A 55,302-nucleotide genomic window follows, 5' to 3' on the forward strand; every position below is an offset into this window, starting at 1 on the left:
TCTACTGGAGCATGCCCATGCGCGCATTGGGCCGCAGCAAGACGATCGACCTCGAGGCCTGGCGCCGCACCGCGACGGCGCTGTGGCCCGAGGCTGCGCCGATCGTCGATCACGCCGCGGCGGCCGGCGACGTCGCGCGCGCGACCTATCGCCATGTCGCCCTGACGCACTGGAACGCCGGCCCCGTGCTGTTCATCGGCGACGCCGCCCACGGCACCAGCCCGCAGCTCGGCCAGGGCGCCAATCTCGGCCTGATGGATGCCTGGGTGCTGGCGAAGGCGTTGGCCGACGCGCCCGATCTTTTGGCTGCCTTCCTGCGCTTCGAGCGCCGCCGTGTGCCACCCGTGCGCTACTACAGGAGTGCCAGCCATCTCCTGACGCCGTTCTTCCAGTCACGGCTGGCGCCGCTCGGCTGGCTGCGCGACGCCGTCATGGGTCCGGCCTGCCTTGTCCCGGGCCTGCGGACGATGATGGGGTCGACGCTCGCCGGCACGCGCCATGGCTGGCTGTCGGCGACGCCGCTGGGCGACGATGGATGCTTCCCGCTCGATGCCTAGTTCGCGAGCTGCGCGAACGCCCCCAGCACGGCGCCGTAGACGGTCTGCGCCGCCAGCGTGGTGAGCGGCGTGCCGTAGCCGTAGTTGACGGCCATGAAGCCCGGCGGCTCGAGCTGCCGCTCAGCCGTGACGCCGTGATACTCCGAAGCCATGCGCGGATGGATGAACGGCAGCAGGGGCAGGACAGAGACCAGCAGGAAGACGCCGTGCACCAGCCCGGCCAGGGCGCCGAACCACCAGGTGTGGATGCCGACGCTGTCGAACAGCAGGAAGTAGACGAAGGCGAACAGCCAGCCACCGATGGCATAAAGCAGGTAGCCCCACACCACGGCGCGATCGCGCTGGCCGGTGACGAAGGTTCCGACCAGCAACGGGATGCTGAGCCGTGACCAGCCGAAACCCTGGCTGGCGCGCAGCACCATCGTCATGGCCACGGTGGCCAGGAGGCCCCACAGCACGGCGTAGGCGAGGTTCATGCGCGCGCCCGCTCGATGGCGACGGCGGCGTTGATCAGGCCGACATGGGTGAAGGCCTGCGGAAAGTTGCCCAATGCGGCGCCCGAGGCGATGTCGATCTCCTCGGCGTAGAGGCCGAGATCGTTGGCGAAGGAGAGCATGTGCCGGAAACGGCGCTCGGCCGCATCGAGGTCGCCGCGCTTGGCGAGATTGTCGATCGCCCAGAAGCCGCAGATGCCGAACGCGCCCTCGACGCCGGCGATGCCGTCGAAACGTTCGTAGCGATTGAGCAGGCCGTCGCGGCCGAGCCGCTGGTGGATGAGGTCGTAGGTCGAGCGCATGCGCGGATCGCCGGCGTCCTTGTAGCCGATGCAGGCCATCAGCAGCAGCGAGGCGTCGACCTTGTCGCCGTCCAGCACGCTGGTGTAGCTGCCCAGCGCCGCATTGAAGCCGCGCTGCTCGATCGCCTGCTCGATTGCCGCGCGCTCGCGGCCGAACAACTCGACCTTCGCCGTCGGCAGGACGAGCGCGCCGTCATCGTGCAGCTTCAGCAGCCCATCGAGGGCAGCCCAGCACATGACCTTGGAGAAGGTGTAGTGGCGCAATGGCCCGCGTACTTCCCAGATGCTGCAATCGGATTCGTACCACTGCCGGCACACCACGTCGCCCAGGCCCGTCAGCATGTGCGCCGATTCGCGGTCGAGACGGCCATTGCCGGCCAGGGCGGCGCAGGCGGCGGTCACGACCTCGCCGTAGATATCGAGCTGGCGCTGGCGATAGGCGTCGTTGCCGATGCGCACCGGCCGCGACGCGGCATAGCCCGCAAGATGCGTCAGCTCCTTCTCGTCGAGCCGCGTGCGGCCGAACACGTCGTACATGACCTGCAGCTCGGGCCAGCTCAGCCGCGTGGCATGCAGCATCCAGCCCAGGAACGACAGCGCCTCCTCGCGATAGCCGGTCGCCAACAGCGCCTCGGTCGTGAGCCCCGCATCGCGCAGCCAGCAATATCGGTAGTCCCAGTTGCGCCCCTTGCCGATCGCCTCGGGCAGCGACGTCGTCGGCGCCGCCACGATCGCGCCCGACAGCGTGTAGGTCAGCAGCTTCAGCGTGACGGCGCTGCGCACCACTTCGTCTCGATAGGGTCCAGTGTATTGGCAGCGGCCCGTCCAGTCGCGCCACCAGGCGATGGTGTCGGCGATGCGTTCCTCGGCGTGCCTGCCGAGCGGCGGCAGGACCGCCGGATCCCCTTTGGTGTAGGCGAGACTGAGATAGCGCCGTTCACCTGCACCAAGAGTGACCGTGCCCACCAGGGCATCGCCCTCCCGCTGCAACGCGATGTCGGTGTGCACGACCAGCACCTCGTCGCCCCAGAGACAGGTCCAGCCGAGACGGCCGCGCCGGCGCGGTCGCAGGTTGCGGCGGGCATAGTCGGGCCGCACGTCGAGCCGCAGCTCGATCTCGACCGTACCAGCCATGCCTTCGATCGCGCGCAACACCTCGCGCATCGGACGCAGCGACCGCCCGCCATCGTCGATCGGCATGAGGTCGATCAGCCGGGCGCTGCCGCTGTCGGTGATGAAGTCGGTCTCCAGCACCGCCGTGCGCTCGACGTAGCGTCGCTCGACGGTGAAGAAAGGATCGCGTGGCCGAAGCGAGCAGCTGCCGCCGCGCGCCGCATCGAGCAGGCCGGCAAAGATCGACGGGCTGGAGAAGTCGGGCAGGCACAGCCAGTCGATCGAGCCCTCGCGCGAGACGAGGGCCGCCGTCCGGCAATCGCCGATCAGGGCGTAGTCCGCGATCGTGCTCAGGCGGTGCGACGGGGTTCGCGATATGCGAACAAGGTAATGGGGGTCATGGCCGTCTCCCGTTCATCCGAACCGAAACGAACCAGCCCGCGAAAGGTTCCCTCAGCTTTGTCGCGCGAGGGTCGCCCAGCGGCCCGGCGTCAGGCCAAACCGGGCCGAGAAATGCCGGGTGAGGTGGCTCTGGTCGGCGAAACCGGTCGCCGCCGCGGCATCGGACAGGGGAACGCCCTCGGCGATCATCTTCTGCGCCTGGGCCAGCCGCCGGCCGACCTGGTAGCGGTGCGGCGAGGTGCCGGTGGCGGCCCGGAAATGGCGGGACAGCGCGAAGCGGTCCAGCCCGGTCACCTTCTCCAGCTCTTCCGACGCCACGGTACGGTGTGCTTCTGCCGCCAGGAAGTCGCGCGCGCAGGCCACGGCGCGATGGGCCACGGCGGCGCTGCGGGGGCGCGGTTGGTCGTCGCTGCGCGCGGCCAGCCGGCCGGCCAAGCGCTCGACCACCGCGTCGACGGCCAGCGGCTCCAACGATCGTGGGAAATCGGCAAAGGCCTCGCGCAGGAGGTCGGCCAGTACCGGATCGTCGGCCACAACCTCAGGGACGAAGGGCGGGTTGCCGCCGATCGCCGCCGAGACCGTGGCCGGATCGACATAGAGCATGCGATAGGCGAAGCCGGCATCGACTGTGGCATGGCCGTCGTGTGCCTCGTCGGGATGCAGCACCATGACCTGGCCGCCGCGGCTGGTCCTGAGTGCGCCGCGATAGTGGAAGGACTGGGCGCCCCACAGGGTCAGGCCGACGCCATAGGTCTCGTGGCGATGGGTGTCGTAGGCATGGCCGCCGAAGCGCGCCGCCAAGCGCTGCACGCCCGAGCGCGGTTCGTCGAAGCGGATGCGGTCGTTCACCATGCACAAACGTTCAAGACGTCCCCCGTCAGCATGCCTGATATGGGGTGCATGATCTACGACACCAAGACCGCGCTGGTCCTGCGCGCCGACCTCGCCGCTTGGCAAATCGCCAATGTCGCGGCCTTCCTGACCGGCGGCTTGATGGCCGGCAATCCCGAGATGGCGGGCGAGCCCTACCTCGACGGCGCCGGCCGGTTCTACAGCGCCCTGGTGCGCGAGCCGGTGTTCGTCTACGGCGCCTCGCTCGACGAGCTGCGTCGCACCCATCAGCGTGCCCTGTCGCGGGGGCTGCGGCCGGCGATCTACATCGACGCGATGTTCAAGACCACCAACGACGCCGACAACCGTGCCGCCGTCGCGGCGGCCGACGCCGAGGCGCTCGACTTCGTCGGTATCGGCGTGCACGGCCAACGCAAAGTGATCGACAAGGTCATCAACAAGCTCAAGTTCTTCGGCGCATGAGTACGACGACGGAGGCGGCAAGATTCAGGCTGAGGCACACCACCAGCGGCACGCCATAACCGCCGAAGGCATCGCGCAGGACGCCAAGCAGGCCGGGCCCGAAGGCGTAGACGATCTGGACCACCGCCGTCGACAGGGCGACGATGGCGGGAAAGTCGGCGGCGGCGAACTCGCGCTGGATGATCAGCGGCGACAGCGTGATGTTGTTGCCGACCGAGAAGCCGTAGACCGCACAGGCGCCGTAGATCACCGCTGCCTGGTCGGCGCGCGCCAGCACGGCGATCGCTCCGACCTGGACCAGGAAGGAGAGCGCCGAGGCGCGTCGCGGCTCGAGCCGGTCGATGACGAAACCCAGCACGACGCGGCCGATCAGCGCCATCACGGCGTTGATGCCGACGGCGAGTCCGGGATCGACGTTGCTGCGGCTCGCGATCAGCGGCACGAGGTGCGTCAGGAAGCCGACCTGGCTGGTCAGCACGAAGGCAAACGGCGCGGAGATGCTCCAGAAGTGCCAGTGCTTGAGGGGCGCCAGCGTGCTCCGGGGCATTGCCGCGGGCTTGGGCGACAACGGCCCGCGGCGTACGGACAGCGCCACCGCCACGCCGGCGACGACGATGCCGATCACGACGAGCAGTCGCTCGGCGTTGGCGAAGCCCATGGTGGGAATGATGGTGAGCAGGGCGGGGGCCACGACCAGGCCGGCGACCGTGGCGCCGCTCAGCGCGAGGTTGAGCGCAAGCCCGCGCTTCTTGTCGAACCATTGGCCGATCGTGGCCGCGATTGGCGCCACGCTCGTGGCGTTCCAGCCCGGCGCCATCAGGGCATAGAGGAGCGCGAGCTGCCATGGCGCGGTGACCGACGGCAAAGCGAGGAGGGCGGCGGCGGTGATGCCGAGGCCCGAGAGGAAGACTACGCGCGGGCCGAAGCGGCCGATCGCCCAGGCGATGCGCGGCAGCAGCAGGGCGCCCAGCACGTAGTGGCCGGTGACGATCGAGGAGATCAGCCCGGTCGACCAGCCGCGCGCCTTCTGCAGCTCGACCAGATAGATGCCGTGCGCATAGAAGCCGAAGCCCCAGGCGAACACCGCGGACAAAAAGCAGGCGAAGACGACCCGCCAGCCGGCGGCGTTGCTGGTCACTGGTCTGGTTTACGAGCGGCTGACGTGTGCGGAAACGCAGCGCCAGCCCTCCGGCCGGAGCTGCCAGTCGTCGGTGTACCAGCCCGCGCCCTCAGTGCCGTCGGGCTTCTGGTACGAGGTACGGGCATGGATGACGGCGTAGTCGCCCAGCAGGCGGATCTTCACGTCGTGCTCGCGGATCTCCTTCACTACCGAGCCGCGGCCGATCTGCGCCAGGAAGCCGGCGCGGTCGAGCCGCGAGCCGTCGGGATTGATGTTCATGAAGTCCTGCGCGAGGTGCTGGTCGAACCATTTGACGTCGGCCTGGTCGACCGAGCGCACGTAGTTGTGGTTGAGGTCGCTCAGCGTGGCGAGATGCGATGACTGGGTCATGGTTTTCCCTTTCCGAAATAGGCCGTGAGCTTGTCGAGCGAGGTCGACCAGCCGTTCGCGTGCGACTGGCAGGCCGCCGCGGTGGCGAAGTCCTCCTGGTGGAAGCTCACCTCGGTCCCGCGGCGGGTGCCGCGCAGCCGTTCGGTGAAGCGCACGGTGACCAGCGTCGTCGGCGTCAGCGTGCCGTCGCCGCGCACCCAGGCGTGGGTGAAGGACAGCCGCTCGGGCTCGCGGATCTCGCGATAGACGCCGACCTCGGTCTGGATCGCGCCGGTCTCGTCCGACTTGATGCGCATGCGCCAGGCGCCACCCTCGCGCAGGTCGAGGGCGCAGGAGAGCATGGTGAAGCCGCGCGGCGCCCACCAGTGCTGCATGTGCTCGGGCTCGACGAAGGCGCGGAAAACCATCGGCCGCGGCGCGTTGAAATGGCGCCGGAGCGTGAAGTCGCGGACCGCCTGCAGCGCGTCATCTGCGTTTGCGTGCACGCTTCTTTCCTTTCTCCAGGTAATCCTGGAGCCTATCAAGCCGCTGATCCCAAAACTGGCGGTAGTCCGACACCCATTCCAGCACCTCGCGCAGCGGTTCGGCGGCGAGCCGGCAGGGCCGGCGCTGCGCCTCGCGGCCGCGCTCGATCAGGCCGGCGCGCTCCAGCACCTTCAGGTGCTTGGAGATCGCGGGCAGGGTCATGTCGAACGGCTCGGCCAGCTCGCCGACCGCGCTCTCGCCCAGCGTAAGCCGCGCCAGGATGGCGCGCCGCGTCGGATCGCTCAGCGCATGGAGCGTGGTGCTCAGCCGATCGAAGTCTTTATTAACCATTTGGTGAAATAAGAGCGGCCCACCGTGGACCTGTCAAGCGACGAAGAGACGTGCTCCCGTCGGCGTGGCCTTGGCCTTGTCGAGCGCTTCCATGGTCGTGCGATAGCCGACCTCGACGGCGGCATCGAAGCTCGTCCAGTCGAGCAGGTCGATGTGGGTCATCGGCGGCACGATCAGGAGGTCGGCCGCCTGGCGGTCCTCGGCGGCGCGTGCGGCGCTGGCGACCAGCGCGGAGCGCAGCAGGATGGCGACGATCGAGGGGATCGGCAGGGTCTCGTTGCGCTTCCAGATCAGGCGGCGGAAGAACTGCCAGGGCGACCATGGCTCCATGACGCCGGCGCCGGCGGCCAGCGCGCCGCCGGTATCGATGTCGACGCCGATGGTGACGCCGCGGCCGGTACGCCGCATGGCGCGCACCGGAAAGTTGTCGATGACGCCACCATCGACATGGACCTCGCCCGCCTCGTTGAACGGCGGAATGACGCCCGGGATCGACACCGAGGCGCGCAGCCAGCGCCACAGCTTGCCGACCGTGTGGATGTCGGCGTTGGAGGTCGTGAGGTTCGCCGTGACGCAGAAGAACGGCAGGATGAGGTCCTCGATCTCCTTCTCGCCGAACGACAGGCGCAGCAGCCGCGTCACGCGCCGTCCGGCATAGAGCGAGATCAGGGGAAGCGTGTAGTCGCTCAGCGGATTGGAATCGACGAAGGCGGCGCGGAAGTGGCTGGCGATCTCATCGTCGGGCCAGCGCGAGGCGACGCTTGCCGCCACGATCGCGCCCATGCTGGTGCCGCCGACCTGGTCGATCGGCACACCCGAGGTACGCAGCGCTTTGATGACGCCGATATGGGTGAAGGCGCGCGCCCCACCGCCCGCCATGACGACGCCGACGGCGTGGCCGGTCAGCAGGCGCGCCAGCCGATCGACGTCGGCATGGATGTCGAGCCGCACATGGTGATGCTGGCCGTAGAGGCCGCCGGCCAGCATCGGCGCCGTCGTGCCGGGCTTGGGATCGTGGCCCTCGTGCAGCAGCACGAGCTCGCGGCGGCGGTGGAAGACGGCGCCCGACTGCGCCGTCTCGATCTCGAAGGGCAGGCGCGTCGGCAGGTCGTCGTCGGCCGCGCGCACCACCACCAGGCAATCGGCCTGGCGCAGGCAGAGCTCGGTCCATTCGGTGGCCGTGGGGTCGCCGCGATAGAGCACGAAGGAGGATTCGGTCTCGCAGCGCGCGAACCACTCGGGATCGCGGTCCATCGATTCGGGGCCGAGCATCTGCACCTGGCTGCCGATGCGGCCCAGCGCCGCCGCCAGCATGACGGCAAAGCGCGCAGCCGGCGTCGAGACTCCAGTCGGCAGGATGGCGAAGGTGCGCGGCTGGCGCCGCCGCTTGGTCGGCCCCATGGCGTTGCGCACCGCGACGCTGCGCATCAGGGTCGGCAGCACTTCGGGATGGCGCGAGGTCAGCTTGTCGAAACTGCCGCGCGCCAGGCGCCACACCTCGCTGTCGCGCAGCGCGGCGACGCTGCGGGTGCGCTGGCTGTGCGACAGGAGCGACATCTCGCCGACGATGTTGCCGGGCGGGATCTCGGCCATCAGCAGCGGCTCGTCGGGGTTGCCTTCCTCCTCGTGGCGGAACACCCCGAGGCAGCCGCTCGCCACGACATAGACGGCGTCGGCCGGCTCGCCCTGGCGGAACAGCGGCGCGCCGCCCGGCAGCACCAGCAAGGTCAGCTCGCGCTCGACCGCGACCATGCTGTGCGCCTCGAGGTCGGCGAACAATGGTGCGCGCTGAAGGGCCTTGCGCAGCCGCTGCCTTGCCGGGTTGTCGCCGGGCGTGACGACGCTCATCCCCCATCCTCACATCTGTTTCTTCATGCGCCTCGCATTCCCTTGAGCGCCCAGCCGATCGTCTGGTCGGCGCGCGCCCACACCATCTCCCGCCATTTGTCGCCGGACGGGAAGAAGCGCTCCTTGATGTCCGCCTTCAATTCGCGGCCCTGCGTCGAGCCGAGATCGCCGCGCTGATGCAGCCAGTTGTCGGCGCGCACGGCGTTCAGCACCTCGGGCACCGAGTAGGTGCCGTACTCGATGGCGATCGGCGTCACCTGGGCGTCAGGCAGTTCCTGGGGGAAGGCGTCGGTCATGATGCCGACCACGATCGCCGAGGTCGACGTGCCGCTCTCCGGCGAGGTCATCTCATCACCGTACCACGCCTTGGCGCGCGGAAACGATTTCGACGTCGGCGGCACGGCACAGATGAGTTCGCCATGCCCGAACGGGCCGAGGCCGGTGTGAAAGTCGATGATCGCGATTTGCTTCGCTTGCGCGAGCTCGTTGCGGGCGATGGCGCGAACGGTGCGGTTGCTCCAGGTCGGTTTGTTGCCGCCGAAGAAGATGCCGTCGGCGTGGGTGTATTGCCCGCCGGTGATCGCGCCTTGCAGGCCGAAGGCGCCGTGCGTTTGCGCGTAGCTGGCGAACGTCCGTTCGGTGTCGGCCCGGGACGCCTCGGTCCATTCCTTGGGCAGGATGGCGTCGGCCAGCGCGGCGTAGCCCTCGTTCAGCGGATAGGCCTTGTCGTGGTCGACGAAGTTGCGGTTGAGGTCGACGTTGTCCTCGGTGACGCGCCTAGTCCAGGCGAAGCCATGCGGGTTGAGGGCATGGATCAGCAACGCGCCGGTATCCTTGGGCAGCTTGTCGGGCCCGCCGTTGCGCAGCCAGGCGATCTCCGCGCCCGAGCCGCAATGGCCTTCCACGCCATGGGTGCCGGCGATCAGCACCAGCATGTTTTTAGCGTCGCGCGGGCCGAAGCGGGCCGTGTCGAGGTAGAGCGCCTCGCCGGTCGGCCCGCGCCCGTTGGGGTTGAGCCACGAGCGAATCTCGCCGCTGGCGGCGGCCGCCGCGCCGCAGAATTTGGGCCGCGCCTCGGCGTAGCTCTCGGAAAAGCACTCAGGAACCGAAACCATCTAAATCCTCCCTTCGCCATGGTAGCATGGCGGCGATATGGGATTCTTCACGTTAGAGACGGCGCAGGCGCAACTCTCCCCGGGCGGCAATTTCGGCCCCTGGATCTGGGACCTGAAGCTGAAGGCCGAACACGTCTCGGCCGAGAGCCTGCGGCTGCGCCTGCCTTACGACGACCGCATCGCCCGGCCCGGCGGGGTCGTGATCGGCCAGGCGATGATGGCCGTGGCCGATACCATCATGGTGCTGGCGATCAGCGAGAGGCTCGGTCGTCCCGCCACTTTGGCGACGATTTCACTGACCACGAACTTCCTCCGTGCTGCAGTGCGGCAAGATGTGATCGCGGTAGCGCGCGTGAAGAAGCTCGGCCGCACGACCGCCTTCGGCGAGGTCGACTTCTTCGTCGACGGCTCGGACGAGCCGATCGCCCAGTCGCTGTCGACTTTCGCCGTACTGCCGGACGGCGTCGGTGCGTTCAACCGCGCCTAGCTGTCGTATTCCAGCAGCGTCTCGACCGGCACCTTCAGCTTCTTGCGACCCTCGAGGAAGGTGAGCTCGATGATGCAGGCGGCGGCCGGCACGACGCCGCCGACGCTCTCCAGCAAGGTCACCGCCGCGGCCATGGTGCCGCCGGTCGCCAGCAGATCGTCGACCAGCGCCACGCGCGTGCCCTTGCCGATGGCGTCCTGCTGGATCTCGATCGTGTCGGTGCCGTACTCCAGCGCGTAGGTGTGGCGCACCGTGGTGCCCGGCAGCTTGCCCTGTTTGCGCAGCATCACGAAGCCCGTGCCCAGCGCCAGCGCCAGCGGCGCCGCCAGCAGGAAGCCGCGCGATTCGATGCCCGCCAGCACGTCGGGCTTGTGGGGCCTCAGCCGGTCGGCCAGACGCTCGATGGTGGCGTGCCAGGCCTTGGGATGCGCCAGCAGGGTCGAGATGTCGTAGAACAGGATGCCCGGCTTGGGAAAATCCGGGATCGAGCGGATGTGCTTCTTGAGGTCGATGTCGCTGGACATTCTGTCTCCTGGTCCTCAGCTGTAGGCCGGTGGCGGCTCGAAGCCGCGATATTCCTTCTCCAGCAGCTTGGCGAAGGCGATGGTCGAGTAGTCGCCGTACTGCGGCCCGATGATCTGCACGCCGATCGGCAAGCCTTCCTTGGTCTCGCCGATGGGCGCCGCCGTCGCCGGCAGCAAGGTGATGCTGGCGTAGCCCGCCCAAAAGATCTGGTCGACGACCGGCAGCTTCTTGTTGTTCACCACGATGGTGCGCTCGTGGCGGATGGTCTTCTGGTCGTGCGGGAAGGCCGCCGTCTGCGCCACCGGCGCGATCATCAGGTCGTAGTCCTGGAAGAAGGCGTCCCAGGCCAGCCGCATGCGGTGGCGCTTCTCGTTGAGCTGCGTCCAGGTGCGATGCGACAGCGTGTTGCCGCGCTGCATCTGGGCGAAGTAGCTCAGGTCGTCGTCGGGCAGGGCGGCGACGTCGCGCTGTGCTTCCTGGAACTCGGCGTCGCTCAGCCGCCCAGACGTCGTGGCCCGCAGCATGCGGACATAGACGTCGCCCAGCTCGGCGGTGTCGATGTTGGGCCTGGCCTTGTCGCTCACCTTGACTTTGTTCTTGCCCAGGAAGTCGGCCAGCTTCTGGATCGCCGACTGCACCGAATGGTCGACCTCGGCGTTGCGGTCGCTCAGAATCACGCCGACCGTGAAGTCGCGCAGCTTCTTTTTCTTCGAGCGCGGCAGGGTGAGCGTCCAGCCGCGGCCGTCGATGGCGTCCGGCCCGGCCATGACGTCCATGGCGATCTCGAGATCCTCGGCGCCGCGCGCCAATGGCCCGCACACGCTGATGTCGGCCTGCGCGACCCGGCCGTTCAGCGCGTGGCCGCGCGGCGAGACCACGCCCCAGGTCGGCTTGTGGCCCCACACGCCGTTGTACGAGGCGGGATTGCGGATCGAGCCGCCGATGTCGCTACCGGCTTCGATGCCGGTCAGGCCGGCGGCCAGCGCTGCACCCGAGCCGCCCGACGAGCCGCCCGGCGTGCGCGACAGGTCCCACGGATTGTTGGTCGAGCCGTAGACCTCGTTGTAGCTCTGCCAGTCGGCGAGGTTCAGCGGCACGTTGGTCTTGCCGAACAAGGTGACGCCGGCATCGATCATGCGCTGCACGACCACGGCGTTCTGCTTGACGACGGTGTCCTTGAAGGCGGGATGGCCCCAGGTCGTCGGCAAGCCCGCGACGTCGTAGGATTCCTTGATGGTCATCGGCACGCCGTGCAGCGGCCCGAGCTTTTTGCCCGCCTTCACCGCCTTGTCGGCCGCCTTGGCCCGCTTGCGCGCGCCCTCGATATCGGTGGCGATGATGGCGTTCAGCTCGGGGTTATAGGCCTCGACGCGCTTGAGATAGAGGTCGAGCAGCTCGAGGCAGCCGATCTTCTTCTTCCGGACCGCGGCGGCGAGCTGCTTGGCGGTCTGGAACGGCAGGGCAAGGGACATCGGTTGGGACTTTCGGCGCAATGGACGGCGACAAGGCCCGTACCATATTGTCCCCGGCGCCGTGAAGAAACTCCCGCATCGCTACTTCCAGTTTGCCCTGCCCTTGGGCACCAGCTTCTTCATGACCTTCCTGGTGACCGGCGTCGCCACATGGCGCGTGCTGGGCTGGGACAAAGCCATGTTCAAGATGTGGTTCACGTCGTGGATGATCGCCTGGGCGATCGCCGCGCCGACGATGTTCTTCATGATGCCCGTGGTGCGCCGGGCACTGTCGAACGTCTTCGAAACGGATCCATGAGGATCGCGTGCTGGATGGGGGCGCTGGCTCTCCTGGCGCTCTCCGCGACCACCGTGGTTGCGCAGGATCTGCCGACCAAGGCCATTCAGCCGCCGCGAAGCGAAAGCATCGATAACCCGCCCAACTCGGGTTACGACCCCATCCGCAAACGCTTGCTGCTCGGCATCGAAAAACAGGGGCTGTTCGTCTCGCCGGACGGCGGCGAGAGCTGGACACGGATCGACGACGGCTCCTATCACGCAGCGACGTCGATCTATCCCGCGAAGGACCGTCTGGTCGTCAACCCTGACAGTGGTGATCTGTACTCGCTGCCGCGCAGCCAGGGCTTTGCGCCGCTTCTTTATCGCAGCGACGACGCCGGCGGCCGCTGGACGGGGCTTCTGCCGGACAGCCGATCCGGCGCCAAGGGCGGCAATCAACCGGTCGCAGGCGAATCGGTCTCGCCGGAGGTGCATCGCCTGCTTTTCGTCCCCGGCAAGCCCGGGTTGGCCTACCTCCAGACGTCGTTCCCTTACATGCACGAAGAAGGCGCGACCTTGCTGGGAGACCGGCTGTGGTACTCGCCCGACGGCCTGCAGAGCTTCAGGCGTCTTCGACCCGTCGGCCGCTATACGCATCCCGAGTATTTCGTCACCGCCAAGTGGCTGTGCATGACCGGGTTCACCGACGACAAGCCTTCGCACACGTTGGCCTGCCGCGATCACGCTGGCGGTGGATGGCGCGACGTCGCCTTTGCGTCGGTGAAGGATCGAGGGACCATCGTTTCAGTATGGTCCGACAGGGACGGCACGTACCTCGTGCTGGCCGGCGACGCGCTCCACGTGTCCACCGACGCCCTGAAGTTGTTCCGGCGCATTGCCATGCCGGCCGGTGACAAGCGTCTGTTCCTCGATCCACTCGCCATCTATCCCGCCTATCTTTCGGTGAAGGAAGGCGAGGATAGTTACGTCGTCTATCGCCTGGGCAAGGACCATACGGTGACGAAGCTTGGCGCGCTGCCGGCGCCGCTCCTGCAGGTGGATTTTTCGCGAAGTCTGGGAATCGCCGCAAAACCCGGGGACAAGCGGCCCGTTTTCAGAGCCGAACTGCGATAGAGCGGTATTGCCGAGGGGTGGCGCCGGCCGCACACTATCCGCACCTCGCCATCGCCAAGGGAGAAACCAATGCCATCCGCTGCCGCCAAGAAGTCCGCCAAGGCGCCTGCGCAGAAGGTCGCGCACGCCCGTATCGCCGAGCCCGTGCTGGTCAAGGGCCGGCGCGAGTTCTTCACCTACCGCGACCTCGGTGTCGCCGAAGCCAGCGGCGGCAACATGCGCGCCCAGCTGATGACGGCGACCCAGGGCCTCAGCCGCCCGACCGGCTGGCACTATCACGAGTGCGACGGCCAGTTCATCTACATCCTCAAGGGCTGGGTCGAACTGCAGTTCGAAGACGGCAAGACGATCAAGGTCGAGCAGGGCGATTCGCTCTTCATCCCGGGCTACCTGCGCCACAACGAGACCCGCACCTCCGACGAGATGGAGATCCTGGAAGTCTCGGTGCCGGGCGAGCTGGGCACGAAGCCCTGCGAAGCACCCGCCGGCTTCAAGGACTGAGGCTTCCGCCTGCGCCGCGGCAATCTTTTCGCGGTGCTGCCCGCGCGTCAGGCTGAAGAGCAGATCGACCTTCTCGTTGAGAGGGCCGGTGTGCGCATCGAACGAATCGTCTCGACCGGCCAGGCGAGCCCACCTGGCTTCTGGTACGACCAGGCCGACGACGAGTTCGTCGTGTTGCTGATGGGAGCGGCTCGCCTGCGCTTCGAAGAGGGCGACGTCACGCTCGACATGAAGCCCGGCGACTGGATCGAGATCCCCGCGCAGGTACGCCATCGTGTCGAGTCGACACAGGCCGAGTCGCCGACGGTGTGGCTCGCCGTGCACCGCAAGAGCTAGCGCGGCCTCGGTCGAACGCGCGCCGTGGGTTCGGCGATCAGCGGATCGTCGGGCCAGTAGTGGCGCGGATAGCGGCCTTTCAGCTCGGCCTTCACCGCCTTGTAGCCGTTGGCCCAGAAGCTCGCGAGATCGCGCGTCACCTGCACCGGCCGGCGCGCCGGCGACAGAAGATGGATGGTCAGCGGCACCTTGCCGCCGGCAACGCGCGGCGTATCGACAAGGCCGAACATCTCCTGCAGGCGCACTGACAAGGTCGGCTCAGCTGCATTGGCATAGTCGATCGGCACGCGCGAGCCGCTCGGCACCTCGACGTGGGTTGGCGCCAGGCGATCGAGCTCGCGCTGCCTGTCCCACGGCACCAGCGATTTCAGCGCCGCCGTGAGATCGATCCGCGCCAGATGGCTGCGCCGCGACACGCCGTCGAGGAACGGCGCCAGCCAACTATCCAGCGAGTCGAGCAATGCCTTGTCCGACAGATCGGGCCAGCCCTCGTCCTGCGTGCGCAGGAAGGCGATGCGCTCTCGCCATTTGGCGAGATCGTCTGACCACGGCAGCGCGCCGAGGCCGAGCTGGCGGATGCCCTCGACCATCGCCGCCTTGAGCTTGTCGGCGTCGGGATTGGCCAGCGGCTTGTCCTCGAGCAGCATCGCACCGAGGCGTCGCCGGCGGCGCGCCAGCACGACGCCCTCGCGCTCGCTCCATTGCAGGGCTTCCTCGTCGAGGATCCGTTCGGTGAACAGCTCTTCGATCTCGTCGAGGCGGATGGGTGCGGCGAGGAAGATGCGCGAATCCTGGGACGAGCCGTCGAGATCGGCGACGACCAGAAACTCCTCGTTGGTCATCGGGTCGCCTTCCGGCAGCGCCGCCCCGCGGCCGCCCGACAGAAGATAGCGATTGGTTCCCGGGCGTCGCCGGCCGATGCGATCGGGATAGGCGAGCGCCAGCAAGGCGCCGGTCATCGACAGGTCTGGCCTTTCGTCGCTGCCGCCGCGCGGCATCAGGCGGCGCGCCTGTTCCTGGATCAGGCGCAGGGTGCCGTCGCGCTTGCCGCTCAAAGCAATATCGACGCGATGCCGCAGATCGACGTCGCGCTGTCCCGGCGGCAGGCGCAGGAAATCGCGCTCGCTCAGGATCGCGGCCAGCAGGGCGGCGATCCTGCCTTGCCCCAGCTCACGGCCCTTCAGCACCAGATGGGCGAGGCGCGGATGCTGGCCGAGCCGCGCCATCGCCCGGCCGTGCGGCGTGATCGCGCCCGCTTGATCGAGCGCGCCGAGATCGAGGAGCAGGGCGCGCGCCGTGGCGAGCGACGCGGCCGGCGGCGGCGTCAGCCAGGGTAGGGTGGCATCGTTGGCGCCCCACAGGGCCAATTCGAGGGCAAGCGGCGCCAGATCGGCGTCGAGAATCTCGGGCGGCGTGAAGGGCAGCAGGCCGCGCTGCTGCTCCTCGGGCCACAGGCGATAGCACACGCCGGGCTCGAGGCGGCCGGCGCGACCGCGGCGCTGGTCGGCCGACGCCTGGCTGACGCGCACGGTCTCCAGCCGCGTCATGCCCGAGCGCGGCGAGAAGCGCGGCACGCGCATCAGGCCGCAATCGATCACCAGGCGCACGCCCTCGATGGTGAGGCTGGTCTCGGCGATCGACGTCGCCAGCACGACCTTGCGTCGGCCGGCGGGCGAGGGGGCGATGGCGCGATCCTGGTCGGCCGGCGAGAGATCGCCGTAGAGTGGCGCCACGTCGATGCCGGCGCCGAGATTGAGTCGTTCTTCGACGCGGCGGATCTCGCCGACGCCCGGGAGGAAGACCAGCGCGCTGCCGCTCTCCTCGGCGAGCGCCCGGCGCACCGTCGAGGCAACGCTGTCCTCGATGCGCCCTGCTGCTTCGCGCTCGAGATAGCGCGTGTCGACCGGGAACATGCGGCCGGCGGAGTCGACCACCGGCGCACCGCCCAGACGATCGGATACCGGGCCGGGATCGAGGGTCGCCGACATGGCGATGACGCGCAGGTCGTCGCGCAGCGCCGTCTGCGCCTCGCGGACCAGGGCAAACGAGAGATCGGTTTCGAGGCCGCGCTCGTGCAACTCGTCGAAGATCACGCAGCCGACGCCGTCGAGCGACGGATCGTCCTGCAGTATCCGGAGGAACAGGCCGTCGGTCACCACTTCGATGCGCGTGCGCGGCCCCACCTTGGTGTCGAGCCGCACGCGGTAGCCCACGGTCTCGCCGACCTGCTCACCCAAAGTCGCCGCCATGCGCCGCGCGGCAGCCCGCGCCGCCAGGCGCCGCGGCTCCTGCATGACGATCTTGCCACCGCAGAGCCACGGCGCATCGAGCAGCGCCAGCGGCACGCGCGTCGTCTTGCCGGCGCCCGGCGGCGCGACGAGGACGGCGGCATTGCCCGCCACCAGCGCTTCTTTCAGCGCTGGCAGCGCTTCGTCGACGGGGAGGGATGCCATCTCAACTCACGAGGTAGCGCGCGCGTGGCCGAAGCATTATCCCGGCCAGCCTTTGCTCCATCACGTGCGCGATCCATCCCGCGCAGCGTGCGATGGTCAGGATGGCGCCGGCAGACCGATAGGGAAGCTGTAGCGCATGACAGAGCACCACGAGGCCGGTTTCGACACTGGGCCTTACCTTTAACTCTTGGGCGGCCTCCTCGAGGAAGGTAACGATGTCGATCGTACGGTCCGGATTGATGCTTTGACTGCGCGCTACGGCCAGCAGGTACTCGGCCCGCGGATCGCCGTTCGGGTAGAGTGGGTGGTTGAAGCCCGGTATCGCGCTTCCCGACCTCGCCATTTCGGCCAACCGATCATGGCGAGTACTGGCGCGAGCCGTCGCCAGCAGGTCCTCCACCTTGTCGCAGGCGCGACGGATGCGCGATCCGCTATGGACGCTCAGAGCCGACAGAATGCAGAAGTAAAGGTTGGCGCCGCTCGAAGCAGCCAGTCGCGCTGCGACAGTCTGCGGCGTGAGTTCGTGGTCAGCCAGGAGGACAAGGGCGGCGTTCAGCGCTGACGTCGTCTCTGCGGATGCGCGCGCGCCGGCGCCGGCCACGATACGTGCGGCGACCGCGAGCTCGTTGCCGGAAGCGGATACGTCGGGCGCAATGCTTTTGCGAGAGCGAGCCAAGAAGCCCATGCAAGCCGGCAGGCCCATCAGCAGAGCGCGAGCAGCAATGACCGTGTTGCCGTCGCGCAGGTCGTCGCCGCCCGACGGCCGAGCGACGAGCGACGTGACGAACAGCGAGAACAGCTTGACGATGTCGGGCTGTGAGGCGTCGACTTCTGCCGACGCGACGAGCTTGTCCATCGCGACTGCCGCTGCGATGCCGGGCCAGGCACCCTGTTCCTCCATCCATGCGCCCGACCACAGCAGTTCGGCGACACTCTCGAAGCTGTGTTTGTGCCGGGCGAGGTCGAGCGCGGCGTGGCCGCGATAGGCCGGACCGGCCGGCGTTATCGTCGTGATCGACGTTTGCACGATCGGCTCCGACCATCGCGGCGCGCCGCCCTTGTAGAGGCCGCCTTCGGCCTTCGCGTGACCCCGTGCGCGCAGCCGTTCGACGTCCTCGCGCGAGTAAAGGAAGCCGTGTCGCTTGTCCTGGCCGATCGAATGGATCCAGCCGCGACTGACGTAGGCGTAGAGCGTCTGCGGCTTGATGCGCAGAAGGTGCGCCGCCTCCTTGGCCGAGAGAAAGCTCTTCGCGTCGTGCGCGCGCCCGGCTGCCGTGGTTCTAGAGGGCTTCCTGATCATGCCGAAAGAAAACCATATATTGATTTAATAATCAATATTGATCGACAAAGCTTACACGCCTAGCCTCGATCTGTGCGACGGACCGTGCGGCCGGCACAACGGGAGGGCAGCGTAGCCATGTCGATCATCGACGCCGATTCACACGTCATCGAATCCCAGGAAACCTGGCAGTACCTCGATCCGAAGTTCGCAAAGCGGCGACCAGTGCCTGTTGCCGCGCCGGCCGACACCTCGTTCCTCGATTGGAACACGTTCTGGATCATCGATCGCCAGGTCCGCCATTTCGGCGCTACGCCGATCGAAGGCAACGTGATGGCCGGCCGGAAGAGCTACTCGCCCGACGTCCAGCAGATCACCGACGTCAAGGCACGGCTGGCGGCGATGGATAGAATGGGAGTGGCCAAGCAGCTCGTGCATCCCTCGTTCACCTTGTCGACGCTCACCGAGGATCCGGAGCTCGAGGCTGCCCTGTTCCAAAGCTACAACACCTTCATGTCGAAGGCGTGTGCGGAGTCGGGTGGCCGCATCTTCTTCAATGCCGTGGTCCCGTATCGCCGGCCGGACCAGGCGGTGGCCGAGCTCCGCCGCCTCGGCAGGATGCCGGGCATGGCGAGTGTGCTGGTGCGTGGGCTGGAGTGGGACAAGCCGGTCGACGATCCCAGCCACTATCCCGTGTTCGCCGAGGCGGAGCGGCTTGGCCTGCCGATGGTGGTCCATCTCGGCCTCGGATCGCCGTCGATGTACCGCATGTTCGACGGCATGGCACACCCGATCGCCGAGAAGAAGACCTTCTATCCGGCGCGCTCGCGGCGGCTGCTGTCGACGCTGACGGTGCAGTACGCCTTCTACAACCTGATGGAAAGCACGCTCATCGACGACTTCCCCAAGCTCAAGTGGGTCTTCCTCGAGGGCGGCGGCTGCACCTGGATGGTGGGTGCGGTGCGGACCATCGAACGCAGCGGCAGGCCGCACGTCCTCGATCACTTCGAAGCCGGTCGCGTGCTGGTGGGCTGCGAGCCCGACGACGACATCCCCTATGCCGCCGGGGTCCTGGGCGAGCACGCGCTGCTGGTATCGAGCGACATGCCGCATTTCGACGAAGCGGCGCACGACAGCATCGCCGAGGAGTACGAGGAGCGCGGCGACCTTTCGCCGGAACTGTTGGAGAAGATGTTCACGCAGAATGCCGAGCGCGTCTTCGACGTCGGTCGCGTCGCGGCCAAGACAGCCGTGCCGGCCTGAAGCCATGCGGATCTGGTACACGCGTTGTCCCCTGCCGACCGCGTCGAGCATCGCGATCGAGCGTGGCATGCTCGATGACGAGTTCCGGGCCGACGGCATCGTCGTGCAGTCGCTCAACGCGTCGAGCGACATGACGGTGCGCGAGGCGCACTACAACCACGGCCAGACCAATCTATTCCGGCAAGGCGGCAACATTCCGCCGATCTGGAGCCGGTCACGCGGCGCCGACACGGTGGTGGTCGCCACCAACTGGATCGACGAGTACCAAGCGATCGTGGTGCTGCCGTCCTCGGGGATCCAGGACGCCGCCGGCCTGCGCGGCAAGCGGCTCGGGATGCCGCGACGCCTGAACGAGCAGATCGACTACTGGCGCGCCATGTGCTTGCGCGGATACCTCGCTGCGCTGGAGATTGCCGGCCTTGAGCCGAATGACGTCGAGTTCGTCGACCTGCCGATCGACGAGAAGCAGATCCCGACGGGCGGCGCATCGCAACGCGGCACCTTGTGGCGCGGTGCCAACCGCGCCCGCAGGCAAAGCCGCGAGGCGCTCGCCCTGATCCGCGGAGAAATCGATGCGATCTATACCGCCGGTGCGCCGGGCGCCCAACTTTCGTCGTTCATGGGCGCCTGCACGGTCGTCGATCTCGGTGCGCATGCGGACTCGGGCTCGCGCGTCAACAATCAGGTTCCCACCGTCCTGACTGTCGACGGTGAGCTCGCCCGCTCGGCACCCGAGACGGTCGCGCGCTATCTCGCGACGCTCATGCTGGCGGCGCGCTGGGCGCACGAGCACGAAGCGGAGACGCTCGGCATCGTGGGCGGCGACGTCGGCGCAACGCCGGAATGGGTGACGGCCGCTTACGGCGCCGACGTGCACGATCAGCTTGCACTGGAGCTCGACGAGCGGTCGATCACGGCGGTCGCGACGCAGAAGGCGTTTCTGCTCGGGAACGGTTTCATCGATAAGGATTTCGATGTCGGTGCATGGATCGATCCGCGCCCGCTCGAGCTTGCACGAGAAATGGACCATGACCGTAGGCTTGGCTGAGCGTCCCGAGGCGGTCATGGCGCGGCGTGCCGTGGCGAGGCGTGGCATGGTCGCGACTGCCCACCCGCTCGCGAGCCAGGCCGGGCTCGACGTACTTGCCCGAGGCGGCAATGCGATGGACGCCGCGATCGCGGCAGTGGCGGTGCTCGGCGTCGCGCAGCCCATGATGAGTGGGCTGGGGGGCGACAGCTTCATACTGATCCGGTCCGGACGTACCGGAGCGATACGTGCAGTCAATGCAAGCGGCCCCGCGCCCCATGCCCAATCGCTCGTATGGGCCAGGAAAGCCGGGCTGGCGAGGCTGCCCGATCGCGGCATGCTGTCGGCATCCGTGCCGGGCGCGGTGGCCGCGATGTGCGTAGCGCACGAACAGTTCGGCAGCGGCCGGCATAGTCTTGCGGCGCTGCTGCAGCCGGCCATTGGTCATGCAGCCGACGGTGTGGCCCTGACACGGTCGGTGGCGCGCTTCTTCGCACTGAACGAAGCCGTCCTTGCTGCGTCCGAATCGGCCCGCGCTGCTTACCTGAAGAACGGCAAAGTGCCGACGGAAGGCGAAGTGCTGCGCCAGCCGGAGCTCGCGCACACATTGGAGGCCGTGGCCGCCGCCGGGGCCAAGGCCTTCTATCGCGGCGAATTCGTCCGCCGCCTGGTTGCCCACAGTGCCGAGACCGGCGGCCTGTTCTCGGTCGACGACCTTGCGGAGTACCAGTGCGAGATCGTCGAGCCGCTGTCGTTGTCGCTCGGACGGCGCAGGATCTACACCAACCCACCGGTGGGACAGGGCATTGTGCTGCTGGAGGCGCTCGGCATCCTCGAACGTTGTGCACCGACGGATCACGGCAGCGAGGTCACGCAGGCGCACCGCATGATCGAGGCGCTGAAGCTCGCCTTCTTCGACCGCAATCGCCACCTCGGCGATCCGCGCTTCGTCGGCAACCCGATCGAGCGCCTGCTGAGCAATGCCCACCTGTGCGCGCACGCCGGGCGGATCGACGATCGGCGAGCCATGACGTCGGTCAACGAGAGCTGGTCGTCTTTCGGTGAAGGCGACACGACGTGCCTGACGACGGCGGACGAGGCCGGGAACGTCGTCGCCTACATTTCCAGCCTGTCGACGCCGTTCGGCGCGGCCGAGGTTATCGACGGGACCGGCGTGCTAATGAACAACCGGGCCGGCCGGGGCTTCACGCTCGATGCGGCGGCACCGAACTGCCTCGCCGGCGGCAAGCGCACCATGTCGACGCTGCACGTCTACATGGTCTGCGATGACGACGGCCTGAGACTTGCCGGCGGAACATCCGGCGGCGACGGGCAACCGCAGTGGAATTTGCAGATACTGGACGCTGTACTGAACGGCGGGCGTGACATCCAGGGGGCGATCGACCAGCCGCGCTGGGAACTGACGCCGGGAACCGACCCGGTCAATCTCGGCCAGCCCTTCGAAATCCGCATGGATGGTCGCTTCGCGTCGTCGCTGGCGGGTTTGGGCGAACTGGGCCATCGCATCAGCGACAAGCCGCTGGGCATGCTCGGCGCCGCCCAGGCGATTGCCGTGAGCAGCGACGGGGCGTTGATCGGGGCCGCCGATCCACGCGCCGACGGATGCGCATTGGGGCTCGACTGAGTGGGTGGACGGGAAGCGAGGGTTGCATGGGGCACAAAAAGGCAGGTGAGGGTAAGGCGATCCGGATTGCGCGCCGTAGGTTCATGGTCGCAGCTCCAGCTGTCGTCGCGGCAGGCGCCAGTGGCGCGCTGGCCCAGGCACCCAAGACGCCGACGGTCGTCAGGGTGGGCGTGCTCAACAGCCTGTCCGAGATCATCATCTTCGTGGCCATGGAGAAGGGTTACTTCAAGGAGGAGGGGCTCGACATCAAGCTGGAGCGATTCTCCAACACCGCCGACATGGTCGCGCCGTTGAGCAGCGGCCAGATCGACGTTGCCTCCGGCGCGCCCACGCTCGGCCTGTTCAACGGCGCCCTGCGCGGACTTCCCCTCAAGCTGGTTGCCGACAAGGGCCGGAATTCCAAGGGGCACGGCTTCAATGCCATCGTCGTGCGAAAGGATCTGGTAGAGTCCGGAAAGGTGAAGTCTGCGGCGGACCTGAAGGGCCTCAAGATCGCCACGGCGTCTCTTCATTCGCCGATGGAGCAGCAACTCGAGATCGCCCTGCAGAAGGTCGGTTTGACCAACAAGGACGTCGAGATCCAGAATCTCGGTTTCCCCGACATGATCACCGCCTTGGACAACAAGGCCATCGACGGGGCGCTGATGATCGAGCCGTTCGTCGCGATCGCGGCGAAGCGCGGTGTCGGCGCGCGTTTCATGGGCGTCGACGATATTGCGCCCGACTTCCAAATCGCCGGCGTCATCTATGGTCCCGACTTTGTGGCCAAGCACCCCGATGCCGCGAAGCGCTGGATGGTCGCCTATGTCCGAGGCATCCGCGACTATCTCGCCGCGGTCGGCAACAAGGCAGGCAAGGACGAGCTGATCGCAGTGCTCAAGAAGTATGCGTCAGGCACTACTGACGCCAGCGTGCTCGAGAATGCGGCGTTTCCGGGCTTCGACCCCGATGGCTACCTGAACCTCAAGACCATTGAGGCCAGCATCGACTGGTTTACCGCCCGCGGCCTGCTCAGGGGCAAGCCCAAGCTCACCGATCTCGCCGACTACCAGTATCTGAACTACGCCCTAGAGCGGTTGGGCCGGCGCGAGCCGGCGCAGAAAGTCCAGTAGCGGGCGTGCCTATTGCCAGGAGCGAGTCATGAATGGAACCAACGCGAATCCCGTTTTCCGGGCCGATACGCTGGATCGCCTCCATGAGGACATGGAGAAGGCGCGGCTGGTGCCGACGTGGAAGTACGTGTCGGAGTTCGTCTCGGCCAAGCCAAAGGTGACCTATCGGCCATATCTCTGGCGATGGAACGAGGTGCTGCAGTATCTGCACCGTGCTGGCGAGCTGATTACGCCGGAGCGTGGCGCCGAGCGACGCTCGATGGAGCACACCAATCCCGACCTGCGCGCTCAGTACGCGACATCGCATACCATTGCGACGGCCGTGCAGCTTGTGAAGGCGGGAGAGTCCGCGCCGTCGCATCGTCACATGGCCGGCGCTATCCGCTTCGCCGCGAGCAGTCGCGGTGGCCGGGTGTTCACGAGGGTCGACGGCGAGGCCCTGACGATGGAGGAGAACGACCTGCTGCTGACGCCGTCGAGCATGTGGCACGAGCATGTCAACGACACCGAGCACGACATCGTGTGGCTGGACGCGCTGGACTACCCGCTGGTCAATTTGCTTCAGGCCAGCTGGTTCGAGCCGTCCGATCCGGCCAAGCCCGTCTCCACCTACGCCGACGGCTACACTGCGGCGCGCTTGGGCCACGGCCGGCCCGTCGGCTGGGGCGACAACCCCACCGGAACGCCGCGCATGCGCTACGCCTGGAGCGACATGCATGCCGCGCTGGAGCGGTTGTCTGGAGAGGACGGCAGCCCCTACGACGGGGTGATCCTGGAATACGTCAATCCGCTGACCTCGGGATCGACCCTGCCGACCATGTCATGCCGAGCGCAGCTGCTGCGGCCCGGCGAGCGCACGCGGGCGCACCGTTCCCTGTCGAGCACGATCTACTTCGTGATCGAAGGCGAGGGCAGCAGTATCATTGACGGGGTTCGTTTCGATTGGGCCAAGGGCGACGTCTTCGTGGTGCCGAACTGGCATTGGCACGAACACGAGAACCGCGGCGCACGAGGCGCGTTCCTGTTCTCCGTGACTGATCAGCCGGTCATGGAGAAGCTCGCCATGTTCCGCGAGGAAGCCTATCCGGACGGCGACGGCCGGCAGGCCATCGTCGGCTCGTTTCAGCCGGTTTAGGCCGCACGCAGCCCTGGCCGATGCCTCCCAACCCGAAAAAAGCGCTGTCGATCGTTGAGCCGGCAGCCACCGTCGATCCCGGCCGCAGTACGGTGATCCGCATCGCCGGGCTCAGTAAGCGGTTCCTGACCGCCAGAGGCGAGTTCGAGGCATTGCGCGGCATCGACCTCGCGATCGGAGAAGGCGAGTTCGTCTGTCTGCTCGGCGCATCGGGCTGCGGCAAGACAACGTTGCTGCGCATCCTCGCGGGACTCGATCGGCATACCGATGGCGTGGCCGAGATCAGAGCGGCGCAGCTGGGGCAGCCCCTCACGTCGGTCGTGTTCCAGGAGCATTCGATCTTCCCGTGGATGACGGTGTGGGACAACGTTGCCTATGGCCTTCGCGCTCGCAAGCTCGACAAGGCGTTCGTGCGCGAGCGCGTCGACTTCTTCGTGCACAAGGTCGGGCTGGCGAGCTTCGCGCGGGCCCTCCCACACCAGCTTTCGGGTGGCATGAAGCAGCGCGTGTCGATCGCACGAGCCTTCGCCAATGACCCTGAGATCCTCCTGATGGACGAGCCGTTCTCGGCGCTCGACGAACAGAACCGCGCGATCCTGCAGGAAGAACTGCTGCGCATCTGGAGCGATACCCGCAAGACTGTGGTCTTCATCACCCATTCGATCGACGAGGCGGTGTTCCTGGCCGATCGCGTGGTCGTCCTTGGAGGTCCGCCCGGTCACGTGGTGATGGATGCGAGAGTGACCTTCGCGCGGCCGCGCAACGCCTATGAATTGCGCGCCTTGCCGGAATTCGGAGCTCTGGTCGCGGATTTCGGCGCCCACATCAAGGCAGGTGTGAATGGCCGACGATGATCGCAACAGGGCGACAAGCGACGCGGACGGCCTCGTCCGTCTCCCGGCCGACCCGGATATCGGCCAATCTGCCCGGCGGCGCGCGCGCCTGGAGAAGGTGCTTGGCATCCTCAGCCCGCTGCTGATCCTGGTGCTCTGGGAGATTGTCGTCCGTGCCGGGCTGCTGGATGCGCGCATTGTCCCCGCGCCCAGCATGATTCTCGAGACGTTCAAGTCGCTGATCGAGAGCGGCGAGCTGGCGCGCCATGTCGGCGTGTCGTTGACTCGGGTCTTCGTCGGCCTGCTGCTTGGGGCGATGCCGGGCCTCGTCGTCGGCACGCTGATGGGCCTCTCGCCGATGACGCGCGCCATCGTCAGCCAGATCGTCGCCTCGTTGTATCCGATCCCCAAGATCGCGATCTTTCCGCTCGTCATGGCCATCTTCGGCATCGGCGAGCTCAGCAAGTACGTGCTGGTCGCCATCGCAGTCTTTTTCTTCATGGCCATCAATTCTTTTGCGGGAGTCGCCAACGTCGAACGGATCTACTGGGACGTCGGCCGCAGTTTCGGCGTTTCGCGGTTCCGCGCGATCCTGACCATCGCCCTGCCGGGCGCACTGCCGATGATCCTCGCGGGCCTTCGCCTCAGCCTCGGCGTGTCGCTGCTGGTGCTGGTCGGTGCCGAGTTCGTCGGCGCCAAGAGCGGCATCGGCTACCTCGTGTGGAATTCGTGGCAGGTGTTCGACGTCGAGTCGATGTACGCCGGCATCATCGTCATCGGCCTGCTCGGCTGGGCCTTCTTCGCCATGTTGGACGAGCTGGAGCGGCGTTTGGTGCCATGGGCCCCCAGCAATCGGCGTTAGCGCGGAGACCGATATGTTCAAGCTGTTCACCTACTGGCGGTCGTCGACGGCCTATCGCGTTCGCATCGCGATGAACCTCAAGGGGCTTGCCTACGAGCCGGTGTACGTCAGCATCCCGAAGCTGGAGCACAAGGCGCCATCCTATCTGGCCGTGAACCCGCAGGGCCTCGTCCCCGCGCTGGTTGAAGACGGCAAGCTGGTGGCGCAGTCGCTCGCCATCCTGGAGTACCTCGAAGAGCGGACGCCGCGGCCGGCGCTGCTTCCCGAGGGGCGACATGAACGGGCCTACGTGCGGGCACTGACCCAGATCGTCGGCTGCGAGATCCATCCGCTCAACAATGTGCGTGTGCTCAAATACCTGGAACAGCGGCTGCAGGTGTCGGCTGACGCCAAGCTCGCGTGGTACCGCGACTGGATGGCCGAAGGCCTGGCATCGTTCTAGGCGACCCTGCAGGCATATGCGATGGCGGGCGACTTCACTTACGGCAACCAGGTGACATTGGCCGACGTCTGCCTGGTGCCGCAGATCTACAATGCGCGGCGCTTTTCCTGCCCGCTTGATGCCTATCCACGGACGATGGCGATCGCCAGCCGCTGCGAACGGCTCGAACCGTTCATCCGAGCCTTCCCGGATACCCAGGAAGACGCCGTTGTTTCTTGAGTGAGGAGACGGACAGAGTGAAAAGACAGAGAATCTTCAGCAAGCATGTCGCCGAGCCGAAGCCGCGCCTGTGGTCGAATTGCCTGCGGGTGGGCGACGTGGCCTACGTTTCCGGCATGACGGCACGGGCCAAGGATGGGGATACCGTCCTCGGCGACGACGAGTACGAGCAGTCGAAGGTGATCTTCGGCAAGATCAGGGATCTCGTCGAGGCAGCAGGCGGCAAGATGGACGACGTCGTGAAGATGACCATCTTCGTCACCAACATCGTGAAGAACACCGAGGTGTGGCGCGCCCGCAGCGAATTCTTCAACGGCGACTTTCCAGCCTGCAGCCTGGTCGAGGTGAGCAATCTCGCCAAGCCGTCGATCCTCGTGGAGATCGAGGCGATCGCCCATCTCGGCAGTTCCACGGCGTAGCCCAAGCGGGCGAAGGGGCGCCTCGACCCATCGCCACGCCGACGTCGGGCGGCGCTACCGGTACTCCGGAGGTAGCGCCGAACCCGGGCGCATGGCTATGATTGCGCAAATTCGAGGGAACGCCGTGTTGAAATTGACCTTCTGCCTGCGGCGATTGCCGTCGTTGAGCCTGGAAGAATTCCAGGACTACTGGCTGAACAAGCATGGACCGCTGGTCAGGACCCTGCAGCCGGCCCTCGGCATGACGCGCTACGTGCAGCTTCACCGGCTGTCGGGCGACTTGGCCGACGGCATGCGGCGCGTGCGCGGCGCGCCCGAACCCTACGACGGCGTGGCTGAGCTGTGGTGGCAGAGCGAGGAGACCTGGCGCGCCGCCAGCCGCAATCCCGAGGCGCGCGAGGCCAACCGCCTGCTGATGGAGGACGAGGCGAAGTTCATCGATCTCAAGAACTCGCCCCTGTGGCTCAATCGCGAGGAGATGATCTACGGCGAGCAGAGGAGACGGGCGCCATGAAGCGCCGGCTCGTCCTCGGCCTCCCTGCCGCGCTGCTGCTCGCGAGACCCGTGAGCGCGCAGACCTATCCCACCAAGCCCATCCGCCTGGTCGTCGGCTACTCGGCCGGCGGCGGCAACGACCTTATCGCGCGCATCGTCGCGGCCAAGCTGCAGGAGAAGCTCGGCCAGCCCATCATCGTCGACAACAAGCCGGGCGCGGCGTCGATCGTGGCGGCCGAGCTGGTCGCCAAGGCGGCTCCTGACGGCTACACGCTGCTAGTGGCGCCGAGCGGGCCGATGACCATCAATCCCGCCGTCTACGCCAAGCTGCCCTACGCGCCCGAGAAGGACTTCGCACCGATCTCGCTGCTCGCCGAGTTCCCGCTGCTGCTGGTGGTCGGCGCCGACCAGCCGATCAAGTCGGTGCGCGAGGTGATCGACTATGGCCGCGCCCATCCCGACAAGGCCAACTACGCCTCGAGCGCCACGCCCTTCCAGCTCGCCTCGGAGCTGTTCAACCAGCGCACCGGCTCGAAGTTCCAGCACATCCCCTATCGCGGCAGCGGCGACGCGGCGCAGGCCGTCGCGTCGGGACAGGTGCTGATGACCATCGCCGACACCGGTCCGATCTCCGGCCTGCTGAGCGGCGGCAAGCTGCGCGCGCTCGCCATCACCACGGACAAGCGCGACCCTGCCTTTCCCGACGTGCCGACGCTCGCCGAAGCGGGTGTGTCCGGCATGGCGATCTCGCTGTGGACCGGGCTGGTGGCGCCGGCCGGCACGCCACCCGACATCGTGGCCCGACTGAACAAGGTCGTTGTCGAGAGCCTGGCCGCGGCCGACGTGCGCACGGCTCTGACGAAGATCGCCGTTGACCCGCGCAGCACCACGCCCGAGGAGTATCGCGTCCTGATCGCGCGCGACGCCGCGCGCTGGAAGCAGGTGGCGACCGCCGCCAACATCAAGCTGGAGTGAAACGGCTGCGATGCTCGACAAGCTGGCGTTCCTGCGGCGCGTCTATGAGCGCTTCAATGCCCGCGACATCGACGGCGTCCTGGCCTCGGTTCATGCCGACGTCCAATGGGCCAACGGCCAGGACGGCGGCTACGTGCACGGCCACGATGGGCTGCGCCGCTACTGGACCAAGCAATGGGCCATGATCGATCCCCATGTCGAGCCCATGGACTTTTCGGTCACATCCGGCGGTGAGATCGTGGTCGCAATCCGCCAGACAGTGCGCGATCCTTCCGGCAAGCTTTTGGTCGACAAGAAGGTCGGTCACGTCTTCCAGCTGGAGGACGGCCTGATCAAGCGCTTCGACATCCGTACGACCCTTTGAGTGAGGACGCGATGGACAGCATCAACGAGGCCCGCCGCTCGGCCGCCCACTACTTCCTCGAAGGCCTGACCGAGATCGGCTGCGACTATCTCTTCTGCAATTTCGGCACCGATCACGCGCCGATCATCGAGGCGATGGCTGCCTTCAAGCGCGACGGCCGCAAGGCGCCCAAGACCGTGATCTGCCCGCACGAGATCACGGCGGCGCACATGGCGGCGGGCTACTTCCTCGCCACCGGCCGCGGCCAGGGCGTGATGGTGCATGTCGATTCCGGCACCGCTAATTCGGCGATGGCGCTGCACAATATCTGCCGCGCCCGCATCCCGGTGCTGCTGATGGCCGGCCGCGCACCCTACACCACGCGCGGCGAGCTTTTGGGCTCGCGCGACACCTACGTTCACTTCATCCAGGAACCGTTCGACCAGGCCGCGCTGGTGCGGCCCTATACCAAGTGGGAATACAATCTGCCCTCGGGCGTGGTCGCCAAGGAGGCGCTGCGTCGCGCCCACACCGTGATGATGAGCGACCCCAAGGGGCCGGTCTACATGACCTTCCCGCGCGAGACGCTGACCGAGCTGTGGTCGGAGGGCCAGATCCGCTCCTATCCCGAGGAGCGATTCGCGACTCCGGCAGCAGGCGCGGTCGATCGGCAAGCCGTCGAGGCCATCGCGAACAGGTTGCTCGCAGCGGAGCGGCCGCTATTGATCACGGCCTATTCCGGCCGCAACCACGCGGCGGTCGCGTTGCTCGACGAGCTGGCACAGTTCGCCGGCATCCGCGTCGTCGAGTTCAGCCCCGTTCATCTCAACCTGCCGCACGATTCGCCCTGCCATGGCGGTTTCGTGCCGACCAAGGCGCTGGCCGACGCCGATGTCGGCCTGCTGGTCGATGTCGACGTGCCGTGGATCCCCAAGGACATGCCGGAGAATCCCTCGACCTGGTGGGCGCATGTCGATGTCGACCCGGAGAAGCGGGCGATCCCGATGTGGACCTTCCCGGCGAACCTGCGCCTGCAGGGCGACAGCTGCCACTTCTATGCCGACCTCTTGGCGGCCCTGAAGGCGAAGGCCGATGCCGGCTTCAAGGCGCGCGCAGCGGCGCGCGTGAAGGAAATCGCGGCGGAGGGCGTGGCGCGTCGCGCGCAGGCGGTGAAGCTCGCCGCAGAGACCGGCGTCGCGGGCGAGATCAACCCGCACCATCTTTGCGCCAAGCTGGTCAAGGCGCTTGGGCCCTCCGGCGTGGTGATCAACGAGGCGATCCGCAACATCCCGACCGTGCTGGCGCAGATGCCGCGCACCGAGCCCGGCACCCTGGTGGGCCTGGCCGGTGCGGGGCTGGGCTTCTCCGGCAGCGTGGCACTCGGGCTGAAGCTCGCCATGCCCGATCGCATCGTCATGCCGATCATGGGCGATGGCACCTTCTACTTCTCCAATCCGCAGTCCGTGCTGGCGGTGTCGCAGAATTACGGCCTGCCGGTGTTCATGGTCGTGCTCGACAATTCGGGCTGGGGCGCGGTGAAGGAGGCGACCTTGCGCGTCTATCCCGCCGGCGAGGCCAAGGCCGCGAGCGACTATGGCGCGAACTTCGGCATGAACATGGACTTCGGCAAGATCGCCGAAGCCGCCGGTGCCCACGGCGAGTTCCTGTCCGATCCTGCGGATGTCGACGGCGCGGTCGCGCGCTGCCTCGCGGCGGTACGCTCCGGCCGCTCGGCCGTACTGCATGCGAAGGTGACGAAGATCTAGATGTTTGATCCCAGGGTTTGATGGTGCATTGTTTTCCAGGAATGGAAGGATGCGCTACGGCCCGGCTTCTCCACGGCTGCGCCCCAACGACAGAGGCGGTCCGTCGAGCGATACAACATAGTCAAGAGAGCCTGAGAGCGCTGGCCGCGCTCAAGGTAGCCGTTGAGGCGTCGGAGCGGACAGAGTCCGCAACATGAAGCGGCCGAAGAGGTCGGACCCGGCAAGGTTCCAATGCGCATCATACGGCAGGAAGTGCCGGCGGATTTCGGTGTCTGACATGCCGGCGTAGACCTCGCTGCCGTCGTGGAAGCTGGCGCCGATCATTTCTGCAAAGCGCAGCGTCTCCGCTTTGAAAGCAGCATCGCTGCCGGGATCGAGCAGCCCCGGCCGTGACGGGATATAGGCCACCGTCGCCCTCCACTGTCGGGCCGCGATGATGGCAGCGATGTCCGCTATCTGGCGCTCGCGTGCGGCGGCGTCGGCGGGGTCGAGGATCGGTAGCGCCGTCACGCGCCCGGGCTGCTCGCGCGGCTCCCATAGTGCCGCCACCTGCCGCTCGACAAACCATCGCCGGGCCTCACGTGGCCGCCACTCGCCTGACAACGCATCGAGAAATCCGGACTCGTCGGTGAAGTAGAAGTCGCCCGCCATCGGCGCCATCACCCGCATCGCCTCGTCAAGCGTCTTGGGATAGCGCGCCGGATCCCACGACGGCACGCGGCCGAGCCACCACTTCTGACCTTCCGAGTGCGTGACCAAGAATTGCCGGTATAGGTTTTCCTCCCATACGGCGAACACTACGCCGTCGAGCTCATATGCGCCCGCCATGTTCTTTAGGATGCTCCACCAGTTCGCGAGCCCGGTGCCGCCGAGCGAGAAGTTGAGGAGCTGAAGCGGGTGGCCCTCGGCGAAGCTCGTGGCTTCGACATAGGATGGCCAGTTACGGGCGAGGTAGTCAGCCTGCGAGAAAGAGTCGCCGAAGACGGCGATGCGCCGCCGTCCGTCCTGGCGCTGTGGCGCAAACTCGCTCGACTGGAAACCAAGACTATTCGGCTTGTAGAGGCCGACATATTCGATTTGCCCGCGCGTGATACGGGTCTCATGGATTGGCCCGGGCCGCAGTCGGAATCCGGAGACGGCATCGAATTGAACCGGCGCCCCGCCGTACACGTAGTAGGACCCCTCGAGCGAGCGGCCGAAGTAGAGCCGGCCTGCAATCTCGATGAGCCCGACGCCAACCACGATGGCTACGACGACCAGGGCGATGTTGCCGAGCACCCGCATCCCGCCGGACCATGCCCGAAAAGGAAATTCCCCGCCAGCCTTTTGGCCAGCGGGGAAGGATAGGGAGGGAAATGCCGTCACGGGCGACGGCTCCTGCGCGTTGCCCCGCGGCTGTACGCTCCGGCCGCTCGGCCGTACTGTATGCAAAAGGTGACGAAGACCTGAAACGCATGATCCAGCACGACCGCCACGTCCCGCGGCGCTCCACGGCGTGGGACGAGCGCGTCGTCGCTTCCGCGATCGACGAAATCGTGTCGGATGCGCTGACGCATTTCAATCCGGAGGGATTCTGGCCGTCGCATCCGCTCGACGGACGCAAAGATGACGGCCATAGCAGCCTCTATATGGGTGCTGCCGGCATGATCTGGGGACTGGACTATCTGCAAAGGGTCGGCGCGACGAAGGCCGCCGTGGACTTTCGCCCGGTGTTGCCGCGCCTTCTGGAAAAGACGCAAGCCGAGATGGCCGGCTACGGCGACTATGCGACGCTGGGCTCGCTGCTGTTCGGCGACCTGGGAACGGCGCTGGTCGTCATGCGCCTGGCGCCGGAGCCGTCGATCGCCGATCGCCGTGCAGGCCGCGCGCCTGCTGGCCGATCTCGAAGACACGGCGAACGGGCCGCTCTGGACCCAGGACCTGTACGGCAAGCAGCTGCGTTACCTTGGTCCCGTTCACGGCTTCGCCGGCGACATGATTCCGCTGATACGCGGCTGGCGATGGCTGGACGAGGCGCAGCGGCGGCGAACTTCCGATGTCGCGACACGCGCGCTGGCCGTCAACGCCTGGCCCTCGGACGAAGGCATCACCTGGCATCCCGTCGCCGGCCGCGAGAACCCGCCTCATCTCTGTCAGTACTGCCATGGCGCGCCGGGCATGGTGACGACCTTGGCCGACGCGCCGTTCTCATCGCCTGAACTCGAGGAGTTGCTGGTCAAAGGCGGCGACTTCACCTGGGCCGCCGGGCCGTTGGTGAAAGGCTCCAACCTCTGTCACGGCACGGGCGGCAACGGTTACGCTTTTCTCAAGCTCCATCAGCGGACCGGCGATCCACTGTGGCTTGAGCGGGCGCGCGCCTTCGCCATGACGGCGATCGCGCAATGCCGCGAAGTGCGCGAACAAACAGGGCGGGGACGCTATACTCTGTGGACCGGAGACGTCGGCCTTGCCATCTATCTCTGGGACTGCTTGACGGCCGATCCGCGTTTTCCGTCGGTCGACGTCTTCTAGTCGGTTCGCACAACGAAAACGTTGATCCGCAGGTTGATCTCTGCCGACAATGCCCTTGATATTGGGGACATTCCTCCAACACCCCTGCAGGAAAGACAGCCGATGCCCGATACTGCCGCTCAGCTCACGTCCTCGTCCGCCCAGACCGCCGAGCATTTCGACGTGCTCATCGTCGGCGCCGGCATTTCCGGCGTGGGCGGCGCCTACCATCTCACCAAGCAGAGCCCGGGCACGAGCTTCGTCGTGCTGGAAGGGCAGGAGAGCTTCGGCGGGACGTGGATCACGCATCGCTATCCCGGCATCCGCTCCGACAGCGACCTCTACACCTTCGGCTATCGCTTCAAGCCGTGGACCGGCAAGCCGATCGCCACGGCCAAGGAGATCCTGGATTACATGGGCGACGTGATCGAGGAGAACGACCTCGCGCGCCACATCCGCTATCGCCATCACATCGTCTCGGCACGCTGGTCGGGCGAGGACAATCGCTGGGCCATCGAAGGCGAGCGCCTCGACACCGGCGCGCCCTTCCGCATCACCGCGGGCTTCCTGTGGATGTGCCAGGGCTATTATCGCCACGCCGAAGGCTACACGCCTGAATGGGAAGGCATGGCCGACTTCAAGGGCCGCATCGTCCATCCCCAGACCTGGCCCAAGGATCTCGACGTCACGGGCAAGCAGGTGGTTGTCATCGGCTCGGGCGCCACGGCGGCGACCTTGGTGCCCAACATCGCCGACGACTGCGCCCACGTCACCATGCTGCAGCGCTCGCCGACCTACTTCATCCCGGCGCGCAACGCCAACGACCTTGCCGACCAGCTGCGCAAGCTCGAGGTCGACGAGGCGTGGATCCACGAGATCGTGCGCCGGCGCATCCTGCACGATCAGTCGGAGTTCGCCCGCCGCTCCTTCGAGGAGCCCGAGAAGGTGAAGGCCGAGCTCTTGGCCGGCGTGCGCGCCTATCTCGGCCCCGATTTCGACATCGACTCCCATTTCACGCCGTCCTACCGGCCGTGGCGCCAGCGCATCGCCTTCGTGCCGGACGGCGACCTGTTCCGCGCCATGCGCCAGGGCAAGGCCTCGGTCGTCACCGACGAGATCGAGCGCTTCACCGAGAAGGGCATCAAGCTCAAGTCAGGCAAGGAACTGCCGGCCGACGTCATCGTCACGGCGACCGGCTTCCATCTCAACGTGCTGGGCGACATCGCCGTCGAGATCGACGCCAAGCCGCTCGATTTCTCCCAGACCGTGACCTATCGCGGCATGATGTTCACCGGCATCCCCAACATGGCCTGGGTGTTCGGCTATTTTCGCGCGAGCTGGACCCTGCGGTCCGACCTGGTCGCCGACTTCGTCTGCCGTCTGCTCGGCCACATGAAGGACAAGCAGGCGCGCCGCGTCGAGGTGGCGCTCAGGCCCGAGGACAAGGACATGCCGCTGCTGCCCTGGATCGACACCGAGAACTTCAATCCGGGCTACGTGACGCGCGGCATGCACCTGCTGCCCAAGCGCGGCGACAAGCGCGAATGGCAGCACACCCAGGACTATTGGCGCGAGAAGAACGAGTTCCCGGCGATCGATCTTGACGACAAGGCGTTCGTTTATAAATAGACGGCGAACGCCCGAGGGAACGCCATGATCGTCACGTCGCAAAGCGCGAATGCCCTGAGTTGCACGTCGGGATCGTGGAAGATCTGGTCGCTGAGCGACGGCCATGTCGACATGTCCGCCGACCTCCTGCGCAGGGGCCCTGGGCTTGGCAAGTACGCGTTGCCGGGGCCCTCGCAGCAGGAACCGTCACTGGTTCGACTGTCGGTCAATTGCTTCCTGTTGGAGGGGGCCGGAGGCCAGGGAGTCCTGATCGATTGCGGCGCCGGAGGACAGTGGGAGCCATCGCTTGGCCATCTCGACAGGACGATGGCCGAAGCGGGTATAGATCCATCCTCGATCGGCACAGTCGCTCTCACCCATACGCATCTCGACCATTTGAACGGGCTCATAACGCGCGACGGTCGGGAGGCGTTTGCCAACCTGAACAGGATCGTGATCGCGCACGATGCCGTCGCGGGTTTTGTCGATGAGCCGCACCTGGAGCGCTTTCGACACCTGCTTGCTCCGGTCAGGGACGGCGATCGGTTGAACGATCATTTGGCGGCGCTTGCGATGCCGGGGCACGCGCCGGGCCACATGGCCTACGTTCTCGACTCGGGCGAGGACCGGATCCTGTTTTGCGGCGACCTGATCCATGTTCCGGCCGCGCAGTTTGCCCGGCCGGAGCTCACATGGGCCTACGATCTCGACCAGTCCATCGCCTGCGCGACGCGGGTCAAGCTGCTGCGAGAAGCTTTTGACACACAGGCCTGGCTGGCCGGCGCGCACATGGCCAAGCCAGGCCTAGGCAGAGTGGCCGAGGAAGGTTCGGGGTACGCCTTTCTGCCGATCGAGTGAGGCAGCCGCTCAGACGTTCCCTGCCATCGTGTTGGCAATGTCCATTCGCACGCTGGGCGAGCGGCGATAGTACTGGTGCGAGCTGGCGATATCGATGTTGTAGTCGCGGAAGCCGCCGCACATGACGGTGCGATACTTGTCCGGCGGAAAGCGTTCCTGGTTGGAGCGGTCGTGCGCCCCGTCCTGGCCCAGTCGCTTGGCGAAGTTGATCTTCATGCTGATGTCCAGGATGACGTCCTTGTCGCTGGCATAGGTCGAGACGCGCCGGCTGAGTCGATCGAGCGCGCTGAGGCGGCCCATCGGCAGGAAGTCGAAGCTGCTGTGGATCTCGTCGGCGGCGGCCAGGAACACCTCGTCGAACAGGTCGGCATCGCCGTTGCCGTGGGCGAACCAGCTCTCGACCGCGGCCTGCAGGGCCCAGTTGCCCATGCTGTGCGCCAGCAGGAAGACGCGATGGCCCTTGGCGCGTGCGCTGCTGATGATCGGCTCGAGGTTGGCGAAGAAGTTCATGATGTGCAGGCCCGACTGGCCGGCCTTGGTCTGGTCACGGCGATAGGCGGCGCTGGGGAAGGGCAGGGTGATCAGCTTGCCGGTCGAGGGCCAGCTGAAGGCCACGACACTGGTCTCCGCCGCCGGCAGGCCCGACTTCATGAACCATTGCTGGTTGAAGGCGGCGCGGGTGATGGCGTTCTCGAAGCTGTTGTCGAAGCCGTGGATGAAGACCAGCAGGTTGCGACCGGGATCGCTGAGATCGTCGATCACGCTCTGGTCGAACTGGCCCTTGCCGGTGTTCTGGATGAAGGTGATGGCGCCGATCGTGTCGGCGTCGAGGTTGGCGTCGTTGACGAACGCCGTGCCGTAGGTGACCTCGTTGGGGATCGACGGAGCGACGGCGCTCTCGCTGTAGCTGCCGAGCTGGTCCGGCGGGCCGTCCAGCACACGGTTTGTCGCGAAATGAACCGTTACCGGCATGTCAGCCTCCTGCCCCCGAGCGATCCCGCTGCCAATACGATCATCGCTATCGCGCGTCTGTGAGGAAAGTCACCTCTTTTCTGGGAGCGCGCCACTCCGTGGCGCTCATGTCTTCCGGACCGCCGGCCTCTGGCCGGCGGTCCGGAAGAGCATGATCAAAACGGAAGCGCGACCAGGGTGTCGAAGCGGCGGCCGTCGCAGATCACGATGCGCTCGGCAAAGCGCAGGGCGCCCGAGGCGTCGGGCTTGACCTTGTCGCGGTAGCAGCCGGTGGCGAACACATCCATGTCGCCCTCGCGCATGATGCGCACGATCAGGAACGGCGTCTCGACCTCGGCCGCGCCGTTCTGCTGGCCGAGCACGACGGGCAGGCCGACGATGTGGCGGTAGCGCTGGCGCTCATAGATGTTGACCTTGCGCAGGGAGGAGACGCGGTCCTCCAGCATGCCGCGCGTGTCGGCGTAGATCAGCCCGCCCTCCAGGCCGCGCGCCACGTTCTCCGCCGTCGTCAGCTTGTAGAGGCAGGGATCGTGGAACAGCTTGGGCCATTCCTCGAACTGCTCGTTGTCGATGACGCGCGCGTAGAGGGCGTTGAGTTCGACCAGTTGCGCGACGTCCATCCGAATCCTCGTCTAGTCAGAGTCTTCCGGACCGCGAGCCTCCGGCTCGCTCATGAGTCATGAGCGAGCCGGAGGCTCGCGGTCCGGAAGAGCATGAGTCAGTAACCCATGTACCGCCTATAAGCCTTCCAGAAGCCGCGCACCGAGGCCTCGGTGGCGCGGGTGGCCTGGCTTTCGGTGGTGCTGCCGCCCATCTCGATCACCGAGACCTCGTCGGCGGCCGCCGCGGTGCCGCGCTGCACGAAGCCGCCGATGCAGCCGTCCTCCATGGAGATGAAGCCCGCTGGCCCGACCAGGTTCTGCTGCCTCAAGCGCCGCCGGTTCATCTCCGGCGTGTCGTCGGCGAAGCCGAAGTAGGTCCACACCAAATCCATCTTGCCGACGCCGCGCGGCACGACGTGGCGCACCGCCAGGCAATTGTGGATCTGCTGCAGGATGAAGCCCGGGAATACCGACAGGATCTGCAGCTGGATATGGTCGCCAAACTCCTCGACCGAATCGAGCACGCTGGGATCGGCCAGTGCAAACTTTCCGTCCTGGTCGGAGCGGATCTGCTGCTCCTTGTAGGCGTTGGCGTTGGCGCCCTCGGGCATGGCGATGGTGTAGCTCGCATGGTTGCCGCCGTCGGGGCTCACCAGCACGCCGCCGCCCTGGGTCAGGCGCGAGATGCGGAAGGTCGTGAGGAAGGTGTGCAGGATCGAGGCGTGATAGGTGTCCTTCACGTTCTCGACATAGAGCTTCCAGTTGTTGGGCAGCGGCTGCACGAAACGGCCCATCACCCGGATCGGCCGGTTGAGCACGCGCTTCAGGCGGCCCACCACCTCGCTGCCGATATACTCCTCGATCGGCGGCGTGTCGGGCGAGAGAGTCGCGAACACCAGGCCGGCGAGCGTCGTGGTGCGCAGCTTCCGCGGGCTGAAATCGTCGCGGCAGAAATCCTTGGGCATGCCGCCGACGCCGTTGATGCCGCGCTCGAAGGCGATGCCGCGCAGATTGCCGGAGAGGTCGTAGCTCCACGAGTGATAGACGCAGCGAAACTGGTTGCCGACATTGCCGCCGTCATCGAAGGCGATCAGCGCGCCACGATGCGAGCAGCGGTTCTCGAAGCAGTTGATCGAGCCGTCGGCGGCGCGCACCGCGATCACCGGCATGATGCCGACGTGGTTGGTGCGATAGTCGCCCTTGTCGGGGATGTCCGCTTCGAGGCAGACGAAGTTCCAGGTGGCGGCCTTGAACAGGCGCTCCATCTCGCGCTTGTAGTTGGCCTCGTCCTGGTAGACCCAGTAGGGCACGCGGGCCAGGGACTCCTCCGGCCAGATCCCGCTCGAGACGGGCTCCTTGAGTCCTTCGTCGTGTCGGACGTCCATGCGAACCTCCTGTCACTCCAGCGTTACATTGGCCGACTTGATGACGCCGCGCCAGCGCGCTTCCTCGTCCTTGATGAAAGCCGTGGTCTCGGCCGGGGTGCCGACTTGCGGCTCGGCGCCGAGCTCCAGGAACCGCGCCCGCATCTCCGGCAGCTTCAGGGCCGCCGCCATGTCAGCGCTGACCTTCTGGGCAATGGCCTCGGGCGTGCCGGGCGGTGCTACCAGGGCGAACCAGGCGCTGGCCACCAGGTCGGGCAGGCCGAGCTCGGCCGTGGTTGGCAGGTCCGGCGCCACGGGGCTGCGGGTGCGGCTGGCCAGGCCCAGGAACTTCACCTGCTTCTGCTTCTCGAAGCGCAGCGACGCCGAGATGTTGCCGATGAAGATGTCGACCCGGCCGGCGCCGATGTCGACCAGGGCCGGACCTTCGCCTTTGTGGGGGACGTGCACCAGCTCGATGCCGGCCAGGGTCGCGAGGTTGCTGGCGGACAGGTGCGAGGTCGAGCCGTTGCCCTGCGAAGCGTAGGTCGCCTTGCCGGGATTGGCCTTGGCATAGGCGATGAACTCCTGCAGCGATGCCGCCGGCAGGTCGATGCGCGCCGTGATGACGTTGGGCACCAGCGCCAGCACGCCGATCGGAACGAACTTCGTCCAGTCGTAGGGCAGCGTCTTGTAGAGGTTGTGGTTGATGGAAAGCGGGCCGGGCGGGCTGCACAGCAGGGTGTAGCCGTCGGGCTCGGCGCGATAGACGATCTCGGCCCCGACATTGCCGCCCGCGCCGGCGCGGTTGTCGATGATCACGGTCTGCCCCCAGGCCGCGGAGAGCTTCTCGCCGACCAGGCGGCATAGAATGTCGGCCGAGCCGCCGGCCGGGAAGGGCACGACGATGCGCACTTGCTTGTTCGGATAAGGTGCCTGGGCGAACGCGGGCGCGACCAGCAGCAACAGTGCGGCGGCGGCCCGCAACAGAAGCATCATTGGCGTCACCCTCCCGGGGGTGGCTTGTCTTTCGGTCGATGTTACCTCATTTGAGGAACAACGACATGTCCGGCCCATTTCACGCTTTTGCACAATCGATCCAGCCGCAAACCGCGCTGAGAGCCGCCATCACCGCAGCATGGCGGCGGCCGGAAACCGAATGCCTTCCGCCCCTGATCGAGCAGGCGAAGCTCACACCGGCGCGAACCATTCGCGCCCGCACGCTGGCCATGCGGCTGGTCGAGGCGCTGCGCAAGAAGACGCCCTCAGGCGGTGTCGAGGGGCTGATCCACGAATACGCACTGTCGAGCCAGGAGGGCGTGGCGCTGATGTGCCTCGCCGAGGCGCTGCTGCGCATTCCCGACGACGACACGCGCGATGCGCTGATCCGCGACAAGATCGGCGGCGGCGACTGGCGTGCCCATCTCGGCCACAGCCCGTCGCTGTTCGTGAACGCCGCGACCTGGGGCCTGCTGCTGACCGGCCGGCTGACGGCGACCAGCAGCGAGCAGGGACTGTCGGCGGCGCTGGTGCGCCTGATCGGGCGCGGCGGCGAGCCGCTGATCCGCACCGGCGTCAACATCGCCATGCGCCTGATGGGCGAGCAGTTCGTCGCCGGCCAGACCATCGAAGAGGCGCTCGACAACGGCCGCGATCGCGAAGCCGAAGGCTTCCGCCATTCGTACGACATGCTGGGCGAGGCGGCGGTCACGGCCCAGCAGGCCTTCGCTTACATGCAGGCCTACCGGCACGCCATCCATGCCATCGGCCGCGCGGCCCGGGGACGGGGCATCTACGAGGGGCCGGGCATCTCCATAAAACTGTCGGCGCTGCATCCGCGCTACAGCCGCGCCCAGGTCGAACGCGTGCAGGTCGAGCTCTATCCGCGGCTGAAGGAGCTGGCGGTGCTGGCGCGCCACTACGACATCGGGCTCAACATCGATGCCGAGGAGGCCGACCGGCTGGAGATCTCGCTCGATCTGCTGGAGCGGCTTTGCTTCGAGCCCGAGCTCGAAGGCTGGAACGGCATCGGCTTCGTCGTGCAGGGCTACCAGAAGCGCGCGGTGTTCACGATCGACTGGCTGATCGACCTGGCGCGCCGATCGCATCGCCGGTTGATGGTGCGGCTGGTCAAGGGCGCCTACTGGGACGGCGAGATCAAGCGCGCCCAGCTCGACGGGCTGTTGGACTATCCGGTATTCACGCGGCGCATCCATACCGACGTGTCCTACCTCGCCTGCGCTCGCCGTCTGCTGGCGGCGCCCGACGCGGCGTTCCCGCAGTTCGCCACGCACAATGCGCTGACGCTCGCCACCATCCATGCCATGGCCGGCGAGAACTTTTATGCCGGCCAGTACGAGTTCCAGTGCCTGCACGGCATGGGCGAGCCGCTCTACGAGGAGGTCGTCGGGCGCGACAGGCTCAACCGGCCGTGCCGGATCTATGCGCCGGTCGGGACGCACGAGACGCTTCTGGCCTACCTGGTGCGCCGCCTGCTGGAGAACGGCGCCAACACCTCGTTCGTCAACCAGATCGCCAACCCCGAGGTGTCGCTCGACACCCTGCTTGGCGATCCCGTCGAGCAGTCGCTGGCGCTGAAACCCGTCGGCGCGCCGCACCCGCGCATCGCCCTGCCGCCTGACCTGTTCGGCGGCGTGCGCAAGAACTCGCGCGGACTGGACCTTGCCAGTGAGCAGGTATTGGCGGGGCTTGCGGCGACCTTGCAGCAGGGGCAGCCGGTCGCCGCCGTGCCGGTGCTGGCCGACGGCCCGCGAAACGGCGAGGTGCTGCCCATCACCAATCCGGCCGATCGCCGCGACTTGGTCGGCACGGTCGTCGAGGCCTCACCCGACCTGGTCGATGCGGCCTGCCTGCAGGCCAAGCCCTGGCAGGAGCCGCCGGCGGTGCGCGCTGAAACGCTGCGGCGGGCCGCCGACCTGATGGAAACGCGGTTGGAACCGCTGCTCGGCCCGATCGTGCGCGAGGCGGGCAAGACGTTCGGCAATGCCGTGGGCGAAGTGAGGGAGGCCGTCGACTTCCTGCGCTACTACGCGGGCTGCGTAAAAGGCTTCTCGAACGACACGCACAAGCCGTTGGGCGTGGTCGCCTGCATCAGCCCGTGGAATTTTCCGCTGTCGATCTTCACCGGCCAGATCGCGGGCGCGCTGGCGGCCGGCAACGCGGTGATCGCCAAGCCGGCCGAGGAGACGCCGCTGATCGCCTCGCTCGCCGTGGCGCTGCTGCACGAGGCGGGCGTGCCGCGCGCCGCGCTGCAGCTCCTGACCGGTGACGGCAAGGTCGGCGGCCGTCTGGTCGCCAATCCGGCGATTGCCGGCGTGGTGTTCACCGGTTCGACCGAAGTTGCGCGGTCAATCAACCGCGCGCTCTCCCGGCGGCTCAATGCCGACGGCCGGCCGCCGGTGCTGATCGCCGAGACCGGCGGGCAGAATGCCATGGTTGCCGATTCGTCGGCCTTGCCCGAGCAGCTCGTGCTCGATGCGGTGACCTCGGCCTTCGATTCGGCAGGCCAGCGCTGCTCGGCGCTGCGCGTGCTCTGCCTGCAGGACGACATCGCCGATCGCGTTGTGCCCATGCTCAAAGGGGCGATGGGCGAGCTTGGACTGGGCAATCCCGATCGACTGTCGGTCGATGTCGGGCCGGTGATCTCGGCCGGTGCGCAGGCGGGCCTCAACGCCCACATCGAACGCATGCGTGCCGCCGGACACGACGTGCACCAGATGGCGCTGCCCGAGCCGACGCAGCAGGGCACGTTCGTGCCGCCGACACTGATCGAGATCGACGCCGTCTCCGACCTGCCGGGCGAGGTGTTCGGGCCGGTCCTGCATGTGCTGCGCTACCGGCGCGAGGACATGGAGGCGGTGGTGCGCGCGGTGAACGCCACCGGCTTCGGCCTGACCTTCGGCGTGCACAGCCGCATCGACGAGACCATCGAGCGCGCCACCGCGGCCAGCGCCGCCGGCAACCAGTACGTCAACCGCAACATGATCGGCGCCGTGGTCGGCGTGCAGCCGTTCGGCGGCCATGGCCTGTCGGGCACGGGCCCCAAGGCCGGCGGGCCGCTCTATGTCCATCGCCTGCTGGCACAGCGTCCTTTGGTCACGTCGCCGGGCGGCGAGCTGGCGGGACCGGTCGGCGAACGCAACAGCTATGGCCAGCGGCCGAAGGGCACGATCCTCTGCGTTGCCCGTGATGCGGCAAAGCGGGCGGTGCAGGTCGACCTCGTGAAGGCAAGCGGCAATCGAGCCACGGAAGATCCAGCCGATGCCGGCATCGCCGCGGCACTGTTCGCCGGCACCGCCGACGAGCTTTTAGCGCTCAGCCAACACCTGGCGGCGCGCGACGGGCCGATCGTGCCGGTCTATGTCGAGCCCTATCCCCTGGAATTCCTGGGCAACGAGGTCTCGCTCAGCGTCAACACCGCTGCAGCAGGCGGCAACGCCAGCCTGATGACAATCGGATGATGCGCTCGGCGTCATGCTCTTCCGGACCGCCGGCCTCTGGCCGGCTCATGCTCATGAGGCCGGCCAGAGGCCGGCGGTCCGGAAGAGCATGAAAAGGTTATGACTACTGGGGAGGCAGGAAATGAAAATCGGAATACCGGTCTATGACGAGGTCGACGTGCTCGACGTTTGCGGTCCCTTCGAGATGTTCGATTGGGCGGGCTTCGACATCGATCTGCTTGCGGTGGAACCGGGAATGAAGAGGTTCCGCAGCAAGGGCTTTCCCTATTCGGTCAGCAAGGGGTTTGCCGATGCCGACCAGTACGACGCGATCTGGGTGCCCGGAGGCGAGCCGGATGCCTTGGCCGCGATCATCTACGACCCGGCGCGCACCTACCTGAATTTCCTGGTCAGCCAGGCCCGTCATGCCCGCATGATGTGCTCGGTGTGCGACGGCGCGATGCTTCTGGCGGCTGCCGGCCTGCTCGAGGGCTATGAGGCGACGGCGCACTGGGAGTTTTTGGCCTGTTTCCCGCAGCGCTTTCCCAAGGTGAAGGTGGCGGCCGGCCATCCCCGGTTCGTCCACGATCGCGACCGCCTGACGGGCGGCGGCGTCTCGTCGGGCCTCGACACGGCGCTGAAGCTGATCGAGCTGCTGGCGGACAGGGCGCTTGCCGAACGGGTCCAGCAGGCCATGCAGTACTATCCCGATCCGCCGGTCAGTAGCGTCATTCCGCCGACTCCGGCGCAATGCCCGATCCCGCCGGCGCGCTAACGCCAACCTGATGACGATTGGTTGACGGGAGCGCAGGCCTCTGGCCCGCTCATGGTCTTCGTCTTCCGGACCGCGCGCTTCCAGCGCGCTCAAGCTCATGAGCGCGCTGGAAGCGCGCGGTCCAGAAGATTCATGAGCGGGCCAGAGGCCCGCGCTGCCGTCACGGATACACGATCTTCGCCAGCGGCTTCCACTTGTCGTAGTCGGCGACGACGCGCGCCTGGAACTCGGCCGGAGTGCTGGCGCGCGCCTCGTTGCCCATGTCGCGCAGGCGGCTCTGCAGGTCAGGCAGGGCGACCGCGACCTTCGCCGCGTCCGAGAGCCTGTTGGCAATGTCGGCCGGCAGGCCTGCCGGCGCGGCGAGGCCCAGCCACGACACGACCTCGTAGCCCGGCACGTCCTCGGCCACCGGCCGGACGTCGGGATTGAGCGGCCAGCGCTGCTCCGATGTCACGCAGAGCGCCCGCGCCTGGCCGGAGCTCAGCGCGCTGTGGAAGTTGGTGAAGGTGCTGATCGAGGCATCGAGGCGGCCCACGATCACGTCGTTGATGAGCTGCGCCTGATCCTTGTAGGCGACCGGCTCGATCTGGATGCCGGTGCGCGACTTCAGCAGCTCGACTGCGAGATGCAGCGTGTTGCCGGTGCCGGCATGGCCGTAGTTCAGCTTGCCGGGCCGCTCGCGCGCCGCGGCGATGAAGTCCTTCAGCGTCTTGTAGGGCGCCTTCGCCGCGACGAACAAAGCGAAGGGGAAGAGCGTGATGGTCGAGATGTAGGAGAAATCCTTCAGCGTGCTGAAGGTCACCTGCGGGTCGGTCGCGCTGATGACGTTGGCGCCGCCGGTGATGAGATAGAGCGTGTAGCCGTCCGGCGGTTGCGACATCAGGATTGCGCGGCGATGCGTTCGCCGGCGCCGGGCTTGGGCTCGACGATCACGCTCTGCCCCAGCGTGCTCATCAGGCTGGGTGAGATCACGCGGGCGATGATGTCGGGGTTCGATCCCGGACCGTAGCCGTGGACGATGCGGATCGGCTTGTTGGGATAGGCCTGGGCGTGGCCGGCGGCCGGCCAGGCAGCCGTCACGGCAAGGGACCCCAACAGGCCCCGGCGTCGCGTGAGCATTGTCGTTCCTCCCATCGGTCCGCGATCTTGCGCGGCGTTTTTGCTTGTTGCCGACGATGTCCGCCGGAAGACTGGCTTTCAAGCAAGAACTGGCACCGGGATCATGGAAACCTACGAAGTCTTCGCCATCCGATACGCCACGCGCGACGCCCTGCGCGCCTCCCACTTCATCGGCGGCGATCCCCACGATGGGCCGATGCCGATGGACTACTTCGTCTGGCTGGTGCGCAACGCCGACCGCACCTTCGTGGTCGATACCGGCTTCAGCGCGGCGATGGCCGAGAAGCGCAAGCGGACCTTCCTGCGCACGCCGACCGAGGGGCTGGCGCTGATGGGCGTCGACGCCAAGGCGGTGAAGGACGTCGTCATCACCCACATGCACTACGACCATGTCGGGACGTTCTTCGATTTTCCTGCCGCCGAGTTCCACCTGCAGGACCTCGAGATGAACTTCGCCACCGGCCGCTACATGCGCCACGGCCGGTTCAGCCACGGCTACGAGGTCGAGGACGTGGTCGGCATGGTGCGCCTGGTGTTCGGCCATCGCGTGCGCTTCCACGCCGGCTCGGCCGAGCTGGCGCCCGGGATCAGCGTGCATCACATCGGCGGCCACACGATGGGCCTGCAGTGCGTGCGCGTGGCCTCGGCGCGCGGCTGGCTGGTGCTGGCCTCCGACTGCAGCCACTACTACGAGCACATGGAGACGGGCCGTGTCTTCCCGACGACCTTCCATGTCGGCGACACGGTCGAGGGCTATGACAAGCTGCGGGCGCTGGCCGAATCGCCACAGCATATCATCCCAGGCCACGACCCGCTGGTGATGAAGCGCTATCCCGCGCCGTCAAAGGCGCTGGAGGGCATTGCCGTCAGGCTGGATGTGCCGCCGGTCGGGTAGGGGAGCGCGGGCGTCTGGCCCGCATCATGAGCGGGCCAGACGCCCGCGCTCCCGTTAAGACCGCCCGAAGACGTCCGGCTTGCGGTTCTCGCGGACACAGAGCATCTGCACGGCCGTTTCCGGCGGCAGCTTGATGCGCTCTTCCTCGCACTTTTCGTAGCTCCACGGGCCGCCGAAGTACGAGTTGCCGGAAACCTGGACCATGTTGTTTTTCTGCAGGTACCAGCCCGGCCCGGTCCAGGCCATGGCGACGCTGGGCGTCGGCGAGCAGCCGGACGCTGAAAGTCCGGCCAGGGCCACGGCCGCAATGCAGATCGCCGGGCGGCGAAGCAACGGAAACGACATCTTTTCAACTCCCCCGAAGGCAGGCCCCACCCGAAATTACAGCGGCTTCTGCGCCGCAACAATTGCTTTCGTCGGGCGTAGCCGCCGCGCTAATAATGCCCGATAACGATAGGGTTCCCGGGGGGACTGCGCCGGGGGGCTGCAGGACAGAATTTGATGGATTTGCCTGAGAAACAAGGGCTTTACGACCCGCGAAATGAGCGCGACTCCTGCGGCGTCGGCTTCGTGGCCGACATCAAGGGCCGGAAGTCGCACGCCATCGTGCGCGAGGGGCTCTCCATCCTGGTCAATCTCGACCACCGGGGCGCCGTCGGCGCCGACCCGCTGGTGGGCGACGGCGCCGGCTGCCTGATCCAGATCCCCGACGCCCTGCTGCGCGACTGGGCCAAGAAGACAGACGTCGATCTGCCGCAGCCCGGCCACTACGCCGTGGCCATGTGCTTTCTGCCGCAGGACGAGAAGGCGCGCGCCTTCGCCATCAAGCGGCTGGAGCATTTCGTCAAGGTCGAGAAGCAGAAGCTTTTAGGCTGGCGCGACGTGCCGACTGACATCACGGGCCTGGGCAAGGCCGTCATCGAGCGCATGCCAGTGATCAAGATGGCAATCGTCGGCCGCGGCCCCAAGCTCGCCGACCAGGACGCCTTTGAGCGCAAGATCCTGGCCATCCGCAAGCAGACCCAGAACCCGCTGGTCGACCTCGAGAAGAAGCACAAGCTGCCCGGCCTGTCGCAGCTCTACATGCCGTCCTTCTCCTCGCGCACTGTCGTCTACAAGGGCCTGCTGCTGGCCCCGCAGGTCGAGAGCTTTTACGAGGACCTGCGCAATCCCCTGACCCAGTCGGCGCTCTGCCTGGTGCACCAGCGCTTCTCGACCAACACCTTCCCGTCGTGGCGGCTGGCGCATCCCTACCGGTTCATCGCCCACAACGGCGAGATCAACACGGTGCGCGGCAACGTCAACTGGATGTACGCTCGCCGGCGCACGATGGAATCCGACCTCATCGGCGCCGACCTCGACAAGATGTGGCCGATCATCCCGCACGGCCAGTCGGACACGGCCTGCGTCGACAACGCCTTGGAGCTGCTGGTCAACGGTGGCTACTCGCTGTCGCACGCCATGATGATGCTCATCCCCGAGGCGTGGGCCGGCAATCCGCTGATGGATGCCAAGCGCAAGGCCTTCTACGAGTATCACGCGGCGCTGATGGAGCCGTGGGACGGCCCGGCCTGCATCGCCTTCACCGACGGCCGCCAGATCGGCGCCACGCTCGACCGCAACGGCCTGCGCCCGGCGCGCTTCCTGGTGACCGACGACGACAAGGTCGTCATGGCCTCGGAAGCGGGCGTGCTGCCGATCCCTGACGAGAAGATCGTGCGCAAGTGGCGCCTGCAGCCCGGCAAGATGCTGCTGATCGACCTCGAGCAGGGCCGCATCGTCGAGGACGAGGAGCTGAAGCGCACCTTGGCCGAAGCCGAGCCCTACGAGGAGTGGCTGAAGGAGACGCAGCACAAGCTGGAAGAGCTGTCGGAGATCCCCGAGGTGCCGGCGCCCGCGCCGTCGAACGATCCCTCGACCTTGCTCGATCGCCAGCAGGCCTTCGGCTACACCCAGGAGGACGTCCAGTTCTTTCTCGAGCCGATGAGCAAGGAGCCCGACGATCCGGTGGGCTCGATGGGCACCGACACGCCCATCGCCGTGCTCTCCAGGAAGCCCAAGCTGCTCTACAACTACTTCAAGCAGAACTTCGCGCAGGTCACCAACCCGCCGATCGATCCGATCCGCGAGGAGCTGGTGATGTCGCTGGTGTCGATGATCGGCCCGCGGCCGAACCTGCTGGGCCGCCACGCCGGCACGCACAAGCGGCTCGAAGTTGCGCAGCCGGTGCTGACCAACGCCGAGCTGGAGAAGATCCGCTCGATCGAAGACCTGCTGGACGGCTCGTTCCGCACCGCCACCATCGACACGACCTGGCCGGTGTCGGAAGGCGCGGCCGGCCTGGAAGAAGCACTCGACCGCATCTGCTCCGAGGCCACCGACTGCGTGTTGGCCGACCGCAATATCCTGATCCTGTCGGACCGCAACGTGTCGGCTGAGCGCGTGCCCATCCCAGCGCTGCTGGCGACCGCCGCCGTGCACCACTACCTGATCCGCAGGGGCTTGCGCACCCAGACCGGCCTCGTGGTCGAGTCCGGCGAGGTGCGCGAGGTCCATCATTTCTGCTGCCTGGCGGGCTACGGCGCCGAGGCGGTGAATCCCTATCTCGCCTTCGAGACCCTCGAGCAGCTGCGCGTCCAGAACGGCCTGCCGCAGAAGGCCTACGAGGTCCAGAAGAACTACATCAAGGCGATCGGCAAGGGCCTGCTGAAAGTCATGTCCAAGATGGGCATCTCGACCTACCAGTCCTATTGCGGGGCGCAGATCTTCGACGCCGTCGGCCTGCATTCGGGCTTCGTCGAGAAGTATTTCACCGGCACCGCCACGACCATCGAGGGCGCGGGCTGGAAGGAGATTGCCGAGGAGACGGTGCGCCGTCACTCGGACGCCTATGGCGACAAGGCGATCTATCGCAACATGCTCGATCCGGGCGGCGACTACGCCTTCCGGCTGCGCGGCGAGGATCACGCCTGGACGCCGGACAACGTCGGCAGGCTGCAGCACGCGGTGCGCGGCAATTCGTCGGACGACTACAAGGCCTTTGCCAGCTCGATCAACGAGCAGAGCGAACGGCTACTCACCATCCGCGGCCTCATGCAGTTCAAGTGGGCCGAGAAGCCCATTCCGGTCGACGAGGTCGAGCCCGCTTCCAACATCGTGCGCCGCTTCGCCACCGGCGCCATGAGCTTCGGCTCGATCAGCCGCGAGGCGCACACTACGCTCGCCATCGCCATGAACCGCATCGGCGGCAAGTCGAACACCGGCGAGGGCGGCGAGGAAGCCGACCGCTTCAAGCCGCTGCCCAACGGCGATTCCATGCGCTCGGCCATCAAGCAGGTGGCGTCGGGTCGCTTCGGTGTGTCGGCCGAGTACTTGGTCAATGCCGACGACCTGCAGATCAAGATGGCGCAGGGCGCCAAGCCAGGTGAGGGCGGCCAGCTTCCGGGCCATAAGGTCGACGAGAACATCGCCCGCGTGCGGCGCTCGACGCCGGGCGTCGGCCTGATCTCGCCGCCGCCGCACCACGACATCTATTCGATCGAGGATCTGGCGCAGCTCATCCACGACCTCAAGAACGTGAACCCGCGCGCGCGGGTGTCGGTGAAGCTTGTCTCCGAGGTCGGCGTCGGCACGGTCGCGGCGGGCGTCAGCAAGGCGCGCGCCGACCATGTGACGATCTCGGGCTTCGAGGGCGGCACCGGCGCCTCGCCGTTGACCTCGCTGACGCATGCCGGCTCGCCGTGGGAGATCGGCCTGGCCGAGACGCAACAGACGCTGGTGCTGAACGGCTTGCGTGGCCGCATTGCCGTGCAGGTCGACGGCGGCCTGCGCACCGGACGCGACGTCGCCATCGGTGCCCTCTTGGGTGCCGATGAGTTCGGCTTCGCCACGGCACCCTTGATCGCCGCCGGCTGCATCATGATGCGCAAGTGCCATCTCAACACCTGTCCGGTCGGCGTGGCGACGCAGGATCCGGTGCTGCGCAAGCGCTTCACGGGCCAGCCCGAGCACGTCATCAACTACTTCTTCTTCGTCGCCGAAGAGCTGCGCGAGATCATGGCGCGGCTGGGCTTCCGCACGCTGAGCGAGATGATCGGCCGCGTCGACCGGCTCGACATGAAGCGTGCCGTCGATCACTGGAAGGCGGGCGGCGTCGATCTCTCCAAGCTGCTTTATGTGGCGCCGGCCAAGGAAGGCGTGGCGATCTGGAACAGCGAGACGCAGAACCACGGACTCGACAAGGCACTGGACCACAAACTGATCGAGGCGGCGCAGCCGGCGCTGGAAAAGCGTGAGCCGGTGCTGGTCGAGCAGACCATCAGCAACGTCAACCGCACCGTCGGCGCCATGCTGTCGGGCGAGGTGGCCAAGCGCTACGGCCATACCGGCCTTGCCGAGGACACGATCTCGGTGCGGCTGAGCGGCACCGCCGGCCAGAGCTTCGGCGCCTTCCTGGCGCATGGCGTGTCGATCGAACTGACGGGCGATGCCAACGACTATGTCGGCAAGGGCCTGTCGGGCGGCCGCGTCGTCGTGCGCCAGCCCAAGGACAGCAAGCGCGATCCGTTGCAGAACATCATCGTCGGCAACACCGTGCTGTACGGCGCGATCGGCGGCGAGGCCTATTTCGAGGGTGTCGCCGGCGAGCGCTTCGCCGTGCGCAACTCGGGCGCGGTCTCGGTCGTCGAGGGCACCGGCGACCATGGCTGCGAGTACATGACCGGCGGCGTCGTGGTCGTGCTGGGCGACACCGGGCGCAACTTCGCGGCCGGCATGTCGGGCGGCGTCGCCTATGTCTACGATCCCAAGGCGCGCTTCGGCGAGCTCTGCAACATGTCGATGGTCGAGCTCGAGCCGGTGGGCGTTGCGTCTGCCGACAAGGAGGCGCCGGGCCGGCCGCATCAACGCGCCCTGAATGCCGACGACAACGGCATGGGCGACGTGTTGGGCTTCGACGCCGATCGGCTGCGCATCCTGGTCGAGCGCCATCACCTGCACACCGGCAGCGCCCGCGCCCGCACTCTGCTGGAAGACTGGGACAACGCCCTCAAGAGCTTCATCAAGGTGATGCCCAAGGACTACAAGCGCGCGTTGGTGCAGGCGCGCGATCGTGCGGCAGCGAAAGCGGTCGCCGCCGAATAACGGCCGTCGGACAACGAAGGGGAGTTAGCAAGCCAATGGGCCAGCCCACCGGCTTCCTGGAGATCGAGCGCAAGGACCGGCCTTACGAGAAGGTCGAGGCCCGGCTGAAGCATTGGCATGAGTTCGTGCTGCCGTTGCCGTCCGCCGAAGTGTCCAAGCAAGGTGCGCGCTGCATGGATTGCGGCATCCCGTTCTGCCACAACGGCTGCCCGGTCAATAACCTCATCCCCGACTGGAACGAGCTGGTGCGGCGCGACCGCTGGCAGGATGCGCTGGAGGTCCTGCACTCGACCAACAATTTCCCCGAGTTCACCGGCCGCATCTGCCCCGCGCCCTGCGAGGCCTCGTGCACACTGAACATCGACGACAACCCGGTGACGATCAAATCAATCGAATGCTCGATCGTCGATCGCGGCTGGGACGAGGGCTGGATCGCCCCGCTGGTGCCGGCGAAGAAGACCGGCAAGCGCGTCGCCGTCGTCGGTTCGGGGCCGGCCGGCATGGCCTGCGCCCAGCAGCTGGCACGCGCCGGCCATGCGGTGACGCTGTTCGAGAAGGCCGACCGCATCGGTGGCCTGCTGCGCTACGGCATCCCCGACTTCAAGATGGAGAAGCGCCTGATCGACCGGCGCATGCGCCAGATGGAGGCCGAGGGCGTGGAGTTCCGCACCGGTGTTGAGGTCGGCGCCACGCTGTCGATCAAGTCGCTGCTCGAGGGCTACGACGCCGTGGCGCTGACCGGCGGCGCCGAATGGCCGCGCGACCTCGAAGTGCCCGGCCGGGAGCTTTCCGGCATCCACTTCGCCATGGATTTCCTGACGCAGCAGAACAAGCGCGTGGCGGGCGATGACGAGGCGCGTGCGGCACCGCGCGGCACGCTGACGGCCAAGGGCAAGCACGTCGTGGTGATCGGCGGCGGCGATACGGGCTCGGACTGCGTCGGCACGTCGAACCGGCAGGGCGCGGCCTCGGTGACCCAGCTCGAGGTCATGCCGCAGCCGCCGGAGCGTGAGAACAAGGCGCTGACCTGGCCCGACTGGCCGCTCAAGATGCGGACCTCCTCGTCGCACGAGGAAGGCGCCGACCGCGACTTCGCGGTGCTGACCAAGCGCGCCGCGGGCAAGGCCGGCAAGCTGAGCGGACTCGAGTGCGTGCGCATCGACTGGGTGAAGGGCGCCGACGGCCGCATGGCCATGAAGGAGGTCGAGGGCAGCGGGTTCGAGCTCAAGGCCGACCTGGTGCTGCTGGCTATGGGCTTCCTGGGGCCACGCAAGCCCGGCATGGTCGAGCAGTCGGGCGTGGCGCTCGATCCGCGCGGCAACATCGCGGCCAACGTCCAGGACTACAAGACCAGTGTCCCGAAGCTGTTCGCCGCCGGCGACATGCGGCGCGGCCAGTCGCTGGTCGTGTGGGCGATCCGCGAAGGCCGCCAGTGCGCACGGTCGATCGACGAGAGCCTGATGGGAGCGACGATCTTACCGCGGTAGCGCTGCAGAATTGTCGACTCTGCGATAAATCACCTGTAGCGGCCTCGAACTTCGAGACGCTTTCAGTTTCAGCGAGAATTGTTTTAGAGTTCATCCAGCGTCGGTGGCGGGCGCCGTGGGGACGTCCTGCCGCGTCGTATTGGGGTGTCAATGAAGCTGCTGCTGATCCAGGGCGCCAACATGGAGTATCTGGGCCGCCGCCAACCTGAGCTCTATGGAACGACTTCGGCCAAGGAACTCGACGCCATCCTGCGCCGTCGGGCGCGCGAGCTCGATGTCGAGCTCGACATCCTCTACACCAACACCGAGGGCGAGGCGGTGTCAGCGATCTACCGGGCCGACCGGGCCAATATCGACGGCATCCTGTTCAACCCGGCGGGTTTCCTGCATGCCGGTCACTCGCTGCGCGACTGCCTGCGGTCGATCAACGCGCCGGCGATTGAGATCCACATGACCAACATCGAGAAGCGCGGCTACGGCTCGGTCACCTCGGAAGCCGCGGTCGGCATGATCGCGGGCTTCGGCGTCGATTCCTACCTGCTGGCGCTCGAGGCCATGACGGCGCGGTTGCGCAAGGTCGCCGGGGGCTGACGCTCTACCAGATGCCGGTGGCGAGCGTGGTCGGCGCGTAGTCGCCGAACGTCCAGGCGAAGGGGAAGGCGCCGCGCCGCCGCCAGGCGCGTGTGACCTCGACCCGCCACAGCCGCTCGGCGCCGGCCGGGCCGCCTTCGGGATGCCAGTCGATCGTGGCCCGGCCCTGGAACTGCAGGATGTCGCCCGAGGCGAAGTCGATGAAGACCAGGCCGGCGCGCGGGTCGCCTAAAAGGTTGCCGAGCGTGTTGTAGAAGCGGTTGCCGCGGAAATCGGGGATGGCGAGCGTGTCGCCTGTCACGCCGACGAAGCCCGGCCTGCCGCCGCGGTGCGACATGTCGAGGCCGCCGTCGACGATGCCGGCGCGAGACCGGCTGGCGATGAAGAAGGTGTCGGCTGCGGCGATCAGGGCGCGTGCGGCGTCGTCGAGACGGTCGAGACGCTCGGCCGGTACGCCGGCCGCGGCGCGCGGTGCGGGCGCGCGCGTCTGGATGTACTGCGCGCAGTTGCCGAAGCTCTGGGCGATTTCCACGGTGAGGCCGTCGTCGACGGCGGCCAGGCGGCCGTTCGCGCGGTTGCGCCGCCGCGTGGTGAAGTCGAGGCCGAGCATGCCGATCTCGGCGCCGGCCCTGAACGTCGATGCGGCGGGGTCGTCCGCTGCCGGCAAGGCGCCGATGCGCAACGTCCCCGGATCGGGCGACTGAATGAACCCCTTGTCGCCGGTCAGCACCGAGGCCATCGGCCAGCCGTCGGCGTCCGGCGTGGCGACAAAGAGGTAGGGCAGCAGCGCGAAGAATTCGCGATGCTGGTCGGGCATGAACGGCCGGATGGCGACACGCCCGGCGCGCTGATGGCCGGCCAGCGCCTGTGCCTTGAGTTCGTCCTCGTGGAAGGCGAGGAAAGGCGATCCGTCCTGCGGGCTCATGTCAGGCCCTCCGGCTTCTCGGGGAACTGCTGCTTGGGGTCGTACCAGGGCGCGGCGTCGGATCGCCAGATATGGATCTGCGGGCGATCGGTGACTGGCGTGTCGAGGCAGCCCAAGCGCAGCAGCACCACCGGCTGGGCGACGCGCTCAGCCATCACGTGCGAGCCGCACTGCGTGCAGAAGCGGCGGAACTTGCCGGGCGAGGATTCGGTGGCGCCGAGCCGGTCCTGGCCGCGGGTCCAACGGAATTTCTCCCGCGGCACCGCCGTGACCGACGAGAAGGCGCTGCCGTGGGTCTTGCGGCAGGTCTGGCAATGGCAATGCACGATGCGCTCGAGAGGGGCGTCGGCCTCGTAGGCCACGGCGCCGCACAGGCAGCTTCCGGTCAACATGATGTCCTCCGTCACCCTGAAGGTAGGTGCGGCGGATTGCGACGGGAAGATCAGCAATGTACAAATCACTCTTCCACTATTTGGAATAATAAAATGGATCGGCTGGACGAACTGGCGATCTTCGTGCGCATCGTGGAGGAGGGCAGCCTGGCGCGCGCCGCCTCGCGGCTGCGGCGCTCGCCGCCGGCGGTGACGCGGGCCCTGGCGGCGCTGGAGGACCGTATCGGCGTGCGGCTGGTCGACCGCACAACGCGGCGGCTGGCGCCGACCGAGGCGGGCCGCGCCTTCTACGACAAGGCGCGCAGCCTCACGGCCGACTACGAGGCGGCGACGGCGGGAGCGCGCGAGGCGCCGGTGCGCGGGCTGCTGCGGATCACCGCGCCGGTGCAGTTCGGCCGCCGCCACGTCGCGCCGATCGTGGCGCGCTTCCTCGACGCTGAGGCTGGCGTCGAGGTCGAGCTGATGCTGAACGACCGCAACATCGACCTCATCGACGAGGGCATCGACGTGGCGCTGCGTATCGGCCCGCTCGCCGATTCAGCCCTGTCGGCGCGGCTGGTGGGCCATGTGCGGCGGCTGTGGGTGGCAAGCCCCGCCTATCTCAAGCGCCGCGGCACGCCGCGCACGCCGGGCGACCTGGTGCAGCACGAGTCGATCCTGGGAACGGTGCGCGCCAACCGGGAATGGAGCTTCGCCGGCCTGCGCACGCCGCCGCGCCTGATGGGCCGCCTGCGCGTCGACGACGTCGAGACCCGCCTGCGCGCCGCGCGCGAGGGCCGTGGCGTCGCCCAGCTGCTGTCCTACCAGGTGGCCGACGAGCTGGCGTCGGGCAAGCTGGTGCGCCTGCTGCAGGCCTGGGAGGCGCCGCCGCTGCCGGTCCATCTCGTCACCAAGGGCCGCGCCCATCGCGCGCCCAAGATCGACACGTTCATCGAGTTCGCCGCCAAGCGGCTTAGGGCCTTGCCGGTGCTAGCGACGGCACCCGACGCCGTCCGGCGAGGAAAGCCGCAAGCGCCAACGCCTGGATGATCGCGGCCGCGACGGCGACGGCCGCCGTCTCGTGGATCGAGAGCGAGCGCAAGGCGCCGAAGGCGGCGGGCGCGAAGGCATAGGTGCCCTGGCCGATGGCGACGATCAGCGGCACGACGCGCTGGACATCGGCGCGGGTGAACT

General features: G+C 67.1%; 55 protein-coding genes (2 of these 55 only partly in view). 31 read left to right on the forward strand and 24 right to left on the reverse strand.

Annotated elements, in window-relative coordinates:
- On the forward strand, positions 1-557 hold the 3' end of the coding sequence (locus tag RSO01_RS10740) for an FAD-dependent oxidoreductase (RefSeq protein ID WP_170302980.1). It extends 658 nt beyond the left edge of the window; 557 of the gene's 1,215 nt are visible here — the last part of the coding sequence; the start codon falls outside the window, past its left edge; the stop codon is at positions 555-557.
- Here the strand turns inward: RSO01_RS10740 and RSO01_RS10745 are convergent.
- The 3 genes from RSO01_RS10745 to RSO01_RS10755 all read right to left on the reverse strand — a co-directional run bounded on the left by RSO01_RS10745 (position 554) and on the right by RSO01_RS10755 (position 3,720).
- Positions 554-1,033, reverse strand: coding sequence for a hypothetical protein (locus tag RSO01_RS10745; RefSeq protein ID WP_147149039.1), 480 nt, complete (start codon positions 1,031-1,033; stop codon positions 554-556). The two genes, RSO01_RS10740 and RSO01_RS10745, sit on opposite strands and share 4 nt — an antisense overlap.
- A complete protein-coding gene (locus tag RSO01_RS10750; RefSeq protein ID WP_147149041.1) occupies positions 1,030-2,844 on the reverse strand; it encodes a glycoside hydrolase family 15 protein in 1,815 nt (604 codons plus the stop codon). Before RSO01_RS10750 ends, RSO01_RS10745 begins: the two co-directional genes overlap by 4 nt.
- 75 nt (positions 2,845-2,919) lie before the next feature.
- A complete protein-coding gene (locus tag RSO01_RS10755) occupies positions 2,920-3,720 on the reverse strand; it encodes a helix-turn-helix domain-containing protein (RefSeq protein WP_147149043.1) in 801 nt (266 codons plus the stop codon).
- 48 nt (positions 3,721-3,768) lie between these two features.
- Here RSO01_RS10755 and RSO01_RS10760 point away from each other — a divergent pair, with 48 nt between their 5' ends.
- The gene (locus RSO01_RS10760) at positions 3,769-4,182 is read left to right on the forward strand and encodes a DUF2000 family protein (protein ID WP_147149045.1); all 414 of its coding nucleotides are present in this window, start codon (positions 3,769-3,771) and stop codon (positions 4,180-4,182) included.
- Here RSO01_RS10760 and RSO01_RS10765 read toward each other — a convergent pair.
- The 6 genes from RSO01_RS10765 to RSO01_RS10790 are packed head-to-tail and all read right to left on the reverse strand — an operon-like array spanning position 4,163 to position 9,471.
- Positions 4,163-5,320, reverse strand: a complete 1,158-nt coding sequence (locus RSO01_RS10765; protein WP_147149046.1) for an MFS transporter — start codon at positions 5,318-5,320, stop codon at positions 4,163-4,165. The two genes, RSO01_RS10760 and RSO01_RS10765, sit on opposite strands and share 20 nt — an antisense overlap.
- 9 nt (positions 5,321-5,329) lie before the next feature.
- On the reverse strand, positions 5,330-5,692 hold the full coding sequence (locus tag RSO01_RS10770) for a nuclear transport factor 2 family protein (RefSeq protein WP_147149048.1): 363 nt from the start codon (positions 5,690-5,692) through the stop codon (positions 5,330-5,332).
- Positions 5,689-6,177, reverse strand: coding sequence for an SRPBCC family protein (locus RSO01_RS10775; RefSeq protein ID WP_147149050.1), 489 nt, complete (start codon positions 6,175-6,177; stop codon positions 5,689-5,691). The genes RSO01_RS10770 and RSO01_RS10775 overlap by 4 nt, the downstream gene beginning before the upstream one ends.
- On the reverse strand, positions 6,158-6,508 hold the full coding sequence (locus RSO01_RS10780) for an ArsR/SmtB family transcription factor (RefSeq protein WP_147149052.1): 351 nt from the start codon (positions 6,506-6,508) through the stop codon (positions 6,158-6,160). Before RSO01_RS10780 ends, RSO01_RS10775 begins: the two co-directional genes overlap by 20 nt.
- A gap of 33 nt (positions 6,509-6,541) precedes the next feature.
- Positions 6,542-8,356 carry a patatin-like phospholipase family protein gene (locus RSO01_RS10785; protein ID WP_147149054.1) on the reverse strand — a complete coding sequence of 605 codons (1,815 nt, stop codon included), beginning with the start codon at positions 8,354-8,356 and terminating at the stop codon, positions 6,542-6,544.
- 23 nt (positions 8,357-8,379) lie between these two features.
- A complete protein-coding gene (locus tag RSO01_RS10790) occupies positions 8,380-9,471 on the reverse strand; it encodes a M14 family metallopeptidase (protein WP_147149056.1) in 1,092 nt (363 codons plus the stop codon).
- A 37-nt stretch (positions 9,472-9,508) separates the two neighbouring features.
- On the opposite strand from RSO01_RS10790, the gene RSO01_RS10795 reads away from it, so the two are divergent.
- Positions 9,509-9,958, forward strand: coding sequence for a PaaI family thioesterase (locus RSO01_RS10795; protein WP_147149058.1), 450 nt, complete (start codon positions 9,509-9,511; stop codon positions 9,956-9,958).
- Here the strand turns inward: RSO01_RS10795 and RSO01_RS10800 are convergent.
- Complete coding sequence (locus tag RSO01_RS10800; RefSeq protein WP_218037307.1) at positions 9,955-10,482, reverse strand: adenine phosphoribosyltransferase; 528 nt, start codon at positions 10,480-10,482, stop codon at positions 9,955-9,957. The two genes, RSO01_RS10795 and RSO01_RS10800, sit on opposite strands and share 4 nt — an antisense overlap.
- A gap of 15 nt (positions 10,483-10,497) precedes the next feature.
- Entirely contained in the window at positions 10,498-11,955 is a 1,458-nt protein-coding gene (locus RSO01_RS10805) for an amidase (protein ID WP_147149060.1), read from the reverse strand.
- A 61-nt stretch (positions 11,956-12,016) separates the two neighbouring features.
- Here RSO01_RS10805 and RSO01_RS10810 point away from each other — a divergent pair, with 61 nt between their 5' ends.
- From RSO01_RS10810 to RSO01_RS10825, 4 genes are all read left to right on the forward strand, one after another.
- Positions 12,017-12,253 (forward strand): DUF2798 domain-containing protein, encoded by a 237-nt coding sequence (locus RSO01_RS10810; protein WP_147149062.1) that lies wholly within the window; start codon positions 12,017-12,019, stop codon positions 12,251-12,253.
- 14 nt (positions 12,254-12,267) lie between these two features.
- Positions 12,268-13,347 (forward strand): hypothetical protein, encoded by a 1,080-nt coding sequence (locus tag RSO01_RS10815; RefSeq protein WP_147149064.1) that lies wholly within the window; start codon positions 12,268-12,270, stop codon positions 13,345-13,347.
- 69 nt (positions 13,348-13,416) lie between these two features.
- Positions 13,417-13,848: a cupin domain-containing protein gene (locus RSO01_RS10820; RefSeq protein ID WP_147149067.1), complete on the forward strand. Its 432-nt coding sequence runs from the start codon at positions 13,417-13,419 to the stop codon at positions 13,846-13,848.
- A 33-nt stretch (positions 13,849-13,881) separates the two neighbouring features.
- Positions 13,882-14,184 carry a cupin domain-containing protein gene (locus tag RSO01_RS10825; protein WP_246158292.1) on the forward strand — a complete coding sequence of 101 codons (303 nt, stop codon included), beginning with the start codon at positions 13,882-13,884 and terminating at the stop codon, positions 14,182-14,184.
- Here the strand turns inward: RSO01_RS10825 and hrpB are convergent.
- Both hrpB and RSO01_RS10835 read right to left on the reverse strand, forming a co-directional pair.
- A complete protein-coding gene (hrpB, locus tag RSO01_RS10830) occupies positions 14,181-16,637 on the reverse strand; it encodes an ATP-dependent helicase HrpB (protein ID WP_147149071.1) in 2,457 nt (818 codons plus the stop codon). The genes RSO01_RS10825 and hrpB overlap by 4 nt on opposite strands.
- 1 nt (position 16,638) lies before the next feature.
- Positions 16,639-17,937 (reverse strand): citrate synthase, encoded by a 1,299-nt coding sequence (locus RSO01_RS10835; protein WP_147149073.1) that lies wholly within the window; start codon positions 17,935-17,937, stop codon positions 16,639-16,641.
- A gap of 117 nt (positions 17,938-18,054) precedes the next feature.
- Here RSO01_RS10835 and RSO01_RS10840 point away from each other — a divergent pair, with 117 nt between their 5' ends.
- From RSO01_RS10840 to RSO01_RS10900, 14 genes are all read left to right on the forward strand, one after another.
- Complete coding sequence (locus tag RSO01_RS10840) at positions 18,055-19,179, forward strand: amidohydrolase family protein (RefSeq protein ID WP_147149075.1); 1,125 nt, start codon at positions 18,055-18,057, stop codon at positions 19,177-19,179.
- Positions 19,180-19,183: 4 nt separating this feature from the next.
- Entirely contained in the window at positions 19,184-20,227 is a 1,044-nt protein-coding gene (locus RSO01_RS10845) for an ABC transporter substrate-binding protein (protein ID WP_170302981.1), read from the forward strand.
- Positions 20,228-20,273: 46 nt separating this feature from the next.
- A complete protein-coding gene (locus tag RSO01_RS10850) occupies positions 20,274-21,851 on the forward strand; it encodes a gamma-glutamyltransferase family protein (protein WP_170302982.1) in 1,578 nt (525 codons plus the stop codon).
- Between the two features lie 83 nt (positions 21,852-21,934).
- A complete protein-coding gene (locus RSO01_RS10855; RefSeq protein WP_170302983.1) occupies positions 21,935-22,963 on the forward strand; it encodes an ABC transporter substrate-binding protein in 1,029 nt (342 codons plus the stop codon).
- A gap of 28 nt (positions 22,964-22,991) precedes the next feature.
- On the forward strand, positions 22,992-24,098 hold the full coding sequence (gene mabB, locus RSO01_RS10860; protein ID WP_147149082.1) for a 5-aminosalicylate 1,2-dioxygenase: 1,107 nt from the start codon (positions 22,992-22,994) through the stop codon (positions 24,096-24,098).
- 20 nt (positions 24,099-24,118) lie between these two features.
- Positions 24,119-24,952: an ABC transporter ATP-binding protein gene (locus RSO01_RS10865; protein ID WP_147149083.1), complete on the forward strand. Its 834-nt coding sequence runs from the start codon at positions 24,119-24,121 to the stop codon at positions 24,950-24,952.
- Positions 24,939-25,793, forward strand: coding sequence for an ABC transporter permease (locus tag RSO01_RS10870; protein ID WP_147149085.1), 855 nt, complete (start codon positions 24,939-24,941; stop codon positions 25,791-25,793). Before RSO01_RS10865 ends, RSO01_RS10870 begins: the two co-directional genes overlap by 14 nt.
- A gap of 13 nt (positions 25,794-25,806) precedes the next feature.
- Entirely contained in the window at positions 25,807-26,235 is a 429-nt protein-coding gene (maiA, locus tag RSO01_RS10875) for a maleylacetoacetate isomerase (protein ID WP_218037308.1), read from the forward strand.
- Positions 26,236-26,256: 21 nt separating this feature from the next.
- Positions 26,257-26,454, forward strand: a complete 198-nt coding sequence (locus RSO01_RS48425) for a glutathione S-transferase family protein (protein WP_218037309.1) — start codon at positions 26,257-26,259, stop codon at positions 26,452-26,454.
- Between the two features lie 17 nt (positions 26,455-26,471).
- Positions 26,472-26,873 carry a RidA family protein gene (locus tag RSO01_RS10880; RefSeq protein ID WP_147149087.1) on the forward strand — a complete coding sequence of 134 codons (402 nt, stop codon included), beginning with the start codon at positions 26,472-26,474 and terminating at the stop codon, positions 26,871-26,873.
- A 124-nt stretch (positions 26,874-26,997) separates the two neighbouring features.
- Positions 26,998-27,387 (forward strand): EthD domain-containing protein, encoded by a 390-nt coding sequence (locus RSO01_RS10885; protein ID WP_147149089.1) that lies wholly within the window; start codon positions 26,998-27,000, stop codon positions 27,385-27,387.
- Complete coding sequence (locus RSO01_RS10890) at positions 27,384-28,343, forward strand: Bug family tripartite tricarboxylate transporter substrate binding protein (RefSeq protein ID WP_147149091.1); 960 nt, start codon at positions 27,384-27,386, stop codon at positions 28,341-28,343. Before RSO01_RS10885 ends, RSO01_RS10890 begins: the two co-directional genes overlap by 4 nt.
- Positions 28,344-28,353: 10 nt before the next feature.
- Entirely contained in the window at positions 28,354-28,707 is a 354-nt protein-coding gene (locus RSO01_RS10895; RefSeq protein ID WP_147149093.1) for a nuclear transport factor 2 family protein, read from the forward strand.
- 11 nt (positions 28,708-28,718) lie between these two features.
- Positions 28,719-30,452 carry a thiamine pyrophosphate-requiring protein gene (locus tag RSO01_RS10900; protein ID WP_147149095.1) on the forward strand — a complete coding sequence of 578 codons (1,734 nt, stop codon included), beginning with the start codon at positions 28,719-28,721 and terminating at the stop codon, positions 30,450-30,452.
- Between the two features lie 150 nt (positions 30,453-30,602).
- On the opposite strand, the gene RSO01_RS10910 is transcribed toward RSO01_RS10900, so the two are convergent.
- Positions 30,603-31,736 carry a hypothetical protein gene (locus RSO01_RS10910; protein WP_170302984.1) on the reverse strand — a complete coding sequence of 378 codons (1,134 nt, stop codon included), beginning with the start codon at positions 31,734-31,736 and terminating at the stop codon, positions 30,603-30,605.
- 570 nt (positions 31,737-32,306) lie between these two features.
- On the opposite strand from RSO01_RS10910, the gene RSO01_RS48920 reads away from it, so the two are divergent.
- From RSO01_RS48920 to RSO01_RS10925, 3 genes are all read left to right on the forward strand, one after another.
- Positions 32,307-32,963 carry a lanthionine synthetase C family protein gene (locus RSO01_RS48920; protein WP_246158293.1) on the forward strand — a complete coding sequence of 219 codons (657 nt, stop codon included), beginning with the start codon at positions 32,307-32,309 and terminating at the stop codon, positions 32,961-32,963.
- A gap of 102 nt (positions 32,964-33,065) precedes the next feature.
- Positions 33,066-34,571 carry a flavin-containing monooxygenase gene (locus RSO01_RS10920; protein WP_147149100.1) on the forward strand — a complete coding sequence of 502 codons (1,506 nt, stop codon included), beginning with the start codon at positions 33,066-33,068 and terminating at the stop codon, positions 34,569-34,571.
- A gap of 24 nt (positions 34,572-34,595) precedes the next feature.
- The gene (locus RSO01_RS10925) at positions 34,596-35,408 is read left to right on the forward strand and encodes an MBL fold metallo-hydrolase (RefSeq protein ID WP_147149102.1); all 813 of its coding nucleotides are present in this window, start codon (positions 34,596-34,598) and stop codon (positions 35,406-35,408) included.
- 9 nt (positions 35,409-35,417) lie between these two features.
- Here RSO01_RS10925 and RSO01_RS10930 read toward each other — a convergent pair whose 3' ends face one another.
- The 4 genes from RSO01_RS10930 to RSO01_RS10945 form a co-directional block, all read right to left on the reverse strand.
- Positions 35,418-36,380, reverse strand: coding sequence for an alpha/beta fold hydrolase (locus RSO01_RS10930; RefSeq protein WP_147149104.1), 963 nt, complete (start codon positions 36,378-36,380; stop codon positions 35,418-35,420).
- Between the two features lie 155 nt (positions 36,381-36,535).
- Entirely contained in the window at positions 36,536-37,000 is a 465-nt protein-coding gene (locus RSO01_RS10935) for an aromatic-ring-hydroxylating dioxygenase subunit beta (protein ID WP_147149106.1), read from the reverse strand.
- Between the two features lie 98 nt (positions 37,001-37,098).
- Positions 37,099-38,367: an aromatic ring-hydroxylating dioxygenase subunit alpha gene (locus RSO01_RS10940; protein WP_147149108.1), complete on the reverse strand. Its 1,269-nt coding sequence runs from the start codon at positions 38,365-38,367 to the stop codon at positions 37,099-37,101.
- Between the two features lie 12 nt (positions 38,368-38,379).
- A complete protein-coding gene (locus RSO01_RS10945) occupies positions 38,380-39,342 on the reverse strand; it encodes a Bug family tripartite tricarboxylate transporter substrate binding protein (protein WP_170302985.1) in 963 nt (320 codons plus the stop codon).
- Positions 39,343-39,407: 65 nt separating this feature from the next.
- Here RSO01_RS10945 and putA point away from each other — a divergent pair, with 65 nt between their 5' ends.
- Together putA and RSO01_RS10955 are read left to right on the forward strand one after the other, a co-directional pair.
- The gene (gene putA, locus RSO01_RS10950) at positions 39,408-42,824 is read left to right on the forward strand and encodes a bifunctional proline dehydrogenase/L-glutamate gamma-semialdehyde dehydrogenase PutA (RefSeq protein WP_246158295.1); all 3,417 of its coding nucleotides are present in this window, start codon (positions 39,408-39,410) and stop codon (positions 42,822-42,824) included.
- A 121-nt stretch (positions 42,825-42,945) separates the two neighbouring features.
- Positions 42,946-43,578, forward strand: a complete 633-nt coding sequence (locus RSO01_RS10955; protein WP_147149114.1) for a DJ-1/PfpI family protein — start codon at positions 42,946-42,948, stop codon at positions 43,576-43,578.
- A 160-nt stretch (positions 43,579-43,738) separates the two neighbouring features.
- Here RSO01_RS10955 and RSO01_RS10960 read toward each other — a convergent pair whose 3' ends face one another.
- Complete coding sequence (locus tag RSO01_RS10960; protein WP_147149115.1) at positions 43,739-44,458, reverse strand: Bug family tripartite tricarboxylate transporter substrate binding protein; 720 nt, start codon at positions 44,456-44,458, stop codon at positions 43,739-43,741.
- Complete coding sequence (locus tag RSO01_RS49435; protein WP_170302986.1) at positions 44,458-44,697, reverse strand: type 2 periplasmic-binding domain-containing protein; 240 nt, start codon at positions 44,695-44,697, stop codon at positions 44,458-44,460. The genes RSO01_RS10960 and RSO01_RS49435 overlap by 1 nt, the downstream gene beginning before the upstream one ends.
- A gap of 103 nt (positions 44,698-44,800) precedes the next feature.
- On the opposite strand from RSO01_RS49435, the gene RSO01_RS10970 reads away from it, so the two are divergent.
- Positions 44,801-45,592, forward strand: a complete 792-nt coding sequence (locus RSO01_RS10970) for an N-acyl homoserine lactonase family protein (RefSeq protein ID WP_147149119.1) — start codon at positions 44,801-44,803, stop codon at positions 45,590-45,592.
- 54 nt (positions 45,593-45,646) lie between these two features.
- Here RSO01_RS10970 and RSO01_RS10975 read toward each other — a convergent pair whose 3' ends face one another.
- The gene (locus RSO01_RS10975) at positions 45,647-45,937 is read right to left on the reverse strand and encodes a hypothetical protein (protein ID WP_147149121.1); all 291 of its coding nucleotides are present in this window, start codon (positions 45,935-45,937) and stop codon (positions 45,647-45,649) included.
- A 156-nt stretch (positions 45,938-46,093) separates the two neighbouring features.
- On the opposite strand from RSO01_RS10975, the gene gltB reads away from it, so the two are divergent.
- The 3 genes from gltB (at position 46,094) to RSO01_RS10990 (ending at position 52,812) form a co-directional block, all read left to right on the forward strand.
- Positions 46,094-50,734, forward strand: a complete 4,641-nt coding sequence (gltB, locus tag RSO01_RS10980; RefSeq protein ID WP_147149123.1) for a glutamate synthase large subunit — start codon at positions 46,094-46,096, stop codon at positions 50,732-50,734.
- Between the two features lie 35 nt (positions 50,735-50,769).
- Positions 50,770-52,221 carry a glutamate synthase subunit beta gene (locus RSO01_RS10985; RefSeq protein ID WP_147149125.1) on the forward strand — a complete coding sequence of 484 codons (1,452 nt, stop codon included), beginning with the start codon at positions 50,770-50,772 and terminating at the stop codon, positions 52,219-52,221.
- A 150-nt stretch (positions 52,222-52,371) separates the two neighbouring features.
- Positions 52,372-52,812 (forward strand): type II 3-dehydroquinate dehydratase, encoded by a 441-nt coding sequence (locus tag RSO01_RS10990; protein ID WP_147149127.1) that lies wholly within the window; start codon positions 52,372-52,374, stop codon positions 52,810-52,812.
- A gap of 4 nt (positions 52,813-52,816) precedes the next feature.
- On the opposite strand, the gene RSO01_RS10995 is transcribed toward RSO01_RS10990, so the two are convergent.
- Positions 52,817-53,737: a pyridoxamine 5'-phosphate oxidase family protein gene (locus RSO01_RS10995; RefSeq protein ID WP_147149129.1), complete on the reverse strand. Its 921-nt coding sequence runs from the start codon at positions 53,735-53,737 to the stop codon at positions 52,817-52,819.
- Positions 53,734-54,129: a GFA family protein gene (locus RSO01_RS11000; RefSeq protein ID WP_147149131.1), complete on the reverse strand. Its 396-nt coding sequence runs from the start codon at positions 54,127-54,129 to the stop codon at positions 53,734-53,736. Before RSO01_RS11000 ends, RSO01_RS10995 begins: the two co-directional genes overlap by 4 nt.
- 93 nt (positions 54,130-54,222) lie before the next feature.
- Here RSO01_RS11000 and RSO01_RS11005 point away from each other — a divergent pair, with 93 nt between their 5' ends.
- A complete protein-coding gene (locus RSO01_RS11005) occupies positions 54,223-55,158 on the forward strand; it encodes a LysR family transcriptional regulator (protein ID WP_147149133.1) in 936 nt (311 codons plus the stop codon).
- Here the strand turns inward: RSO01_RS11005 and RSO01_RS11010 are convergent.
- Positions 55,082-55,302: the 3' portion of an MFS transporter gene (locus RSO01_RS11010; RefSeq protein WP_147149135.1), read on the reverse strand. 1,030 nt of this gene lie beyond the right edge of the window; only the last 221 of its 1,251 coding nucleotides appear in the window; its start codon lies beyond the right edge, outside the window; its stop codon occupies positions 55,082-55,084. The genes RSO01_RS11005 and RSO01_RS11010 overlap by 77 nt on opposite strands.

This window comes from Reyranella soli, from assembly GCF_007992495.1.
GTDB classification, from domain to species: domain Bacteria; phylum Pseudomonadota; class Alphaproteobacteria; order Reyranellales; family Reyranellaceae; genus Reyranella; species Reyranella soli.

Excerpts from the sequence above, each read along its gene's own strand:
- RSO01_RS10745 (WP_147149039.1), bottom strand. The coding sequence starts at position 1,033 with ATGAACCTCGCCTACGCCGTGCTGTGGGGCCTCCTGGCCACCGTGGCC.
- RSO01_RS10995 (WP_147149129.1), bottom strand. The coding sequence starts at position 53,737 with ATGAGCCCGCAGGACGGATCGCCTTTCCTCGCCTTCCACGAGGACGAA.
- RSO01_RS10755 (WP_147149043.1), bottom strand. The coding sequence starts at position 3,720 with ATGGTGAACGACCGCATCCGCTTCGACGAACCGCGCTCGGGCGTGCAG.
- RSO01_RS10870 (WP_147149085.1), top strand. The coding sequence starts at position 24,939 with ATGGCCGACGATGATCGCAACAGGGCGACAAGCGACGCGGACGGCCTC.
- RSO01_RS49435 (WP_170302986.1), bottom strand. The coding sequence starts at position 44,697 with ATGCTCACGCGACGCCGGGGCCTGTTGGGGTCCCTTGCCGTGACGGCT.
- RSO01_RS10760 (WP_147149045.1), top strand. The coding sequence starts at position 3,769 with ATGATCTACGACACCAAGACCGCGCTGGTCCTGCGCGCCGACCTCGCC.
- RSO01_RS10840 (WP_147149075.1), top strand. The coding sequence starts at position 18,055 with ATGTCGATCATCGACGCCGATTCACACGTCATCGAATCCCAGGAAACC.
- RSO01_RS10780 (WP_147149052.1), bottom strand. The coding sequence starts at position 6,508 with ATGGTTAATAAAGACTTCGATCGGCTGAGCACCACGCTCCATGCGCTG.
- RSO01_RS10795 (WP_147149058.1), top strand. The coding sequence starts at position 9,509 with ATGGGATTCTTCACGTTAGAGACGGCGCAGGCGCAACTCTCCCCGGGC.
- RSO01_RS10895 (WP_147149093.1), top strand. The coding sequence starts at position 28,354 with ATGCTCGACAAGCTGGCGTTCCTGCGGCGCGTCTATGAGCGCTTCAAT.
- putA (WP_246158295.1), top strand. The coding sequence starts at position 39,408 with ATGTCCGGCCCATTTCACGCTTTTGCACAATCGATCCAGCCGCAAACC.
- maiA (WP_218037308.1), top strand. The coding sequence starts at position 25,807 with ATGTTCAAGCTGTTCACCTACTGGCGGTCGTCGACGGCCTATCGCGTT.
- RSO01_RS10800 (WP_218037307.1), bottom strand. The coding sequence starts at position 10,482 with ATGTCCAGCGACATCGACCTCAAGAAGCACATCCGCTCGATCCCGGAT.
- RSO01_RS10865 (WP_147149083.1), top strand. The coding sequence starts at position 24,119 with ATGCCTCCCAACCCGAAAAAAGCGCTGTCGATCGTTGAGCCGGCAGCC.
- RSO01_RS10790 (WP_147149056.1), bottom strand. The coding sequence starts at position 9,471 with ATGGTTTCGGTTCCTGAGTGCTTTTCCGAGAGCTACGCCGAGGCGCGG.
- RSO01_RS10920 (WP_147149100.1), top strand. The coding sequence starts at position 33,066 with ATGCCCGATACTGCCGCTCAGCTCACGTCCTCGTCCGCCCAGACCGCC.
- RSO01_RS10820 (WP_147149067.1), top strand. The coding sequence starts at position 13,417 with ATGCCATCCGCTGCCGCCAAGAAGTCCGCCAAGGCGCCTGCGCAGAAG.
- RSO01_RS10945 (WP_170302985.1), bottom strand. The coding sequence starts at position 39,342 with ATGATGCTTCTGTTGCGGGCCGCCGCCGCACTGTTGCTGCTGGTCGCG.
- RSO01_RS11000 (WP_147149131.1), bottom strand. The coding sequence starts at position 54,129 with ATGTTGACCGGAAGCTGCCTGTGCGGCGCCGTGGCCTACGAGGCCGAC.
- RSO01_RS10855 (WP_170302983.1), top strand. The coding sequence starts at position 21,935 with ATGGTCGCAGCTCCAGCTGTCGTCGCGGCAGGCGCCAGTGGCGCGCTG.
- RSO01_RS10900 (WP_147149095.1), top strand. The coding sequence starts at position 28,719 with ATGGACAGCATCAACGAGGCCCGCCGCTCGGCCGCCCACTACTTCCTC.
- RSO01_RS10935 (WP_147149106.1), bottom strand. The coding sequence starts at position 37,000 with ATGGACGTCGCGCAACTGGTCGAACTCAACGCCCTCTACGCGCGCGTC.
- gltB (WP_147149123.1), top strand. The coding sequence starts at position 46,094 with ATGGATTTGCCTGAGAAACAAGGGCTTTACGACCCGCGAAATGAGCGC.
- RSO01_RS10835 (WP_147149073.1), bottom strand. The coding sequence starts at position 17,937 with ATGATCAGGAAGCCCTCTAGAACCACGGCAGCCGGGCGCGCGCACGAC.
- RSO01_RS48425 (WP_218037309.1), top strand. The coding sequence starts at position 26,257 with ATGGCGGGCGACTTCACTTACGGCAACCAGGTGACATTGGCCGACGTC.
- RSO01_RS10970 (WP_147149119.1), top strand. The coding sequence starts at position 44,801 with ATGGAAACCTACGAAGTCTTCGCCATCCGATACGCCACGCGCGACGCC.
- RSO01_RS10925 (WP_147149102.1), top strand. The coding sequence starts at position 34,596 with ATGATCGTCACGTCGCAAAGCGCGAATGCCCTGAGTTGCACGTCGGGA.
- hrpB (WP_147149071.1), bottom strand. The coding sequence starts at position 16,637 with ATGGCATCCCTCCCCGTCGACGAAGCGCTGCCAGCGCTGAAAGAAGCG.
- RSO01_RS10845 (WP_170302981.1), top strand. The coding sequence starts at position 19,184 with ATGCGGATCTGGTACACGCGTTGTCCCCTGCCGACCGCGTCGAGCATC.
- RSO01_RS10940 (WP_147149108.1), bottom strand. The coding sequence starts at position 38,367 with ATGGACGTCCGACACGACGAAGGACTCAAGGAGCCCGTCTCGAGCGGG.
- RSO01_RS10930 (WP_147149104.1), bottom strand. The coding sequence starts at position 36,380 with ATGCCGGTAACGGTTCATTTCGCGACAAACCGTGTGCTGGACGGCCCG.
- RSO01_RS10850 (WP_170302982.1), top strand. The coding sequence starts at position 20,274 with ATGGTCGCGACTGCCCACCCGCTCGCGAGCCAGGCCGGGCTCGACGTA.
- RSO01_RS10990 (WP_147149127.1), top strand. The coding sequence starts at position 52,372 with ATGAAGCTGCTGCTGATCCAGGGCGCCAACATGGAGTATCTGGGCCGC.
- RSO01_RS10960 (WP_147149115.1), bottom strand. The coding sequence starts at position 44,458 with ATGTCGCAACCGCCGGACGGCTACACGCTCTATCTCATCACCGGCGGC.
- RSO01_RS10910 (WP_170302984.1), bottom strand. The coding sequence starts at position 31,736 with ATGCGGGTGCTCGGCAACATCGCCCTGGTCGTCGTAGCCATCGTGGTT.
- RSO01_RS10805 (WP_147149060.1), bottom strand. The coding sequence starts at position 11,955 with ATGTCCCTTGCCCTGCCGTTCCAGACCGCCAAGCAGCTCGCCGCCGCG.
- RSO01_RS10975 (WP_147149121.1), bottom strand. The coding sequence starts at position 45,937 with ATGTCGTTTCCGTTGCTTCGCCGCCCGGCGATCTGCATTGCGGCCGTG.
- RSO01_RS10815 (WP_147149064.1), top strand. The coding sequence starts at position 12,268 with ATGGGGGCGCTGGCTCTCCTGGCGCTCTCCGCGACCACCGTGGTTGCG.
- RSO01_RS10890 (WP_147149091.1), top strand. The coding sequence starts at position 27,384 with ATGAAGCGCCGGCTCGTCCTCGGCCTCCCTGCCGCGCTGCTGCTCGCG.
- RSO01_RS10955 (WP_147149114.1), top strand. The coding sequence starts at position 42,946 with ATGAAAATCGGAATACCGGTCTATGACGAGGTCGACGTGCTCGACGTT.
- mabB (WP_147149082.1), top strand. The coding sequence starts at position 22,992 with ATGAATGGAACCAACGCGAATCCCGTTTTCCGGGCCGATACGCTGGAT.
- RSO01_RS10985 (WP_147149125.1), top strand. The coding sequence starts at position 50,770 with ATGGGCCAGCCCACCGGCTTCCTGGAGATCGAGCGCAAGGACCGGCCT.
- RSO01_RS10770 (WP_147149048.1), bottom strand. The coding sequence starts at position 5,692 with ATGACCCAGTCATCGCATCTCGCCACGCTGAGCGACCTCAACCACAAC.
- RSO01_RS11005 (WP_147149133.1), top strand. The coding sequence starts at position 54,223 with ATGGATCGGCTGGACGAACTGGCGATCTTCGTGCGCATCGTGGAGGAG.
- RSO01_RS10785 (WP_147149054.1), bottom strand. The coding sequence starts at position 8,356 with ATGAGCGTCGTCACGCCCGGCGACAACCCGGCAAGGCAGCGGCTGCGC.